Origin of the sequence: Saccharothrix sp. NPDC042600 (genome assembly GCF_040647305.1) — a bacterium.
Taxonomy (GTDB): domain Bacteria; phylum Actinomycetota; class Actinomycetes; order Mycobacteriales; family Pseudonocardiaceae; genus Actinosynnema; species Actinosynnema mutabilis.
On record NZ_JBEZBW010000047.1, the window covers coordinates 1 to 56,918 of the forward strand.

The 56,918-nt window shown below is 73.7% G+C and carries 52 protein-coding genes (1 of these 52 running past the window's edge); 30 read left to right on the plus strand and 22 right to left on the minus strand.

Annotation, left to right across the window (positions count from 1 at the left end; genetic code table 11):
- Window positions 1–290: 290 nt before the first annotated feature.
- From AB0A74_RS25260 to AB0A74_RS25310, 11 genes are all read left to right on the plus strand, one after another.
- On the plus strand, window positions 291–1,397 hold the full coding sequence (locus AB0A74_RS25260; protein ID WP_358253089.1) for a class II histone deacetylase: 1,107 nt from the start codon (window positions 291–293) through the stop codon (window positions 1,395–1,397).
- Window positions 1,398–1,415: 18 nt separating this feature from the next.
- Complete coding sequence (locus AB0A74_RS25265) at window positions 1,416–1,847, plus strand: hypothetical protein (RefSeq protein WP_358253091.1); 432 nt, start codon at window positions 1,416–1,418, stop codon at window positions 1,845–1,847.
- 126 nt (window positions 1,848–1,973) lie between these two features.
- Window positions 1,974–2,654, plus strand: coding sequence for an ABC transporter ATP-binding protein (locus AB0A74_RS25270; RefSeq protein ID WP_358253093.1), 681 nt, complete (start codon window positions 1,974–1,976; stop codon window positions 2,652–2,654).
- Window position 2,655: 1 nt separating this feature from the next.
- Entirely contained in the window at window positions 2,656–4,377 is a 1,722-nt protein-coding gene (locus AB0A74_RS25275) for an ATP-binding cassette domain-containing protein (protein ID WP_358253095.1), read from the plus strand.
- Between the two features lie 17 nt (window positions 4,378–4,394).
- Window positions 4,395–5,549 (plus strand): ABC transporter substrate-binding protein, encoded by a 1,155-nt coding sequence (locus AB0A74_RS25280; RefSeq protein ID WP_358253097.1) that lies wholly within the window; start codon window positions 4,395–4,397, stop codon window positions 5,547–5,549.
- Window positions 5,550–5,551: 2 nt separating this feature from the next.
- The gene (locus AB0A74_RS25285; protein ID WP_358253099.1) at window positions 5,552–6,418 is read left to right on the plus strand and encodes a branched-chain amino acid ABC transporter permease; all 867 of its coding nucleotides are present in this window, start codon (window positions 5,552–5,554) and stop codon (window positions 6,416–6,418) included.
- Between the two features lie 17 nt (window positions 6,419–6,435).
- Window positions 6,436–7,182, plus strand: coding sequence for a dienelactone hydrolase family protein (locus AB0A74_RS25290; protein WP_358253101.1), 747 nt, complete (start codon window positions 6,436–6,438; stop codon window positions 7,180–7,182).
- 1 nt (window position 7,183) lies between these two features.
- Window positions 7,184–8,296: a zinc-binding dehydrogenase gene (locus AB0A74_RS25295; RefSeq protein WP_358253102.1), complete on the plus strand. Its 1,113-nt coding sequence runs from the start codon at window positions 7,184–7,186 to the stop codon at window positions 8,294–8,296.
- A 19-nt stretch (window positions 8,297–8,315) separates the two neighbouring features.
- Window positions 8,316–9,047: an SDR family oxidoreductase gene (locus tag AB0A74_RS25300; protein ID WP_358253104.1), complete on the plus strand. Its 732-nt coding sequence runs from the start codon at window positions 8,316–8,318 to the stop codon at window positions 9,045–9,047.
- Window positions 9,047–10,003: an alpha/beta hydrolase gene (locus AB0A74_RS25305; protein ID WP_358253106.1), complete on the plus strand. Its 957-nt coding sequence runs from the start codon at window positions 9,047–9,049 to the stop codon at window positions 10,001–10,003. Before AB0A74_RS25300 ends, AB0A74_RS25305 begins: the two co-directional genes overlap by 1 nt.
- 81 nt (window positions 10,004–10,084) lie before the next feature.
- A complete protein-coding gene (locus tag AB0A74_RS25310; protein ID WP_358253107.1) occupies window positions 10,085–11,113 on the plus strand; it encodes a helix-turn-helix transcriptional regulator in 1,029 nt (342 codons plus the stop codon).
- A 2-nt stretch (window positions 11,114–11,115) separates the two neighbouring features.
- On the opposite strand, the gene AB0A74_RS25315 is transcribed toward AB0A74_RS25310, so the two are convergent.
- Both AB0A74_RS25315 and AB0A74_RS25320 read right to left on the minus strand, forming a co-directional pair.
- On the minus strand, window positions 11,116–12,540 hold the full coding sequence (locus AB0A74_RS25315; protein WP_358253109.1) for an aldehyde dehydrogenase family protein: 1,425 nt from the start codon (window positions 12,538–12,540) through the stop codon (window positions 11,116–11,118).
- A 95-nt stretch (window positions 12,541–12,635) separates the two neighbouring features.
- Window positions 12,636–13,601 (minus strand): helix-turn-helix domain-containing protein, encoded by a 966-nt coding sequence (locus tag AB0A74_RS25320; protein ID WP_343931937.1) that lies wholly within the window; start codon window positions 13,599–13,601, stop codon window positions 12,636–12,638.
- Between the two features lie 254 nt (window positions 13,602–13,855).
- Here AB0A74_RS25320 and hpaD point away from each other — a divergent pair, with 254 nt between their 5' ends.
- The 8 genes from hpaD to AB0A74_RS25360 are packed head-to-tail and all read left to right on the plus strand — an operon-like array spanning window position 13,856 to window position 21,124.
- On the plus strand, window positions 13,856–14,719 hold the full coding sequence (gene hpaD / locus AB0A74_RS25325) for a 3,4-dihydroxyphenylacetate 2,3-dioxygenase (RefSeq protein WP_358253110.1): 864 nt from the start codon (window positions 13,856–13,858) through the stop codon (window positions 14,717–14,719).
- Window positions 14,716–16,113 (plus strand): fumarylacetoacetate hydrolase family protein, encoded by a 1,398-nt coding sequence (locus tag AB0A74_RS25330; protein WP_358253112.1) that lies wholly within the window; start codon window positions 14,716–14,718, stop codon window positions 16,111–16,113. Before hpaD ends, AB0A74_RS25330 begins: the two co-directional genes overlap by 4 nt.
- The gene (locus AB0A74_RS25335; protein WP_358253114.1) at window positions 16,110–16,775 is read left to right on the plus strand and encodes a GntR family transcriptional regulator; all 666 of its coding nucleotides are present in this window, start codon (window positions 16,110–16,112) and stop codon (window positions 16,773–16,775) included. Before AB0A74_RS25330 ends, AB0A74_RS25335 begins: the two co-directional genes overlap by 4 nt.
- Window positions 16,772–17,704, plus strand: a complete 933-nt coding sequence (gene dapA, locus AB0A74_RS25340; RefSeq protein ID WP_358253116.1) for a 4-hydroxy-tetrahydrodipicolinate synthase — start codon at window positions 16,772–16,774, stop codon at window positions 17,702–17,704. Before AB0A74_RS25335 ends, dapA begins: the two co-directional genes overlap by 4 nt.
- Complete coding sequence (gene hpaE / locus AB0A74_RS25345; protein ID WP_358253118.1) at window positions 17,701–19,179, plus strand: 5-carboxymethyl-2-hydroxymuconate semialdehyde dehydrogenase; 1,479 nt, start codon at window positions 17,701–17,703, stop codon at window positions 19,177–19,179. The genes dapA and hpaE overlap by 4 nt, the downstream gene beginning before the upstream one ends.
- On the plus strand, window positions 19,176–19,970 hold the full coding sequence (locus AB0A74_RS25350; protein ID WP_358253120.1) for an SDR family oxidoreductase: 795 nt from the start codon (window positions 19,176–19,178) through the stop codon (window positions 19,968–19,970). The genes hpaE and AB0A74_RS25350 overlap by 4 nt, the downstream gene beginning before the upstream one ends.
- 9 nt (window positions 19,971–19,979) lie before the next feature.
- Window positions 19,980–20,729, plus strand: a complete 750-nt coding sequence (locus AB0A74_RS25355) for a MoaF C-terminal domain-containing protein (protein ID WP_358253122.1) — start codon at window positions 19,980–19,982, stop codon at window positions 20,727–20,729.
- Between the two features lie 8 nt (window positions 20,730–20,737).
- On the plus strand, window positions 20,738–21,124 hold the full coding sequence (locus tag AB0A74_RS25360) for a nuclear transport factor 2 family protein (protein ID WP_358253124.1): 387 nt from the start codon (window positions 20,738–20,740) through the stop codon (window positions 21,122–21,124).
- Window positions 21,125–21,777: 653 nt separating this feature from the next.
- Here the strand turns inward: AB0A74_RS25360 and AB0A74_RS25365 are convergent.
- The 4 genes from AB0A74_RS25365 to AB0A74_RS25380 all read right to left on the minus strand — a co-directional run bounded on the left by AB0A74_RS25365 (window position 21,778) and on the right by AB0A74_RS25380 (window position 26,428).
- Complete coding sequence (locus AB0A74_RS25365; protein ID WP_358253126.1) at window positions 21,778–23,037, minus strand: SGNH/GDSL hydrolase family protein; 1,260 nt, start codon at window positions 23,035–23,037, stop codon at window positions 21,778–21,780.
- Window positions 23,034–23,939 carry a bifunctional DNA primase/polymerase gene (locus AB0A74_RS25370; protein WP_358253128.1) on the minus strand — a complete coding sequence of 302 codons (906 nt, stop codon included), beginning with the start codon at window positions 23,937–23,939 and terminating at the stop codon, window positions 23,034–23,036. The genes AB0A74_RS25365 and AB0A74_RS25370 overlap by 4 nt, the downstream gene beginning before the upstream one ends.
- A 150-nt stretch (window positions 23,940–24,089) precedes the next feature.
- Window positions 24,090–25,088, minus strand: coding sequence for an alpha/beta hydrolase (locus tag AB0A74_RS25375; RefSeq protein ID WP_358253130.1), 999 nt, complete (start codon window positions 25,086–25,088; stop codon window positions 24,090–24,092).
- A gap of 14 nt (window positions 25,089–25,102) precedes the next feature.
- Complete coding sequence (locus AB0A74_RS25380; RefSeq protein ID WP_358253132.1) at window positions 25,103–26,428, minus strand: cytochrome P450; 1,326 nt, start codon at window positions 26,426–26,428, stop codon at window positions 25,103–25,105.
- A gap of 155 nt (window positions 26,429–26,583) precedes the next feature.
- Here AB0A74_RS25380 and AB0A74_RS25385 point away from each other — a divergent pair, with 155 nt between their 5' ends.
- Complete coding sequence (locus AB0A74_RS25385) at window positions 26,584–27,402, plus strand: SAM-dependent methyltransferase (RefSeq protein ID WP_358253134.1); 819 nt, start codon at window positions 26,584–26,586, stop codon at window positions 27,400–27,402.
- Window position 27,403: 1 nt separating this feature from the next.
- Window positions 27,404–29,485 (plus strand): EAL domain-containing protein, encoded by a 2,082-nt coding sequence (locus tag AB0A74_RS25390; protein WP_358253135.1) that lies wholly within the window; start codon window positions 27,404–27,406, stop codon window positions 29,483–29,485.
- Between the two features lie 330 nt (window positions 29,486–29,815).
- On the opposite strand, the gene AB0A74_RS25395 is transcribed toward AB0A74_RS25390, so the two are convergent.
- On the minus strand, window positions 29,816–30,454 hold the full coding sequence (locus tag AB0A74_RS25395; RefSeq protein ID WP_358253137.1) for a class I SAM-dependent methyltransferase: 639 nt from the start codon (window positions 30,452–30,454) through the stop codon (window positions 29,816–29,818).
- Window positions 30,447–31,328 (minus strand): SDR family NAD(P)-dependent oxidoreductase, encoded by an 882-nt coding sequence (locus tag AB0A74_RS25400; RefSeq protein ID WP_358253138.1) that lies wholly within the window; start codon window positions 31,326–31,328, stop codon window positions 30,447–30,449. Before AB0A74_RS25400 ends, AB0A74_RS25395 begins: the two co-directional genes overlap by 8 nt.
- Before the next feature lie 79 nt (window positions 31,329–31,407).
- On the opposite strand from AB0A74_RS25400, the gene AB0A74_RS25405 reads away from it, so the two are divergent.
- The 3 genes from AB0A74_RS25405 (at window position 31,408) to AB0A74_RS25415 (ending at window position 35,998) form a co-directional block, all read left to right on the plus strand.
- Window positions 31,408–31,995 (plus strand): TetR family transcriptional regulator, encoded by a 588-nt coding sequence (locus AB0A74_RS25405; RefSeq protein WP_358253139.1) that lies wholly within the window; start codon window positions 31,408–31,410, stop codon window positions 31,993–31,995.
- Between the two features lie 41 nt (window positions 31,996–32,036).
- Window positions 32,037–34,955, plus strand: coding sequence for an AAA family ATPase (locus AB0A74_RS25410; RefSeq protein WP_358253140.1), 2,919 nt, complete (start codon window positions 32,037–32,039; stop codon window positions 34,953–34,955).
- A 68-nt stretch (window positions 34,956–35,023) separates the two neighbouring features.
- Window positions 35,024–35,998, plus strand: a complete 975-nt coding sequence (locus AB0A74_RS25415) for a 2OG-Fe(II) oxygenase family protein (protein ID WP_358253141.1) — start codon at window positions 35,024–35,026, stop codon at window positions 35,996–35,998.
- A 114-nt stretch (window positions 35,999–36,112) separates the two neighbouring features.
- Here AB0A74_RS25415 and AB0A74_RS25420 read toward each other — a convergent pair whose 3' ends face one another.
- The 6 genes from AB0A74_RS25420 to AB0A74_RS25445 all read right to left on the minus strand — a co-directional run bounded on the left by AB0A74_RS25420 (window position 36,113) and on the right by AB0A74_RS25445 (window position 41,501).
- Window positions 36,113–36,904 carry an ABC transporter permease gene (locus tag AB0A74_RS25420; RefSeq protein WP_358253179.1) on the minus strand — a complete coding sequence of 264 codons (792 nt, stop codon included), beginning with the start codon at window positions 36,902–36,904 and terminating at the stop codon, window positions 36,113–36,115.
- A gap of 50 nt (window positions 36,905–36,954) precedes the next feature.
- The gene (locus AB0A74_RS25425) at window positions 36,955–37,905 is read right to left on the minus strand and encodes an ATP-binding cassette domain-containing protein (protein WP_358253142.1); all 951 of its coding nucleotides are present in this window, start codon (window positions 37,903–37,905) and stop codon (window positions 36,955–36,957) included.
- Window positions 37,906–37,918: 13 nt separating this feature from the next.
- Window positions 37,919–38,467 (minus strand): NAD(P)H-dependent oxidoreductase, encoded by a 549-nt coding sequence (locus AB0A74_RS25430; RefSeq protein WP_358253144.1) that lies wholly within the window; start codon window positions 38,465–38,467, stop codon window positions 37,919–37,921.
- 127 nt (window positions 38,468–38,594) lie between these two features.
- Window positions 38,595–39,458: an ATP phosphoribosyltransferase gene (gene hisG, locus AB0A74_RS25435; RefSeq protein WP_358253146.1), complete on the minus strand. Its 864-nt coding sequence runs from the start codon at window positions 39,456–39,458 to the stop codon at window positions 38,595–38,597.
- 107 nt (window positions 39,459–39,565) lie between these two features.
- Window positions 39,566–40,693, minus strand: coding sequence for an acyltransferase (locus tag AB0A74_RS25440; RefSeq protein WP_358253148.1), 1,128 nt, complete (start codon window positions 40,691–40,693; stop codon window positions 39,566–39,568).
- Window positions 40,694–40,721: 28 nt separating this feature from the next.
- On the minus strand, window positions 40,722–41,501 hold the full coding sequence (locus AB0A74_RS25445) for an alpha/beta fold hydrolase (protein ID WP_358253149.1): 780 nt from the start codon (window positions 41,499–41,501) through the stop codon (window positions 40,722–40,724).
- A gap of 177 nt (window positions 41,502–41,678) precedes the next feature.
- Between AB0A74_RS25445 and AB0A74_RS25450 the strand changes: the two genes are divergently transcribed.
- The gene (locus AB0A74_RS25450) at window positions 41,679–42,926 is read left to right on the plus strand and encodes a hypothetical protein (RefSeq protein ID WP_358253151.1); all 1,248 of its coding nucleotides are present in this window, start codon (window positions 41,679–41,681) and stop codon (window positions 42,924–42,926) included.
- An 18-nt stretch (window positions 42,927–42,944) separates the two neighbouring features.
- On the opposite strand, the gene AB0A74_RS25455 is transcribed toward AB0A74_RS25450, so the two are convergent.
- The gene (locus AB0A74_RS25455; RefSeq protein WP_358253153.1) at window positions 42,945–43,607 is read right to left on the minus strand and encodes a response regulator transcription factor; all 663 of its coding nucleotides are present in this window, start codon (window positions 43,605–43,607) and stop codon (window positions 42,945–42,947) included.
- Window positions 43,604–44,881: a histidine kinase gene (locus AB0A74_RS25460; protein WP_358253155.1), complete on the minus strand. Its 1,278-nt coding sequence runs from the start codon at window positions 44,879–44,881 to the stop codon at window positions 43,604–43,606. The genes AB0A74_RS25455 and AB0A74_RS25460 overlap by 4 nt, the downstream gene beginning before the upstream one ends.
- 200 nt (window positions 44,882–45,081) lie before the next feature.
- On the opposite strand from AB0A74_RS25460, the gene AB0A74_RS25465 reads away from it, so the two are divergent.
- Window positions 45,082–45,768: an ABC transporter ATP-binding protein gene (locus tag AB0A74_RS25465; RefSeq protein ID WP_358253157.1), complete on the plus strand. Its 687-nt coding sequence runs from the start codon at window positions 45,082–45,084 to the stop codon at window positions 45,766–45,768.
- Entirely contained in the window at window positions 45,765–48,023 is a 2,259-nt protein-coding gene (locus tag AB0A74_RS25470) for an ABC transporter permease (protein WP_358253159.1), read from the plus strand. The genes AB0A74_RS25465 and AB0A74_RS25470 overlap by 4 nt, the downstream gene beginning before the upstream one ends.
- A 79-nt stretch (window positions 48,024–48,102) precedes the next feature.
- On the opposite strand, the gene AB0A74_RS25475 is transcribed toward AB0A74_RS25470, so the two are convergent.
- Window positions 48,103–49,077, minus strand: coding sequence for a LysR family transcriptional regulator (locus AB0A74_RS25475; protein ID WP_358253160.1), 975 nt, complete (start codon window positions 49,075–49,077; stop codon window positions 48,103–48,105).
- Window positions 49,078–49,156: 79 nt separating this feature from the next.
- Entirely contained in the window at window positions 49,157–50,578 is a 1,422-nt protein-coding gene (locus AB0A74_RS25480; protein ID WP_358253162.1) for a S1 family peptidase, read from the minus strand.
- A gap of 167 nt (window positions 50,579–50,745) precedes the next feature.
- Here AB0A74_RS25480 and AB0A74_RS25485 point away from each other — a divergent pair, with 167 nt between their 5' ends.
- The gene (locus tag AB0A74_RS25485; RefSeq protein WP_358253163.1) at window positions 50,746–51,021 is read left to right on the plus strand and encodes a hypothetical protein; all 276 of its coding nucleotides are present in this window, start codon (window positions 50,746–50,748) and stop codon (window positions 51,019–51,021) included.
- Here the strand turns inward: AB0A74_RS25485 and AB0A74_RS25490 are convergent.
- A complete protein-coding gene (locus AB0A74_RS25490; RefSeq protein WP_358253165.1) occupies window positions 50,994–52,532 on the minus strand; it encodes a PH domain-containing protein in 1,539 nt (512 codons plus the stop codon). The two genes, AB0A74_RS25485 and AB0A74_RS25490, sit on opposite strands and share 28 nt — an antisense overlap.
- Window positions 52,529–53,026: a PH domain-containing protein gene (locus tag AB0A74_RS25495; protein ID WP_358253167.1), complete on the minus strand. Its 498-nt coding sequence runs from the start codon at window positions 53,024–53,026 to the stop codon at window positions 52,529–52,531. The genes AB0A74_RS25490 and AB0A74_RS25495 overlap by 4 nt, the downstream gene beginning before the upstream one ends.
- Window positions 53,027–53,167: 141 nt before the next feature.
- On the opposite strand from AB0A74_RS25495, the gene AB0A74_RS25500 reads away from it, so the two are divergent.
- On the plus strand, window positions 53,168–54,298 hold the full coding sequence (locus AB0A74_RS25500) for a sensor histidine kinase (RefSeq protein ID WP_358253169.1): 1,131 nt from the start codon (window positions 53,168–53,170) through the stop codon (window positions 54,296–54,298).
- On the plus strand, window positions 54,295–54,912 hold the full coding sequence (locus AB0A74_RS25505) for a response regulator transcription factor (protein WP_358253170.1): 618 nt from the start codon (window positions 54,295–54,297) through the stop codon (window positions 54,910–54,912). Before AB0A74_RS25500 ends, AB0A74_RS25505 begins: the two co-directional genes overlap by 4 nt.
- A 3-nt stretch (window positions 54,913–54,915) precedes the next feature.
- On the opposite strand, the gene AB0A74_RS25510 is transcribed toward AB0A74_RS25505, so the two are convergent.
- Both AB0A74_RS25510 and AB0A74_RS25515 read right to left on the minus strand, forming a co-directional pair.
- Window positions 54,916–55,833: a hypothetical protein gene (locus AB0A74_RS25510; RefSeq protein ID WP_358253171.1), complete on the minus strand. Its 918-nt coding sequence runs from the start codon at window positions 55,831–55,833 to the stop codon at window positions 54,916–54,918.
- 54 nt (window positions 55,834–55,887) lie between these two features.
- Window positions 55,888–56,918, minus strand: partial view of a LuxR C-terminal-related transcriptional regulator gene (locus AB0A74_RS25515; protein ID WP_358253173.1) — the 3' end only. 1,117 nt of this gene lie beyond the right edge of the window; 1,031 of the gene's 2,148 nt are visible here — the last part of the coding sequence; the start codon falls outside the window, past its right edge; its stop codon occupies window positions 55,888–55,890.

The following is a 56,918-nucleotide window of genomic DNA, read 5'->3' on the forward strand; positions in this document are numbered from 1 at the left end:
CGGAGGCAACCACCCTTTGGTCTTCACCGCAACCGGAAAAGCTGGTTGCGGAGAAGACCAAAGCGCGGTTGGGCTGCGCCCAGGCCGTACGGAGGAAGACCGAGGCCCTTCCCGTGGGCTTGCAGCTCGGCGTAGCGCCTTCGGCGCAAAAGCGACGCGCCTGCGGCGCGGGAGAAGCGTGCCGGCGGCGTCACGGTGAGCTGCCGGGGCGGGGGAGCCGATCGCCGACGGTCAACCGCCGGGCGCTGGTGGACAAGCGCGGCCGGGCGGGCGCGACCAGGATTCGGCGCATGTCGACGGGTTACGTGTACCACGAGGTCTACGGCTGGCACGACACCGGAACGCATGCCGGACTGCTGCCCGCCGACCCCCGGCGGGGGCTGCAGCCGCACCGCCACTTCGAGAACGCCGAGGCCAAGCGGCGCGTGCACGAGTTGGTCGTGGTCAGCGGGCTGGTCGAGCGGCTCACCCGGCTGGCCCCGCGCCCGGTCACCGACGAGGAGGTGCTGCTGGTGCACACGCCCGGCCACCTCGCCCGGCTGGTCGCGGCCAACGACACCGGTGGCGACGCCGGGGACGGTGGCAGCCCGTTCGGGCCCGGCGGGCTGGACGTCGCGCGGCTCGCGGCGGGGGGCGTGGTGCGTGCCGTGGAGGCCGTGGTGGACGGCGAGGTGGACAACGCCTACGCCCTGGTCCGCCCGCCCGGTCACCACGCGCTGGCCGACGTCGGGATGGGGTTCTGCCTGTTGGGCAACCTCGCCATCGCGGCGGCCTCGGTGCGGCGGTCGCGGGGTGTGGGGCGGATCGCGGTGGTGGACATCGACGTGCACCACGGCAACGGCACGCAGGCCGCGTTCGAGGACGACCCGGACGTGCTGACCGTCTCGGTGCACCAGGACCGCGTGTTCCCGCCCGACTCGGGGCACGTGACCGAGCGCGGTTCGGGCGCCGGGTTCGGGTACGCGCTGAACCTCCCGCTGCCGCCGGGGACGGGCAACGGCGGCTACCTGGAGGCGGTGCGGCGGGTCGTGCTGCCCGCGCTGCGCCGGTTCCGGCCCGACCTGGTCCTGGTGGCGGCCGGGTTCGACGCGAACGCCGTGGACCCGTTGGCGCGGATGATGGTGACCGCGTCCGGGTACCGGGAGATCGGGCGGATGCTGGTGGACGAGGCGGCGGCGCTGTGCGGTGGGCGGATCGCGTTCGCGCACGAGGGCGGGTACGACCCGGTGTACGTGCCGTTCTGCGCGCACGCGGTGATCGAGGTGCTGGCCGGGGTCGAAGAGCCGCTGGAGGACCCGTTCGCGGTGAACTTCGACAACCAGGGCCAGCAGGAGCTGCAACCGCACCAGGACGCCGCCATCGCGGCGGCGGAGAAACTGGTCGCCGACATCGGGTGAGCCGGGGATGATCGGGGCGTGTCTCGCGCTGAGGGCGACTGCCGACGCTGCTCCCGGCCGGTGTGGGTGGACTACGAGCTGTTCGAGGGGATGCACTACGTGTGCTTCCACTACGAGTTCGAGCACCTCGACGCCGACCCGGACGACGACTGCGGCGTGGCGGGCTGTCCCTCGGCGCCCGCCGCGCGCCACAACGACCGCCTGACCGCGCTGGTCGAGGCCCTGCGCGACGACTGGTCGCACGGGCCGCCCGCGAACTGGGACCACCACACCCTGCCCGACTTCCTGGGAGCGCTCGCGGACCGCTTGCGCGGGGCGGAGGCGCACTACGCCGCGCGCGGGCGGTCCCTGCCGTGGAACTCGTGGGAGGTCGTCGGCCACGCCCTGCGCGCGGCGACCGTCCACGAGTGGCGCGACGAGGACGAACAGCGGCGCGACCCGTCCGCCTGAGGCATGCTTACGAGCGGCCCTCACCTGCGTTGACAGCGGACTTCGGTATTTTTACGGACCGCTGAACACCTCTCGCCGGACCACTCTGTGCCCACCACCCCCGAAGTGCTGGCGCAGGAGTGAGTTGTGCTGTCCATTGAGGACGTCTCGGTCGACCGGGCCGGGTTGGCGATCGTGCGCGGCGTGTCGTTGCGGGTCGGCGCGGGTGAGGTCGTGGCGTTGCTCGGGGCCAACGGCGCGGGCAAGACGACGTTGCTGGAAGGGGTCGCCGGGGTCGTGCCGGTGACCGGGCGGATCGTGCTGGCCGGCGAGCGGGTCGAGGGGTGGCCGGCCTGGAAGCGGGTTCGGCACGGGCTGGCGCACGTCGAGCAGGACCGGGCGGTGTTCCGGGAGATGTCGGCGCTGGACAACCTGCGGACCGCCGGTCGCGACGCGGAGCGGGTGTTCGGGCTGTTCCCCGAGCTGCGCAAGCAGGCGCACGTGCCGGCCGGGCTGCTCTCGGGCGGCGAGCAGCAGATGCTGGTGGTCGGCCGAGCCCTGCTCACCCGGCCCAAGGTGCTGGTGATCGACGAGATGTCGCTGGGGCTGGCCCCGATCGTGGTGCGGCGGTTGGCGCGGGCGGTGCGGGAGTTGGCCGACGGCGGGATCGGGGTGCTGGTGGTCGAGCAGTTCGCCTCGCTCGCCCTGGAGATCGCCGACCGCGCGTACGTGCTGGCGCGCGGCGAGGTCGTGTTCCACGGCCGCGGCGCCGACCTGCGCGCCGACAGGGACCTGTTGCGGGCGCTGTACCTGGGAAGCGGAGTCTGAAGTGGACATCGTCGCGAAGCGCCCGGTGGTGGCCGGCGTCCTCGGCGCGGCCCTGGTCGCGGCGCTGGTGGTCGGGTTCGCGTCCAGCTACCTGACGTTCCTGCTCACCGGCGCGGCCGTCACCACCGTCTTCATGCAGAGCTACGGCCTGATCACCGGCCGCGCGGGCGTGATCTCGCTGTGCCAGCTCGGCTTCGCCGCGATCGGCGCGTGGGTGGTGGGCTGGGCGAACGTCGCCGACGTGCCGGGCGGCTTCTACGCGTGGCTGCCGCTGGGCGGGCTGGCGGCGACCGTCGCGGGCGTGCTCATCGGGTTGCCCGCGCTGCGGCTGCGCGGGGTCAACCTCGCCGTGGCCACGTTCACCTTCGCCACCGCGCTGGACGTGGTCTTCGGCGGTTTGGCCTTCCCCGGTCAGGACGACTTCACCTTCGTCCGCCGCCCCGACGGGTTCACCGACGACAGCGGCTACTTCGTGTTCACGCTCGCCGTCGTCACCGCGATCTTCCTCGGCCTGCGCGCCCTGGACCGCAGCCGGGTCGGCGGCGCGCTGCTGGAGATCCGCCACTCCGAACGGGCCGCCGCCGCGCACGGCACCAGCGTCGCCCGCGGCAAGCTCGCCGCGTTCGCGCTCAGCGCGTTCGTGGCCGGAGTCGGCGGCGGGCTGATGGCCGGGCAGCTCGGCGTGGTCGCGGCGGGCAACTTCACGACGTTCGCGTCCGTGTCGCTGTTCGCGATCGCCCTGTTCGTCGGCACCCACAACATCGAGGGCGCCATCGCCGGCGGCGTGATGGGCGCGTTCTTCCCGCTGCTGCTCGACGCGGTCGGCATCCCGCAGGACCTCGCCGCCCTGTTCTTCGGCGTCGGCGCGGTGCAGGTGCTGCGGCTGGGCGGCAGCCAGACCGACCTGCTGCGCGCCGCGCGCCGCCGCCGGCGGACCGGGGACCTGCCCATCCCGGCCGCCAACCCCAAGCCGCTGGTGCCGCTGCGCCTGCGCGCGCCCCTCGAATGCGCCGACGCCACGCCCGCGCTGGAGGTGCGCGGCCTGCGGGTGCGGTTCGGCGCGTTGACCGCCCTGGACGGCGTGGACCTGGTCGTCCCCAAGGGGCACGTCGTCGGCCTGGTCGGCCCGAACGGCGCGGGCAAGTCCACCCTGATCAACGCGGTCACCGGGTTCACCGACCACTACGACGGCGCGGTCCTGCTGAACGGGCGGCCCGTGGACGCCCTGCCCGCCCACCGCCGCGCCCGCGCCGGTCTGCGCCGTTCCTTCCAACAGCTCCGCGTCCCCGAGGCGCTCACCGTCGGCAGGTACCTCCAGGTCGCCGCCGGCCGGACCCTCGACGCCACCGAGGTGGACGAGCAGCTCGCGCTGTTCGAACTGCCCGCCGCCGACGTCCCGATCGCGTGCGTGGACGTCGCCACCCGCCGGCTGCTGGAGGTCGCGGGCCTGACCGCGGGCCGCCCGGCGGTGCTGCTGCTGGACGAGCCCGCCGCGGGCCACTCCGGCGCGGAGACCGAACTGGTGCAGCGCCGCATCGCCGAGGTGCCCGAGCGCTTCGACACCGCCGTGCTGCTGGTGGAGCACGACATCGAACTCGTCCGGGCCACGTGTGACTCCGTGGTGGTCCTGGACTTCGGCCGCGTCATCGCCGTCGGCCCGCCCGACGACGTCCTCGCCGACCCCGCGGTCGTCGCGGCCTACCTGGGTTCCGCAACCCCCTGAGAGGAAACGACCTGACGATGAGAAGGCACCAAGCGGTCCTCGCCGCCGCCGCGTTGGCGGCGTCCGCGCTGGCGGGCTGCGGCAGCGGCGGCGACGACACCATCAAGATCGGCGCCATCGCGGGGCTGACCGGCCAGTTCATCACCGCCGAGGTGGTCAAGACCGCGCAACAGGTCTTCGACGACGCCAACGAGAAGGGCGGCGTGAACGGCAAGAAGATCGAGTACGTCGTCAAGGACGACGCGGGCAACCCGCAGCGCGCCGCCCAGGTGGCGCGTGAACTGGCCGACGCGGGCGTGGTCGCGATGGCCGGGTCGGCCAGTTTCACCGACTGCGACGTCAACGACGCCTTCTACCGGCAGGCCCGGATCAGCTCGGTCATGGCGGTCGCCGCGACCCCGAAGTGCTTCCAGAGCCCCAACATCGCCCCGGTCAACGTCGGCCCGTTCACCCTGATGACCGCGGTGCTGCTGCACGCCTCGCAGAAGCTCAACGACAAGCGGGTCTGCAACTTCACCGTCGTGCTGCCCGGCAGCGAGGAGGCGGTGAAGGTCGCGCTGGAGCGCTGGGAGCAGCTCAGCGGGCAGAAGCTCGTCGTCAACGACATGACCGTGCCGCAGAGCGGCGACCTGACCCCCTACCTGCTCAAGGCCAAGCAGGCGCGCTGCGACGCGGTCCTGTTCAACCCGGCGGAGTCGCTGGTCGTGCCGTGGTTGCAGGCCGCCAAGACCCAGGGCATGGACGACGTGGACTTCCTGCTGCTGGCCCCCGCCTACACCGACAGCGTCGCCAAGGCCGTCGGCGGGCTGGGCCTGAACGTCTACGCGGGCAGCGAGTTCGAGCCGTTCACCTCCGACAGCCTGGCCAACAAGGGCTGGCGGGCCACCGTCACCCGGGCCGACGCGCAGGCCACCGCGTTCTCCCAGGGCGGGTACCTGGCGGCGAAGTTCACCGTCGAGGTGCTCAAGACCATCAAGGGCGAGGTCACCCGCGACTCGGTGAACGCCGCGCTGCGGGACATGACGCCCATCGAGGACCCGATGCTGGGCACGCCGTGGGAGTTCGGACCCGGCGAGAGCCACGCGCCCAACCAGGGCTCCAAGATCGTCCGCCTCACCGGGCTGCGCTGGGTGGTCGTGGACGACACGTTCATCACCGTCCCCGGCGCCTGACCGTGCTGCTGCTGTCCGCCGCCGTCGCGGGACTGGCCACCGGCGGGGCCTACGCCCTGCTGGGGCTGTCCACGCTGCTCACCCACCGGCTCGTCGCGGTGGTCAACTTCGCCCAGGCCGCCGTGGGCGCGTTCGGCGCGTTCACGATGGTCGTGCTGTTCGACGCGGGCGTGCCGCTCGCGGTGGCGGCGCCCTGCGGCCTGGTCGTGGCCGCGGCGCTGCACGCGGGGCTGGGCGCGGTGGTGGTGCGGTGGTTCGCCGAGGCCGGCGTCGGGGTCAAGGCCGCGGTGACCATCGCCGCCTACACCGGGCTGGTCGCGCTGGGGCTGCGGCTGTTCGGCGCGCAGCACCCGCGGCGGTTCCCCAACCCGTTGGGCGGGCCGGCGCTGACCCTGGGCGGCGTGGTGGTGACGTGGGCGGCGGTGGTCACCATGCTGCTGGCCGCGCTGTTCGCCGTGCTGCCGGCGGTCGTGCTGCGCCGGACCCGGGTCGGGTTGCTGCTGCGGGCGGCGGCCGAGCGGCCCACCACGGCGCAGCTGGTCGGCATCCGGGTCCCCCGGCTGTCGCTGGCGGTGTGGGCGGTGGCCGGCGCGGCGGGCGCGCTGGCCGTCATGGTCGTCGCGCCGCAACTGGCCGGCGACTTCGGCGCGCAGGCCCTGCTCGTCACGCCCGCGCTCGCGGCGGCCCTGGTCGGCGGCTTCCGCAGTTTCACCTGGACGTTCGTCGGCGGCGTCGCCCTGGGAGTGCTCCAGGGCCTGGCGAGCACCGTCGTCGCGCTCCAGCACTACCGCGGCGTCCTGCCGTTCCTGGTGGTCCTCGTCGTCCTGCTCTGGACGCGCCGCCGGGACCGGTGGGACTCCGCCGCATAACACCGAAAGGGAATCTCATGTGTCACGCTGACGAGTCGCGTCCCCCGGCGCCGCCCGAGGCCACCAGTGCCGTCGCCGAAGCCGGTGAACTGCGGCTCACCTCGGCCGACGGGGCCGGGTTCCTGGCCTACCGGGCCGTCCCGGAGACCCCGACCGGGGCCGGCGTCGTGCTGCTGCCCGACGTGCGGGGCGCGCACGAGTTCTACCGGGACCTGGCGCGGCGGTTCGCCTCGACGGGCGTCGCCGCGCTGGTCCTGGACTACTACGGCCGGGTCGCGGACGACGACGTCCGCGACGCCGACTTCGACGGGTTCTCGCTGGTCGCGAAGCTGGACCGGGAGCGGACGCAGGACGACATCGTCGCCGCGGTGGACCACCTGGTCTCCGGCGAGATGGGTCCGGTGACCGCGCCGTTCACCGTCGGGTTCTGCCTGGGCGGGGCGATGTCGTGGGCGCAGTCGGCGTTGCAGCCCCGGCTGGCCGGGGTCGTCGGGTTCTACGGGCGGCCGGCGGAGTGCCGGGAGCTGATCGGGCGGATGACCCGGCCGCTGCTCGTGCTCGCCGCCGGCGCGGACGTGCTCACCACGGTCGAGGACAACCGGGCGTTCGACCTGGAGCTGTCCGAGGCCGGCGTGCCGCACGAGTTCCGGCTCTACCCGGACGCGCCGCACTCGTTCTTCGACGGCGCGCTGCCCGAGCAGGCCGACAACGCCGCCGACGCGTGGGCCCGGGTGCTGGCGTTCCTGCGGGCGACGGCGGGCTGACGTGCGGCCGACGTCGACGCGCGCGGCGGTCCTGCGCGAGTTCCGCGCCCCGCTGGAGGTGACCGAACTGCCGTTGCCGCAGGAGTTGCCCGCCGGGTCGGCGTTGGTGCGGATCTCGTGCACCACCTTGTGCGGGACGGACGCGGGCCTGTGGCGGGGCGCGCTGCCGTTCGTGCGGCTGCCGATCGTGCTGGGGCACGAGATGGTCGGCACGGTCGTGGCGCTGGGCGCCGGGGCGGGCTCGGACGCCGTCGGCCGGCCGGTGGCGGTCGGCAGCCGCGTGGTGTGGTCGGAGTCGGTGTGCGGGCGGTGCCGGGCGTGCACGGTGCTGCGCGAACCGGTGCTGTGCGAGCACCGCGGGTACGGGTTCGGGCAGCGCGCCGACCGGTGGCCCTACGCGGTCGGCGGGCTGGCCGAGTACGCCTACCTGCCGCCGGGCGCGCACCGGCTGGTGGTGGCCCCGGAGGTGCCCGACACGTGGGCGGCGTCCGCGGGGTGCGCCGTCAAGACGGTCGTGCGGGCGTTCGCCAACGCGGGCGGGGTGCGGCCGGGCGCGGCGGTGGTGGTGCAGGGCGCGGGCCCGCTCGGGCTGGTCGCCACCGCCTACGCGCGGGTGGCCGGCGCCGGGCGGGTGATCACGCTGGGCGGGCCGGCCCACCGGCTGGCGGTGGCCTCCGCGTTCGGCGCGGACCACGTCATCGACGTGACGGCGGTGACCGACCCCGACGAGCGGGTCGCGCAGGTGGAGGAGCTGACCGAGGCGCGCGGCGCGGACCTGGTGCTGGACTTCGCGGGCGGGCCCACCGCGAACCGCGAGGGCGTGCTGATGTGCGCGCCGCGCGGCACCCACGTCGTGGTGGGGCTGGCCGGCGCGCAGGCCGCGGCGCTGCCGCTGGACGTGGTGCTGATGCGGGAGATCCGGGTCGTCGGGTCGCTCAACGGCGACGTGTCGGACCTGTTCCTGGGCCTGCGCTTCCTGTCGGCCTGCGCGGGCCGGTTCGAGTGGGACGCCCTGTTCTCGCCCCCGGTCGGGCTGTCGGGGGCGGGGCGGGCGATCAGCGAGACGGCGTCGATGGCGGCGGTGCAGGCCGTCGTGGACCCGGGACTGGACTAGAGATGCTGGGGGTTGCGTGATGGTGGCTTTGGTGACGGGTGGGGCGGGCGGCATCGGCGGGGCGATCGCGACCGCCCTGGCCGGTCGCGGGCACCGGGTGGCGGTCGCGGACGTCGACCCGGCGGGCCTGGCCCGCAAGGCCGACGAGTTCGGCGCGCTGCCCGTGGAGATGGACGTGCGCGACGAGGCGGCCGTGCGCGAAGGGGTGGCGAAGACCGTGGCCGAGCTGGGCCCGATCGACGTGCTCGTGCACGCGGCGGGCGTGGTCGGCGGGGTGGGGCCGCTGCTGGCCTTACCCGTGGCGGCGCTGGACGCCGCCTACGCGGTGAACGTGCGCGGCACGTTCCTGCTGACCCGGGTGGTCGGGGAGGCGATGACCACCGCCCGGCGGGGCGGGGCGATGGTGCACATCAGCTCGGCCGGGTCGTTCCAGCCCACGGTCGGGCTCGGCCACTACGAAGCCACCAAGGCGGCGATGAACGCCCTGGTCCGCTCGGCCGCGCTGGAACTGGCGCCGCACGGCATCCGGGTCAACGCCGTCGCGCCCGGCCCGGTCGAGACGCCGCTGACCGCCGCCGCCCTGGCCGACCCGGCGGCGCGCGCGCCGTGGGTCGAGCGGATCCCGCTGGGCCGGCTCGCGACCACCGACGACCTGGTGCCCGCCGTGCTGCTGCTGACCTCCCTGGAGGCGCGGCACGTCACCGGGACGGTCCTGCCGATCGACGGCGGACAGCTGCTGAGGAGCGTGTGATGGCCCTGCACCCCGAGGCGCGGGCGGTGCTGGAGGACAGCGCCGCCGCGCTGATGCGGTTCGACGCGCCGGCGGCGGAGGTGCGGGCGCGGTTCGCCGAGGTGTGGCGGTCGTCGGGGCGGGGCGAGGTCGTGGACTCGGTCGAGGACCGGACCATCCCCGGCCCGGCGGGCGCGATCCCGGTGCGGGTCTACCGGCCGCACGGGGACGGGCCGTTCCCGGCGATGGTGTGGTTCCACGGCGGCGGGTGGGTGGTCGGGTCGGTGGACGAGAACGACGCCACCTGCCGGGCGCTGTGCAACGCGGTCGGCATGGTCGTGGTGTCGGTGGCCTACCGCCTCGCGCCCGAGCACCGCTACCCCGCCGCCGTCGAGGACGCCTACGCGGCGCTGACCTGGGTGGCCGGGCACGCCGGCGAGATCGGCGTGGACGGGCGGCTCGCGGTCGGCGGCGAGAGCGCGGGCGGCAACCTGGCCGCCGTGGTCAGCCTGATGTCGCGCGACCACGACGGGCCGCGGATCTCGCTGCAACTGCTGGCCGCGCCGGTGATGGCACCGCCCAGCGACCGCAAGTCCTATGTGGACTACGGCGAGGGGCACCTGCTCAGCCGCGAGGGCATGGAGTGGTTCTTCCGGCAGTACCCGCGCGACGCGGGCGACCTGGACGACCCCTACCTGGCCCCGCTGGCCGCCGGCCACCTGCGCGGCCTGCCGCCGGCCCTGGTCATGACCGCCGAGTGCGACCCGCTGCGCGACGAGGGCGAGGAGTACGCGCACCGGCTGCTGGACGCGGGCGTGCCGGTGACGCTGCTGCGCTACGAGGGCCAGATCCACGGGTTCTTCGCGCTGCTGGTCGACCGGCTGTCGGTGTCGGCCCAGGCGCACGCCCGCGCGGCGGCGGCGTTGCGGGCGGCGTTCGCGCAGGAGGTGCCTTGGCCTCACGGGACCGGTGGTTGACCGGCAGCGCACCCGACGGTTCCTCGGTGTTGCCCGCCTCCCGTCACGCACCGTAGGTTGTCCGCCTACCGAGGAGGCGTGATGGACACCACGATGCTCGCCTCGGCGGTCCGCATCGGCTCCGCCCTGGGCAGCGGCGCGGCCGTGGAGTGGGGCGAGGTGTTCGCCGCCCTCCGCGCGGCGCTGCCGGACCTGTGCGCCGTGCAGATCACCGGCTGGGACCCGGTCGCCCGCGGTTTCGTGGTGCTCGCCGAGGAGGGCTACAACCACAGCATAAGCCAGGAGCTGGCCCACGAGCTGCCGCGGACGCGGTGGGGCGGCCAGCTGTTCGACTCCGCCGTGCCGCTGCTGATGGACGACATGCCGCACAACTTCCGCGATTCTCCGCACTACCAGGAACGCCTGCGGCCGGCCGGGTTCGACGACGGCTTGTCCGCGGTCCTGCGGGTGGGCGGCTCGCCGCGGGTGATGGGGGTGCTGCACGCCAACGCCCCCGTGCGGGGCGCGTTCGACGAGGCCGCGCGCGCGTTCACCGCGGCGGTGGGCACGGCGCTGGCCCGGCGCGTGGACCCGTTGTACTGCCCCAACCTGGACGCCTGGTTCGGTCCGGAGTGGACGGCCAGCTGGGTCGTGCCGGCGGGTGGCGCGGTGGCGGGCCGGGCGCCGGCCCCGGTCGCGGACGACCCCGGGGTGCGGGAGCTGGCGGAGACGTTCGCCGCGCTGGGCGTGCGGACCGTGCCGTTCCTGTGGCCGTCGCGGGACGGGTGGTGGCGGGTGCGGCTGCTGCGCGTGGTGAACGGGGCACGGGTCGGGGTCGTGGTGGCCTGCACGCCCTTCGAGAACCCGTCCGGCCTGACCGCGCGCGAGCTGGACATCGCGACCGGGCTGGTGGCCGGGCTGTCGAACCAGGCGATCGCCGAGGCGCTGGTGGTCAGCCGGCGCACGGTGGAGACGTACGTCGAGCGGCTGCTGACCAAGCTCGACTGCCAGTCCCGCGGCGAGGCGGCGGGGGTGGCGGCCCGGGCGGGGTTCGTGCGGCCGTCGTCGGACGACGACGGGGTCGGCCCGCTCGCCCGGTTGACGCGCGGAGCCGACCCCTACTGGATCTGACGTCAGCCGTGGTGCATCCAGATGCCCTTGATCTCGGTGTAGGCGTCGATCGCGTACGGGCCCATCTCGCGGCCCCAGCCGCTGGTGCGGAAGCCGCCCCACGGGGCCGCCGCGTCCGGGATGCAGGCCATGTTCACGAACACCGCGCCCGCGCGGATGCCGTCGGCCAGCCGGTGCGCGGTGCGGAGGTCGTTGCTCCACACCGACGCCGCCAGGCCGTACGGCGAGTCGTTCACGCGGTGCAGGAGTTCGTCCTCGTCGTCGTAGGACAGGACCGCCAGGACCGGCCCGAAGACCTCCTCGCGGGCGATGGTCATGGTGTCGGCCACCGAACCGAACACCGTCGGCCGGTAGAAGTGGCCCGGGCCGTCGCCGAAGGAGCCGCCGGTGAGCAGGTCCGCGCCCTCGGCGACCGCGCCCCGGACGTAGCCGTCCACCCGGGAGCGGTGCTCCGAGCTGACCAGCGGGCCGAGGTCGGTGTCCGGGTGCAGACCCGCGCCCAGGCGCAGCTTCGACGCGGCGTCGGCCAGCTTGGTGGTGAACTCGTCCTGGCGCTTGTGGTCCACGTAGAGGCGGGCGTAGGCGGCGCACACCTGGCCGGTGTTGAGGAAGCCGCCGGCGATGGTGCCGGACACGGCCGCGTCGATGTCGGCGTCCCGGGCCACCACGGTCGGCGTCTTGCCGCCCAGTTCCAGGGTCACGCGCTTGAGGTCGTGCGCCGACGCGGCGACGATCTCCCGGCCCACGGCGGTGGAACCGGTGAAGGAGACCTTGTCCACGCCGGGGTGGCGCACCAGCGCCTGACCGGTGGCGGGACCACCGGTGACCAGGTTGACCACGCCGGGCGGGAAGCCCGCCTCCACGCACAGCTCGACCAGGCGGATGGTGGTCAGCGGGGTCTGCTCGGCGGGCTTGATCACCGTGGTGTTGCCGCACGCCAGGGCGGGGGCCAGTTTCCACGCCATGATCATGAGCGGGAAGTTCCACGGGGCGATCAGCGCGCACACGCCCACCGGGACGCGCTTGTCGTACTGGAGGGTGTTGGGGAACGACACCTGCCGCACCGCGCCGTCGATCTTGGTCGCCCAGCCCGCGTAGTAGCGGAAGTGCTCGACCGCGCCGGTCACGCTGACGTTGCGGGCCACCGGCAGCGGCTGGCCCTGGTCGCGGGTCTCCAGCTCGGCGAGCTTCTCCGCGTCGGCCTCGACGAGGTCGGCCAGGCGCCAGAGGAGGGCCGCCCGCTCGGTCGCGGGCAGCGCCTGCCACGCGGGCAGGGCGTCCCGGGCCGCCGCCACGGCCGCGTCCACGTCGGCGTCGGTCGCGTCGGCCACCTCGGCCAGCGGCTCGTCGGTGGCCGGGTCGGTGGTGGTGAAGGTGTCCGTCGCCGCCACCCACCGGCCGCCGATGAAAAGACCTGTCGCGCGCATGTCGACTCCCCTCTGACTGGCTGAACGCGGCCAGTGTGGGGGCCGTCCGGGGCGCTCGGCTTGGCTGCGGGTGCACTGCGGTTGTCGGTCGGTGCCTAGGCGGTGCGGTGTTCCACGCTGCGGCGGCGGTATTCCGACGGGGACAGGCCGTATTCGGTTTTGAACGCCCGGCTCAGGTAGGAGGCGTCCACCAGGCCCCACCGCGCGCCGATCACGCCGATGGCGAGTTGGTGCTTGCCGGGATCGGCGAGGTCCTGCCCGCAACGCTCCAGGCGGCGGTGGCGGATCCACGCCGAAACCGTCGTGCCCGCTTCGCTGAACAGCTTGTGCAGGTACCGCGTGGAGATGTGGTGGGCCGCCGCGATGTCGCCCGGGGAAAGGTCCGGGTCCTCCAGGTGCGATTCCACGTAGGACTTGATTTTCACCAGCATCGCGGCCCGCGACGTTTCCGCCGGCACGTCCGGGAAATCGACCTGGTCGGCCAACGCCGTGCCCAACAGGTCCACGACGTTGCGCGCCAGGCGGACACTTCCGTGCACCAGCGGGTCGTCCAGGTTGCGCGCCAACTGCACCAGCGTCGTACTCACGATGCCGCTCACGCCCTGGCCGCCGGCGAACCGGATCGCGGTCAACTGCTCGACCTGACCGGTCGGCAGGCACAGCATGGAGCGGGGGAACATGAGCACGAGCGTGGACGACACGTCGTCGAACGCCAGCGAGTACGGCCGGGTCGTGTCGTAGATGGCGAAGTCGCCGGGCCGCAGTGCCGCCTGACGGCCGTCCTGGCTGAGTTTCGCCGTGCCGTGCAACTGCAGGCTCAGCTTGTAGTACTCCGGGGCCGCACGCGAGATCGTGCGGCTGGTCCGGCGGACGGTGTGCGCGTCGGCGGAGGCCTCGTAGACGGCCACGCTGCCCAGGTTCCGGCCGCGCAGGCGGCCCCGGAACGCCGAGTGCTCGCCGGTGGTGGCCTCCAGGGGAACGAAAGTCTGCGAGACCGCCGACTGCCAGAGGTCGAACTGCTGGGTCGCGGGGACCCCCGCGGTGGTCAGCACGTAGGACATCGTCGCCCTCCAGGGCTCGTGACGCTGCGTGAGATCGGTGATGGGCACGGTCGTCCGCGTTCCGCTGTTCGTCAAGGGGTTGTTGCCGAGTCGTAAAAAGTTCAACCAGCGGTGCGCGGTGGGTCAAACAGCGTGCGCCGGCGGTCAACCGCAGGTCAGGACCGTCCTGTTAGACCTGGATGGCCGGCGCGTGGACACGTGCCGAGCGCGGATCGTATTCGATCCGCTACACGATCCCCGATGCGGAGGTGACCATGGGTGAGGTCGTGTTGGCCGCCAAGATCACGCATGTTCCGTCGATCTGGCTGTCCATCCACCCGGGCAAGCACCACGGCATCCGCAGGCCCGCCGAGCTGGGCCTGGCGGAGGTGGGGCGGCGCGCGAAGGAGCGCGGCGCGGACACCTTCGTCGTGGCCGACTCGCACTGGATGAACAGCATGAGCTTCCACGTCAACGGAAAAGCCCGGCACCAGGGCAGTTACGCCTCGCACGAGCTGCCGCACTTCATCCGGGACCTGGAGTACGACTACCCCGGCTGCCCGGAGCTGGCCGCGCTGATCGGCGAGGAGATCACCGCGGGCGGCCAGAAGGCGATGGTCCACGACGTCAAGGACCTGGGCCTGGAGTACGCGACGCTGGTCCCGATGCACTTCATGAACCGCGACGGCGACCCGATCGCCGTGGTCCCGGTGGGGTGCAACATCTACTCGTCCATCGACGAGAACCGGCGGGTGGGCGAGGCCATCGCGCGGGCGGTGCTGCGCAGCGACCGCAAGGTGGCGTTCCTGGCCAGCGGGTCGCTGTCGCACCAGTTCCCGCCCAACGAGGTGTCCTCGCAGTACCTGGACCGGATCAGCAACCCCATCAACGAGCAGGCCGACCGGCTCGTGCTGGAGCAGTGGGGCTCCGGGCGGATCACGGAGTTCCTGGCCGCGCTGCCCGCCTACAACGAGCGGTTCACCGGCGAGGCGGCCATGGCCGACACCGCGATGCTGTTCGGCATCCTGGGCTGGGACGCCTACACCGGTCACGGCGAGCAGCTGTGCGACTACTTCCCCAGCAGCGGCACGGGCCAGGTCATCGTGGACTTCCCCATCCCGGACGGGCTCAAGGCATGACACACCCTTTGGGTCTACAACCGTCGAAAATCATCGCGGTGCACCTGAACTTCCGCAGCCGCGCGGCCGAACGGGGCCGGTTCCCGGAGGAACCGTCCTATTTCCTCAAACCGCCGTCGTCGTTGTCGTGGACCGGGCGCGACCTGGTCCGGCCGGCGGGCACGGAGTTGGCGGCATTCGAGGGTGAAATAGCGCTCGTCATCGGCAAGCGCGCGGCTGGCGTGTCACGTGAGGACGCCGTCGAGCACATCGGCGGTATCGCCGCGGCGAACGACTTCGGTGTGCACGATCTGCGTTACGCGGATCGCGGGTCGAACCTGCGGTCGAAGGGCGCGGACGGGTTCACGCCGATCGGTCCGGTGTTGTTGGACCCGCGCGGGGTGGACCTGTCCAACATTCGTCTACGAACGTGGATTAATGGCGAGTTGGCGCAGGACGACAACTCCGGCGAGTTGTTGTTCGACTTCGCTTATCTGATCGCGGACTTGAGCCGGAACGTGACGCTGGAGGCCGGGGACGTCATCCTCACCGGCACACCCACCGGGGCGACCGTGGTCTCCCCCGGCGACGTCGTCGAGGTGGCGTTGAACGACACCGCGCGGCTGCGGAACGTGGTCCGCGAGGGCGCCAAGCTCGACGGGCCCGGCGCACGGCCCCGCGTGACGGTCGCGGACCGGGCGGCGGCGGTCGGCGGCGAGGTGCCCGCCATCAAGCCCGAGACCGAGGCCGCGTTGCGGCAGGTTTCCACGGCGACGCTGTCCAGCCAGCTTCGCAAGCGCGGGCTCAACCACACGTTCCTGACCGGGCTGGCCCCGGCGCGGCCGGACCTGCGCATGGTCGGCGTCGCGCACACCCTGCGGTTCCTGCCGCTGCGCGAGGACCAGTTCGCCGAGCGCGGCGGCGGTATGAACGCGCAGAAGCGGGCCGTCGAGGCGATCGGGCCGGGGCAGGTGCTGGTCATCGACGCCCGCGAGGACCACGGCGCGGGCACCCTCGGCGACATCCTGGCCATGCGGGCGTTGCGGCGCGGCGCGGCCGGGGTCGTGACCGACGGGTGCCTGCGGGACAGCCCGGCCTTCGCCGAGCTGGACCTGCCCGCCTACAGCGCCGGGGCGCACGCGGCGGTGCTGGGGCGGCGGCACGTGCCGTGGGAGGTCGGCGTGGACGTGGCGTGCGCCGGGGTGCTGGTGCGGCCCGGTGACGTGCTGGTCGGGGACGCCGAAGGGGTCATCCTCATCCCGCCCGCGCTGGTGGACGAGGTGGCCGCCGACGCGCTGGCGATGGAGCGCGAGGAGCGGTTCATCCTCGAACGGGTCTCCGCCGGGGCGTCCGTGGACGGGCTCTACCCGCTGGGGAAGGCCGCGCGGGCCGAGTACGAGCGGTGGGACGGATGACCGTCCCCGCCACGAAGTCCAAGACCCAGTACGCGTACGAGACGCTGCGCGACCGGATCGTGCGGGGTCGGTACGGGCCCGGCGCGCGGCTGGTGTTCGACCGGATCGCCCGCGAGCTGGGTGTCAGCCCCGTGCCGGTGCGCGAGGCCGTGCGGCGGTTGCAGGCCGAGGGCTGGGTGGTGTTCGAGCCCAACGTCGGCGCGCAGGTGGCCGAGTTCGACCCGGACGGCTACCGGCACACGATGGAGACCCTGGCCCTGCTGGAAGGCCACGCCGTCGCGGGCGCGGTGCTGACCCGCGCCCTGCTGGACCGGGCCGCGCACCTCAACGACCTGATGGCCGCGTCGCTGGTGGAGTTCGACCCGCTGGGCTTCACCCGGCTCAACCGCGAGTTCCACCTGCTGCTGTGCGGCGCGTCGCCCAACCCGCGGCTGCGCGAGCTGATCACCACCGAGTGGTCGCGGCTGGACCTGAGCCGGCGCACCACGTTCACCCTCGTGCCCGGCCGGGCGCACGAGTCCGTCGCCGAACACGCCGAGCTGCTGCGGCTGCTGCGCGCCGGCGCTCCCGCCGACCAGGTGGAGCGCTACGCCCGCGACCACAAGCTCAACACCCTCCGGGCCGTGACCGCGGCCCCGTTCCCAGGGGAGTTCCACACATGAGGTTCCGTTCCGACCCGGCGGCCATCCGCGGCTCGATCGCGCCGGTCGTCACCCCGTTCACCGCCGAGGGCGAGCTGGACACCGACAGCCTGCGCGCGCTGGTGCGCTGGCAGAAGGAAGCCGGTTCGCACGGCGTGTCCATCGGCGGCTCGACCGGCGAGCCCAGCGCGCAGTCGCTGGAGGAGCGCGTCACGGCGATGCGCGTGGTGGCCGAGGAGACCGGCGACGCCATCCCGTTCCTGCCCGGGACCGGCGCGGCGACGCTCAAGCAGACGCTGGAGCTGACCGACCAGGCCCGCCGGCTCGGCGCGGACCTGGCGCTGGTGATCACGCCGTACTACAGCCGCCCCACCCAGGAAGGGCTGTTCGCCTGGTACGACGCGGTGGCGCGGGAGTTCCCCGACCTGCCGATCGTGATCTACAACGTGCCGTCGCGCACGGCCGTGGACATCGCGCCCGACACCGTGGCCAAGCTGCGCCACGCCCACTCCAACATCGTGGGCATCAAGGAGACCACCAAGGACTTCGAGCACTTCTCGCACGTGCTGCACAAGTGCGGGCGGGACTTCCTGATGTGGTCGGGCATCGAGCTGCTGTGCCTGCCGCTGCTCGCGATCGGCGGCGCCGGGTTCGTCAGCGCCCTGGCCAACCTCGCCCCGGCCGCCGTGGCGCGGATGTACGAGCTGTACGCGGCGGGCGACCACGACGCCGCGATCGACCTGCACTACCGCCTGCACCCGCTGGTGGAGCTGCTGTTCGTGGAGACGAACCCGGCGCCCGCCAAGCACGTGCTCGCCGACCTGGGCCGCATCGCCAGCGGCCACGTCCGCCCGCCCCTGGTCTCCCCCACGCCCGCCGGCCTCGCCCGCATCGACGCGCTGCGCGCCCAGGCCGCCGACCTCCTCGAACCCGCCGGAGCCACCGCATGAACATCCCCAACGAACTGCTGCACCACATCGACGGCAAGGACGTGCCCAGCGTCGACGGCGCCACCTTCGGCGTCGCCGACCCGGTGACCAACACCGAGTACGGCCGCGTGGCCGCCGGCGGGCCGGCCGACATCGACCTGGCCGTGGCCGCCGCCCGCCGGGCGTTCACCGACGGGCCGTGGCCCCGGCTGTCCCTGCGGGAACGCGCGAAGGTGCTGGTCCGGATCGCCGACGCCATCGAGGCGCGCGCCGAGCGGCTGGCCGAGCTGGAGACCTTCGACACCGGCCTCCCGGTCACCCAGGCGCGCGGCCAGGCGCACCGGGCGGCGGAGAACTTCCGGTACTTCGCCGACGTCATCGTGGCCCAGCACGAAGAGGCCTACCTGGTCGGCGACAAGCAGGTCAACTACGCGATCCGGCAGCCGGCCGGCGTCGCCGGGCTGATCACGCCGTGGAACACGCCGTTCATGCTGGAGACCTGGAAGCTCGCGCCGTCGCTGGCGGCCGGGTGCACGGTGGTGCTCAAGCCCGCCGAGTGGTCGCCGCTGTCGGCGAGCCTGCTGCCGGGGATCATGGCCGAGGCCGGCGTGCCGGACGGCGTGTTCAACCTGGTGCACGGCATCGGCGAGTCGGCCGGCGCGGCGCTGGTGGCGCACCCGGACGTGCCGCGCCTGTCGTTCACCGGCGAGAGCGGCACCGGGCAGATCATCATGCGCACGGCCGCCGAGCACCTCAAGGAGGTGTCGATGGAGCTGGGCGGCAAGTCGCCGTGCGTGGTCTTCGCCGACGCCGACTTCGACCGGGCGGTGGACGCCGCCGTGTTCGGCGTGTTCTCCCTCAACGGCGAGCGCTGCACGGCGTCGTCGCGGGTGCTGGTGCAGCGGGAGATCTACGACTCGTTCGTCGAGGCCCTCGCGGCGCGGGCGGCGGCGGTGCGGGTCGGGCTGCCGTCGGACCCGGCGACCGAGGTGGGCGCGCTGATCCACCCCGCGCACTACGCGCGGGTCATGGAGTACGTGGAGACCGGCAAGCGCGAGGCGCGGCTGGTCGCGGGCGGCGGGCGGCCCGCCGGGCTGGACGAGGGGAACTTCCTGTCCCCCACCGTGTTCGCCGACGTTCCGGCGGACGCGCGGGTCTTCCAGGAGGAGATCTTCGGGCCGGTGGTGTGCGTGACGCCGTTCGACACCGAGGAGGAGGCGGTGGCCCTGGCCAACGCCACCAAGTACGGGCTCGCCGGGTACGTGTGGACCTCCGACCTCCAGCGCGGGCACCGGGTCGCGCGGGCGGTGCAGTCGGGCATGGTGTGGGTGAACTCCCACAACGTCCGGGACCTGCGCACGCCGTTCGGCGGCATCAAGGCCAGCGGTGTCGGCCGGGAGGGCGGTGCGCACAGCATCGACTTCTACAGCGACCTGCGGGCCGTGCACGTGGCGGTCGGCGACCTGACGCCGCCGCGGTTCGGGGCGGCGCGATGAGCGACCGCTTCGCGGGCCGGGTGGCCCTGATCACCGGCGCGGGCACGGGCATCGGCGCGGCCACCGCGCGCCGGATCGTCGCCGAGGGCGGCCGGGTCGTGCTGACCGGGCGCCGGCCCGGACCGCTGGAGGAGGTCGCCGGGCCGTTGGGCGACTCGGCGCTGGCGCTGCCCGCCGACGCCGCCGACGGGCGCGCGATGGCGGACGTGGTGGCGCGGGCGGCCGACCGGTTCGGGCGCGTGGACGTCGTCGTGGCCAACGCCGGCGGGCACGGCGTCGGGGCCGCGGGCGACACCACCGACGAGGCGTGGCGGTTGTCCTTGGACGCCAACCTGACCAGCGCCTTCGTCACCATCCGGGAGGCGCTGCCCCAGTTGACCGACGGCGGCGGGTCGGTGGTGCTGGTGTCGTCGCTGGCCGGGTTGTTCGCCGGGCCGGGCGTCGCCGGGTACACCTCGACCAAGCACGCCCTGGTCGGGCTGAGCCGGTCCATCGCGCGCGACTACGGGCGCTTCGGCGTGCGGGCGAACGTGGTGTGCCCCGGCTGGGTCCGCACCACGATGGCCGACGAGCAGATGGACCGCTTCGCCGCCGCCAAGGGCCTGGACCGGGCCGGCGCGTACGCCCTGGTCACGTCCAACACCCCGCTGGGCCGGCCCGCCGAGGCCGACGAGGTGGCCGCGCTCATCGCGTTCCTGGCCTCGCCGGACGCCTCGATCGTCACCGGCGCCGTGGTCACCGCGGACGCGGGCGCGAGCGCGGTAGACCTGCCCACCATCGCACTGGCCTAGGGAGGACCCATGTCGGAGTGGAAGACCGTCGACGACTTCGCGGCGGGCATCGACGGCAACCGGTTGCCGCGCAGCAACGCGTTGGCGGGCTTGAAGTGGACCGTGCGGCACGACGACGGCGGCACCACGACGCTGACCTTCACCGACGAGTCCACCCTGGACACCGGTGACCCGTACGACGCGGTCGAGGGCGCGCCGGGGACGTTCTTCGTCTCACGGACGTTCGGCGACGCGCCGCGGCGGGCGGAGGTCGTGATCGCGGACGTCAACACGCTGCGCACGCTCACCGTCACCTCCACCATCGCGGAGGAGGCGACACCGGGAGTCCCGCAGGTGTCGCAGGAGTTCCGGCCCGGCGTCCTGGACACCGGCGAGGAGCCGTCGGGGGAGGCGCCCGAGGAGACCCGCGACCTGATCGGGTGGCGGGCGCTCTACCGGTACAGCCCCAACCACCTTTACGAGCACGTGTACCTCAGCTCGGAGCGCTACGCCTGGCAGTGCCTGGTGGGTGAGCAGCGGGGACATGGTGACGTCGACCTGGCGACGGCGTGGAAGATCGGCGACAACCGGTACGTGTTCACCTTCCGCGAGTTCCGCATCCCGGTCGCCACGACGTGGCTGTACGACCTGGACGCGATGCGCACCACCGGCGTGTTCTTCGGCCTGAACGGCTCGGGCGAGGTCCGCCACGCCCCCGGCGGCGCGCACGTCATCCCACTCGGCCGGGTCACCTACCCCGGCGACGACCAGCCCGTGTGAGGGGACCGATGTCTGCACTGGAAGTCGTCCAGGCCCACTACGCCGCCTCGGAACGGGGCGACCTGGACGGGATGCTCGCCCCACTGGCCCCGGACGCCCGGTGGACCGAGGCGGCGGGCTCCACGTACGCGGGCACCTACTTCGGCGTGGACGCGATCCGGGAGAACGTGTTCCACCGGATCGGAGCCGAGTGGGTGTCGTTCAGCGCCAACGTGTCGGAGGTGCTCGACGCCGGCGACACGGTGGTGGCACTGGGCGACTACGTCGGGGTCCACCGAACGACGGGCAAGGCGATGACGGCCCGGTTCACCCACGTGTGGCGAGTGGCGGACGGCCGCGTGACGTCGTTCGAACAGGTAGCCGACACGGCACTGATCAGGGCAGCGGAGAGCTGAAACGCGCGAAGCGCGTGCCCTGTCTTGAGGGGCGCGCGCCAGCGCGCCTGCTTTTGGGCTTTTCCGTCCTCCCCGTATGGCCTGCCCGAAGGGCTACCACAGATTTCCCCGGGTGCAGCCGAAATTTTTGTGAGGAAAGAGCAAAAATTTTAGCGGCACCCGGGGAAATCTGTGGTTGGCTCCGCCAGGCCATACGGGGAGGACGGAAAAGCCCCCGCTTTTAGCTTTTCCTCCCCGGAGGCCTGCCCGCCGGCGAGGCGCTTTTGTCTTGAGAGCGCGTCAGCGCGTTCGCTTGAGAGCGCTACGCGCGTCGCTCAAAGAGCTTCAAGCGCTTGAACAGCCGAAACGCGCTGCGCGCTCAAAAGAAAAAGAGCCTCGCCGGCAGGCAGGCCCCCGGAGGGGAAGAGCGTCGGTCTCCCTCCGCACGGCCTGCCGGAGGCAACCACAGATCGCCGGGGTTGTCCAAAAAACTTTTGCTCGTTCCTCGCAAAACTTTTTCAGGCCAACCCCGGCGATCTGTGGTTGGGCTGCGCCCAGGCCGTACGGAGGGAGACCGAGGCCCTTCCCGTGGCTAAATAGCCCATAGGAAAAGCATTGCGCCTGCGGCGCTGGGGCGGTGTGGGCCGCTCTTGCGTGGAGCGGCCCACACCTCTTCACAGCAGGGACAGGTCCACGGCCTCGGCCATTGCCCGGTAACCCGCGTCGCCGGGGTGCAGGGCGTCGCCGCTGTCGTAGGCCGGCAGCATGCGGTCCGGGTCGGTCGGGTCCGCCAGGGCACGGTCCAGGTCGATCACGGCGTCGTACTCGCCCGACGTGCGGATCCACTCGTTCAGCGCGTCCCGGGTGGTTTCGCCCTCTTCGGTGAAGTACGCCGCGCCCTTGTACGGCAGCAGGGTCGCGCCGAGGATGCGCACGCCCTTCGCGTGGGCCTGGCGGATCAGTTCGCGGTGGCCCTCGATGAGCTGGGCCGCCGTCACCTTCGGGGCCGGGAGTGCGCAGGCGTGGCCCAGTTGCGGGAAGCCGATGTCGTTGATGCCCTCCAGCACGATCACCGTGCGGACGTCGGGCTGGGCCAGCGCCGCCTGTGCGAAGCGGGTCGTGGCCTTCTCGCCGAAGCACGTCGAGTCGTTGAGCACCCGGTTGCCGCCGATGCCCGCGTTCACCACGTTTTTGCGGCCCCGCAGGCGTTCCGCCAGCTCGTCGGGGTAGCGGTTGTCGGCGTCGACCGTGGACAGCGCGCCGTCGGTGATCGAGTCGCCGAAGGCCACCACGGTGTCGCGGCGCGGCGAGGTGTCCACCGCCTCCACCCCGCTGAGGTAGAACCACGACTGCGAGGTCTCGGTGAACGCCTCCCCGCCCGCGGCGGAACGGTGGTCGCCGACCGCGCGGTACGACGTGGCGCCGGCGAAGAAGTGACCGGTGGCGGGGCCGGTCGGCGACGCCAGGTACAGCGTGACGGTCACCTTCGACAGCGGCGCGACGGGGAACACCGCCACATCGCTGACGGTCTGCGCCCCGGCCGGCACCACGACCGAACGGTCACCGCGGAACCGCAGGTGCCGCACCGATCCCGGCTGCACGGCCGCGCCGGAGCCGGTGCGGGCGATCGTCGCACCGGTCACCTCCAGCGGGCGCGTGCCGTAGGTGTTGGACAGGCGGATCCGCAGCGCGGGACCGCCGCCGTTGAGCCGCACCACCTGGCGCAGCGTGTGGTTGTCGAACCCGGTCACTCCCCAGGTCGGGCCGAACCCGTCGCTGGGCGCGTGCTGCGCGGCGCCCCAGATCGCGGTGAACCCGCGTCCGGGGTCGGCCGCCGCGGCGGGTGCCAGTGCCACCGCCACCACCGCGGTGAGCAGGACTGCGGCGAGCTTCTTCATCGCTGGTGCCCCCAGTAGGCGTTGATCGATGATCACCAATCTACTCGTCCGGCCTCGGGCGCGCGCGGCTCGGGAACCGCGCGGTCGGGGATGACCCGGGGGTTGCGCCGACCGGTGGCCAGGCCGTTGGCGACGTGGTGGCGCGCCTCCCGCTCGGTCCAGCCCTCGACGCCGTTGTGGCGGGCGGCGGCGTCGAGCAGGGTGGCGGCGGCGTCCTGCTCGTCCAGCCAGCCCGCGCCGACCAGTTCGCCCAACCGGCACGCGGCGGTGAACAGCGCGTTGGCCCGCGTCCCGGGCAGGGCGGTGCGCACCCGGTGCGCCTCGCCGTCCAGCGCGGCGGCCCGGTACGCGCGCACCCGGCGCGGCGCGGGCACCGCGGACGCCGTCGGGGGCGGTGGCGGCGGTGGCGGTGGGTTGAGCAGGCGGACCAGCCAGTCGGGCGCGGGAGCCGGTTCGACGTCCCGCACCGCCTTGTAGAGCCGCAACCCGCTGGTCATGTGCCGGATCGACCCGGCCGCCGCCACGTACCCGCCGGCCGACCGCGTGTCCACGTGCCGGCCGAGCTTGCCGACGGTGTTGCGCAACGGGATCTCGGGCGCTCTGAAGTACCGGTGCTCGCCCCCGCTGGGTGTGAACACGGTGTAGGTGTCGACGGGGTCCTCGGCGCCGTGCCGCCGCGCCAGCTCCGCCAGCACGTCCCGGCCGTGCGGAACACCCTGGTCCAGGTCCACCACCAGCAGCCCGGCCGCCCGGCAGGAGATCCCGATGTTGTAGGGCCGGTGCCGCCACCAGGCCTCGACCCGGTCCCGGTCCAGCGTCGCCCGCCGGTCCCAGTCCCTGAGCGCCGGCACCTTGCCCAACGGCCGCAGCGGGAAGACCGGCCACCCCCGCTCGACCGCGGCCATCGCCGCCGCCAACCTCGCCTCGAACGCGCCCATGCCGAAACCCCCTCGCCTCGCCGGCTCGGCGTGGGGGAAGCGCGCCGCACCTTCATCCTCCCTGGTGGGAGGCCGTGCGTACAGGCGTCCGTTCGGGGGTGGGCCACCCGTCGCGCGGGGTCCGCGGCGCGTGCGGACCCCGCGCGCCGGTCACCGGCCGACTTCCTGGGCGGCCCAGGCGGCGGCGGCCGAGTAGTACTCGCCCGCGTTGGGGGCGAGGTTGATCGAGTGGCCGTGGTCGGGGAGGCTGAACGCCCGCACCGGGCCGCCGTAGTACGGGGCCTCGGCGTCCAGCAGGGTTTGGGACGTCGAGCAGTCCGTGGCCAGCGGGCCGCACACGGCCGCGTCCCGGCTGCCCACGGCCACCATCACCGGCACGTCGATGAGCAGGCTGTAGGGCAGCAGCACCGACACGCCCAGGCCGTCCGCGGCCTCGGTCGCGGAGAAGACGTCCTTTGTGGACTCTTCCTCCTCCTCCAGCGGCGGGGCGAGGAAACCGGGGGCGTGGAAGCTCTCGTACCGCGTGCCGGGCGCGGTGGTGAGGTAGCCGACCGGGTAGAACAGGCCGAACTTCGGGTCCAGGTTCGCGGGCACGAAGTTGGCGAACGCCGCCGCCACCCCGGCCGGGTTGACGCGGTGCGTCATGCCGGTCACCAGGACGCCGTCCACGTCGCCGTAAGTGCCCGCCTCCAGCACGGCGATCGCCGCGCCCAGCGAGTGGCCGCCGGTGATCACCTTGTCGAACGACCGGCCGTACGCGCCCGACCGCAGGCCCTGCACCACCTGGTGGAGGGCGTCGGCCTGCACGAACCCGGTGAGCGCCACGGCCAGGGGCCGGGAACTCGCGCCGGTGCCCAGCCGGTCCACGGTCAACGTGGCGAAGCCGGCGGCGTTCTGGGCGGCGCGGAAGGAGTGCGTGCCGTCGGAGTAGTTCCAGTACGCGCTGTTGTAGGTGGCGCCGGGGACCAGGACCTGCACGGTCGACGCGCCGCCGGGGGGCGTGCACAGCTCGCCGTGCATCGTGTGCTGCTGCCCGAGGACCCGCACCGGGGCGTAGACGTCCCGGCAGGTCGCGCCGGCGGCGGACGCGGTGGTCAGGGACGACGCCACGAGCAGCGCGACGGCGCCGGCGGCCAGTGAGTACCGCAAGGAAGAACGACCTCCTAGTGAGAACGGGGAACGGCGGTCATCGGCAGTCGGTCGGGGTACATCAGGCCGACGACCTTGGGGCGCACGGGTGTGCCGGGCACCGGGACCAGCCGCCACCGGGCCGCGATGGTCGCGGTGGCGATGGCCAGTTCGTACTGCGCGAACTGGTGGCCCGGGCAGTGGTGCAGGCCGCCCGCGAACGGCACGTACGCGCCGCGCGGCACCAGGGCGGCGCGGTCGGGCAGCCAGCGGTCGGGGTCGAAGCGCTCGGGCGCGGGGTGCGAGAGCGGGTCGTGGTGCAGGGCGTGCGGGCTGAACGCGACGTCCGCGCCGGCCGGGAGGTCCACGCCGCCCAGCGTCACGTCGGCGCCGGTGCGGCGCGTCATGATCCACAGCGTGTACTTGCGCAGCACCTCGGCGATCACCCGCCGCGTGTAGCGCAGCTCCGGCACGTCGGCCAGGGTCGCGGGCCGCCGCCCCACCACCTCGTCCACCTCGGCGTGCACGCGGTCGGCCACGTCGGGGTTCGCGGCCAGCTCGTGGAACAGCCAGGACAGCGCCACGCCGGTGGTCTCGCTGCCCGCGACCAGCAGGGTCACCACCTCGTCGCGCACCTGGCGGGCGTTCATCGGCAGGCCGTGCTCGTCGCGCGCCTCGACCAGGGTGGACAGCAGGTCGGCGCGGTCGGTGCGGCGGTGGGCGACGATGTCGTCCACGACCCGGTGGACGTGCGCGACGGCGTCGTCGAACCGGCGGTTGACCGGGAGGGCCAGCCAGGCCGGCGCGAGCGCGCGGACCACGCCCAGCCGGATCATGGTCGCCGTGTGCCGGCGGATCTCGGCGCTGACGCGCGGGTCGAAATCGGTGGAGAACAGCGTCCGGCCGACGACGCCGATGGTGAAGTCCTGCATGACCCGGTCGAACCGGAGCAGTTGTCCAGGTCGCCAGGAATCGACCAGAACGGCGGCGGATTCGGTCATCACCGCCGCGTGGCGTTCCAGCGCGGGTTGGCGCAACGCGGGTTGGATCATCCGACGTTGTCGGCGGTGGAATTCGCCGTCGGTGCTGACCAGGCCGTTCCCGAACGCGCGGCGCAGTTTGTCGACCAGCAGGCCCTTGCCGAACTTCTCGCCGGGGCCGGAAAGCACCTGATGGACCAATTCCGGGGTGGTCGCGAAGTGGACCGGCAGCGGTCCGAGCCACACCCGCACGAGATCGCCGTGGGACCGCAATCTCGCGGTGAACGCGAGCCGTTGTCGCAGCATGGCGGGGGTGTGACCGATCAGGGGTAATCGTCCGGGAACTGTGGGTGCCTCACGTTTTCGGGTTCCGGTGGTCATCGCATGGCCTCCAGCCGGTGATTGACCGCGAGCACTCTATGCGCCGTTCGGAGGCCCTGGGGATCGCGCATTCGAGTTAAGTTGTTGGATCGGCTGGCTTCTGTGTTGCGCAGACGGTTGGATGTTGTGGTCACGCAACCGAACGGGAGTGCGCCATGACCGATCTCGACTGGGTGCCCGACGGCATCGACATCAACGTCCCGAGCGTGGCGCGCACGTACGACTACCTGCTCGGCGGCGCGCACAACCTCGCGGTGGACCGCCGAATGGGTGACGAAATGCTGAAAGTCCTCCCCGGCGCGCGAAGACTGGTGCGGATCAACCGCGCGTTCCTCCGCCGGGCGGTCACCCATCTGGTGGCCGAAGGCGTCGACCAGTTCCTCGACATCGGCTCCGGCATCCCGACCGTCGGCAACGTCCACGAGATCGCGCCCGCCGCGAAGGTCGTCTACGTCGACAAGGACCCGGTCGCGGTCGCGCACAGCCGGCTCCTCCTCGCCGGCACCGACCGCGCCACCGTCGTGCAGGCCGACATGCGCGAGCCGGAGGACGTCCTGTCCCGCCCGGAGGTGGTGGGGCTGCTGGACTTCGACCGCCCGATCGCCGTGCTCATGCTGCTGGTGCTGCACTTCTCGCCGCACTCGGAGGACCCGGTCGGCTACCTGGGCCGCTACCGCGACCGGCTCGCGCCCGGCAGCGCCCTGGTGATCTCGCACGCCACCGCGGACCGCCGCGTGGACACCATGCGGGAGGCCGCGGCCACCGTGCGGCGCAACAACTCCCAGGACAACCTCGTCTACCGCACGCACGCCGAGGTCACCGAGCTGTTCACCGGCTTCGACCTGGTGGAGCCGGGCGTGGTCGGCGTCGCCCTGTGGCGGCCCGACGGCATGGGCGACATCTCCGACGACCCCGACGACAACACCCAGGTCTACGTCGGCGTCGGCCGCAAACCCCGGGCGGGAGCCGCCTGACATGACCGCTGCGCTCCCCCAGGACGCGGCCGGACCGCGGGCCCGGGCGAAGCTCGCGAGGAAGTGGGCCTACCTGCTCAGCGCGCGGACGTTCATCCCGCTGAGCACCCCCGAGCTGGAACGGCACCTGCTCGGCCTGGTCGAACGGCTGTGGGTGGCGGCGGGCAACGACGCCCTGGCGCAGAAGGTCGGGCACGAGGTCGGCGCGGCGCTGGTGGACCTCAACTGCACCGGCCCCGAGGGCCTCCAGTGCACCGTCGAGGTCGTCGCCAAGGGCCTGCTGGCGATGCCGCCCAGCGCCGACGGGGACAAGGCCCGCGACCGGGTCGTGGACGTGATCGCCGCGCTGGCGGCCGGGTTCGCGCAGCGGGTGAAGACCTCCACGCTGGAGCAGCAGGAGCAGCTGGGCCGCTCGCTGTACCGGGCGATGCGGCAGGCGCAGGTGGACCTGCAGCTCAGCCAGTCCCGCTGCGACCTGCTGGAGAACGGCACGTCCACCGGGGTCGCGACCGCCGACCTGTCCGGCGAGCTGGTCAAGGTCAACGGGGCGCTGGGCCGCATCGTCGACCGGCCGGTGGCGGAGCTGACCGGCGCGCCCCTGTTCGACCTGGTGCACGAGGACGAGCGGGAGGCGCTGCGGGCGGACTTCACGCGCCTGGCGGCGGGCGGCACGACCTCGGTCACCCAGCCGCACCGCCTGCTGCGCGCCGACGGCGAGTTGGCGTGGGTGGCGCTCACGCTGTCCCCGCTGCGCCGCCAGGAGGGCGGCAACCAGGTCGTGGTGCTGGCCGAGGACGCCACCGACGTCAACCTGCTGCAGGGCCAGCTCAACCACCAGTCGCTGCACGACGTGCTGACCAGGCTGCCCAACCGCCAGTACTTCACCAGCCGGCTGGAGCAGGCGCTGCGCGACGCCGACCCGGCGCACGGCGTCACCGTCTACCACCTGGACCTGGACGGCTTCTCGCTGGTGACCGGCGGCTTGGGGCGGCCGGTGGGCGACCACCTGCTCAAGGTCGTGGGCGAACGGCTGGAGCAGGTCGTGGCCGACGAGGACGCGATGGTGGCGCGGTTCGGGTTCGACGAGTTCGCGGTGCTGGTGCGCAACTCGGCCACGACCCCGGACGTGGTGACGATGGTGCGGCGGATCAACGACCGGCTGTCCGAACCGTTCGCGGTGCGCGGCGAGCTGGTCGCGTGCTCGGCGACGATCGGCGTGGTCCACCGCCCACCCCGCGACGCGTCACCGCACGACCTGCTCGACTCGGCGGACCTGACCCTGCGCCGGGCCAAGGGCAACGGCCGCCGGCAGTGGGAACTGGCCGACCCGGCCCAGGACACCCGCGACCGCCGGGTGTTCAGCCTGGCGGCGACCCTGGCGGGCGCGTGGGAGATGGGCGAGCTGGCGGTGCGCTACCAGCCGTTGGTGCGCCTGGCCGACGAGCGCGTGGTGGCCGGCGAGGCGCTGCTGCGCTGGGACCACCCGCGCCTGGGCGTCGTGCCGCACGGGCAGTGCTTGGCGCTGGCCGAGGACACGGGCCTGGTGGTGCCGCTGGGGACGTGGCTGCTGCGGGCGGCGTGCGCGCAGGCGGCGGAGTGGTCCGCACCGGCGCGGGTGTCGTTGACCGCGCGGCAGGCGGCCGACCCGGAGCTGGTGGGGTCGGTGCGGGAAGCGTTGCGGGACACGGGTTTGGCGGCCGGGTCGCTGTGGTTGGGCGCGCCGGCGGAGGTGGTGCTGGCCGACGGGGAGGCGGCGGACAACCTGCGCATCCTGGCGGACATGGGCGTGGCGGTGGAGGTGGACGGCTTCACGGCCGCGCCGGCGGACCTGGTGGCGGTGGCGGGTTTCCCGGCCCGCGCGGTGCGGGTGTGCCGCCCGTTGACCGACCAGCCGGCGCCGTTGGTGGCGCGGGCGTTGGCGCAGCTGCTGGAGGTCGTGCGGTCGGCGGGGATCGCGGTGTCGGTGGCCGACGTGACGACGCCGGTGCAGGCACGGTGGTGGCGGGAGGCCGGCGCGGAAACAGCCTCGGGCCCGCTGTTCGCCCCGGCCGGCCCACCAGAAGCCATCACCGACCGGTTGTGAGCGCCGACCGGCCGCCGGAGGCCGTCGCCGAGCCGCGGTGAATGCCGGTCGGTCGCGTGCTCGGCTCGGGGCGGCTGACCCGGATTCGGCATCTCGCGTTGGGCATCCACCCGCCCACCCCTTCCAGGCCACCTCGCACAAGCCACGCGCGGGGCGCGCGAAGGGCGCTTCGCGCCCCGCGGCACCGGCGAAGGCGGGCCACCGAAGGCGCGGCACCGGCGAAGCCGGGCCACCGAAGGCGGGGCGGTTGGGGCTTCGCGGGGCGGCCTGGGAGGGGGTGGGGGGTGGAGACCAAGCGCGAGACAAGCTCACCCCTCAACGCGGGACAAGTCAGGCTTCCCGACGGGCGAAGAGGATCGCCTGTGGCACTTCCGCGTCCGGTTGCATCAGCCACTGCGCGTCCAGCGTGAAGCCGGCCTCCCGCAGCCACCCGGCCACCTTCTCCGGCTGCCGCCGGTGGACGTGCACCTTCATCGGGTGCCCGCCGTACCCCTCGGTCTTCAGCCGCGACACGTCCCCCACGTGGAACCCCAGCTGCACCACCCCGCCCGGCCGCACCACCCGCCGGAACTCACCCAACGCCACCGGCACCTCCTCGTCCGGCACATGGATCAACGACCACCACGCCAGCACCCCGACCACCGACTCCGCCGGCAGCTCCAGCGCCGTCATCGACCCGACCTCGAACCGCACCCCGGGATGCTCCCGCCGGGCCAGCTCGACCATCCCCGGCGACAGGTCGATGCCGAACGCGTCCACCCCCAACCCCCTCAGGCGAGCCGTGACCTGACCGGGCCCGCACCCCACGTCCGCCACCGGCCCGCCGCCCGCACCCCGCACCGCGTCGGCGAACACCGTCAACGCCGCACGCAGGTACTGCTCCCGCTCAAGCGCATCCCGCACGAATTCCGCATAACTGCCCGCGACCGTGTCGTACGAAGCCGCCGTGTCGGCCAACCACTCACCCATGATCGGCACGGTAGCCCGCCACCCCGCACAGCTCGTCCGCCACCCGCCACAACTCCTCCTCCCGCTCCACGTCGTACGACTCCGCCGACGACGGCACCACCCGCCCCCGGTCGATGTACGCCCCGCCCTCCCCCGGCCGCGCCCCCGCCATCGTCTCGGCCAGGATCCGTCCCGCCCGCTGCTGCCCCATCGCCTTGGGCGTCAGCCGCAGCACCTGCCCGATCGACGCCACCACCGCCCGGCCCACGGGGTGGGCGTCGCGGATCAACCCCGTCCCCGGCACGAATCCCGGGTTGTACGTGTACGCGTCCACCCCCTCGGGCAGGCGGCGCTGCAAGGCGTGCACCAGGTAGATCACCCCCAACTTGCTTGTCGCGTAAGCACGCCGCCCCTCCCGTGCCCCGCCGGGACGCGGAGCCGCCAGCTCGCGCACGTCGTCCCACCGCGGCGGCGGGATCGCCCCGAACCCGTGCCGCCACGTGCCGAAGTGGACGTCACTGCCGACCACCAGGACCCGCGACCCCGCGCCGAACCGGTCCATCAACAGCCGCAACATCAGGTGGTGGGCCAGCACGTTCACCCCGAAGGTCCGCTCGAACCCGTCGACCGTCCGGTCCGAAGTGGACGTGTGCTGCACGCCCGCGTTGCCCACGAACCCGGTCAACGGCGGCAGGTCCAGGCGCGCGAACTCCTCGCACGCCCGCCGGATGTCGGCGAACGACGTCAAGTCGCACGGGATCACCGTCAGGTTCGGCCCCGCCAACGGCACCTCGCCCCGCGCGAACACCACCAAGTGCTCCGAAGACCGCAACAGGTGGGCAGCGGCGTAACGGCCCAGGCCCCTGGTCGCGCCGGTCATCAACGTCGTGCCCATCGGGCACCTCCCGGTACGTAGTCCTAACTGATACTCAGTACCATAACGGACGAAGTCCCAGGACCGCTATGCTCACCCCATGTCGATCCGACCCCCGTTGCGCCAGCGCAAGCGGCAGCGCGCCCGCGACCAGATCGTCGCCGCCGCCTTCGAGCTGTTCGCCGAACGCGGGTTCGCCGACGTGACGGTGGCCGACATCGCCGAACGCGCCGAGGTTGGGCGCACGACGTTCTTCCGCTACTTCGGCGACAAGCAGGAGGTCGTCTTCTCCGAGGAGCAGGCGCTCATGGACGACTGGGTCGCCCGGCACCGCGCGCTCCCGCCCGCCCACGACCTGCCGACCGCGCTCGACCAGACCCGCGCGTTCACCGTCGCCCTGGTCCGCGAGATGACCGCCGACGCCGACCACTTCCTCCAGCACGAACGCCTGCTGGCGGCCAACCCCGAGCTCGCCGACCGCGCCACGCGCAAGTACCAGCGCCTGGTCGAGGCGATGAGCGAGAACCTGCGCGCCAAGGGCACCCCCGAACCGGCCGCCACCCTCGCGCCCCAGCTCGCCCTCGCCTGCTACCGCACCGCCCGGCACGTCGCCGGCGCCGACCCGGCCGCCCTGCCCGCCGCGCTGGAGGACGCGTTCGAACAGCTGATCGGCTTGTCGCGCCGATAACGGCGTGCGCGACCACCCGGGTGGACTAGGTTCGTGCTGTCATGCGACTCATCGGACGGGACCACCCCAGTGGCGTGCTGCGCGCGGAGGTCGAACGCGCCGCGCACAGCCACGGCGGGCTGGTCCTGGTCGCCGGCGAGGCGGGCATCGGCAAGACCACCCTGGTGACCGGCGCCGCCGACCAGGCCCGCCGGCAAGGCGCGCTGGTGCTCGCGGGATCGTGCTGGGACTCCGACACCGCGCCCGGCTACTGGCCGTGGGTGCAGGTGGTCCGGGCACTGCGCCGGGTCGCGACCGGCGACGAGTGGCACCCCCGGTTGTCGGCGCTGCTGGGCGAGGGGTCGGCCGAGCACACCCCGGAGAGCTTCCCGCTCTACGACGCGGTGGCCTCGGCACTGGTCGCGGTGTCGCAGCGGCGGCCGGTGGTGGTCGTGCTGGAGGACCTGCACTGGGCCGACCCGGCGTCGCTGAAGCTGCTGGAGTTCGCCGCGCAGCACACCTGGTTCGAACGGGTCCTGCTGGTCGGCACCTACCGCGACGTCGAGGTGGAGGCCGACGGGCACCCGTTGCGCCCGCTGGTGACCCCGCTGATCAGCCGCGCCACCGCGGTCACCCTCACCGGGCTGACGGAGGCCGAGGTGGGCGAGCTGATGGCCGCCACCGCGGGCCGCGCGCCCGACGCCGACCTGGTCGCCGCCGTGCACCAGCGCACCGGCGGGAACCCGTTCTACGTCGAGCAGACCGCGCGGCTGTGGCAGGGCGGCAACCCGGTCACCGCGATCGCGCCGGGTGTGCGGGACGCGTTGGAGCGCAGGCTCTCGCTGCTGCCGCCACAGGTCGGCGAGCTGCTCACCGCCGCCGCCGTGCTGGGCCGCGAGTTCCACCGGCGGGTGCTGGCCGCGACCGCCGGGCTGCCCGTGCCGCACGCGGACCGCCTGCTCGACCAGGCCGCGCAGGCCCGGCTGGTGCGGGCGCTGGGCGGCGGGCGGTTCGCCTTCGCGCACGACCTGGTCCGCGAGACCCTCTACGACTCGGTGGCGGACAAGGACGTCCGGCACGCCGCCGTGCTCGACGCGGTCACCGGCGACCTGGCGGACCACGTCCTGCCCACCGACCTGGCCCGGCACGCCCACCTCGCGGGCGACCGGCTGCCCGCCGAGCGCGCCGTGGACGTGATGGTGGCCGCCGCGCGGGACGCGAGCGGCCGGCTCGCCGTGGAGGAGGCCATCGGGCACTACCGGCGCGCCCTGGACCGGGCCGCCGACCCCCGGCTGCGGATGAAGCTGGAACTGGACCTGGGCCACGAGCTGTTCCACTGCGGCGCGCCCGAGGAGTCCGCGAAGGCGTTCGCCGCCGCCGTGGACCTGGCCCGCACGCTGGACGACCCGGTCGCGCTGGCCCGGGTGGCGTTGACCCGCATCCGGTTCGCCGCGCACGACGACGAGACCCGCGAGCTGCTGCGCGACGCCTACGCCGGCCTGATCGGCCCGCCGCCGGACGAGCCCGAGGACGTGCTGGCCCGGGTGTTGAGCGTGAAGGTCGCCGACCTCGCCCGGTCCGGCCGGGACGACGACGCCCTGGCCGACGGGCTGTGGGCCGCGCACGACATCGCGTGGGGCCTGGGCACCGCGCACAAGCGGCTGGCGCTGACCGCGGAGCTGGCCGACGTCGCCCGCCGCACCGCCGACCACAGCGCCGAGAGCTACGCGGCGTCCCTGCGCTGGGTGGCGCTGCTGGAACTGGGCGACCCGCGCTACCGCGAGCAGTTGCAGACCTTCGTCGCGCAGTCCGACCGGTGGGCGCTGCCGCGCTTCACGTTCGCCTCGGCGGTGGACCAGAGCATCATCGCCACCTTCCAGGGCCGCTTCACCGAGGCCGAGGCGCTGATGGCCCAAGCGGAGACGCTGGGCGTGGCCCACGAGCACAGCGGCTACTCGATGATGCACGCCCACCTGCGCTGGGCGTTGCTGCTGGCCCAGGGCCGGTTCGCCGAGCTGGACGAGCTGGACCTGGGCGGGCACCCCTACCCCGGGCTGCTGCGCGGGATCGCCGCCGTGCAGCGCGGCGACCTGGCCACCGCGCGCGTCCTGCTGGCCGGCTACGACCCCGACGACCTGCGGTTCCACTGGCTGTTCGAGCCGCTGTGGCAACGCTTCCGCGCGCACTTCGCCTACGCCGCGGGCGACCGGGCGCTGGCGGCGGAGATCCGCGACCAGCTCGCCCCGCACCGCGGCCAGTGGCTGGTGGGCCTGTACGGCTGCGACCTCAGCGGCCCGGTGGACCTCTGGCTGGGCCTGGTCGACCTCGCCCTGGGCCGCTGCGCCGAGGCCGTGGCGGAGTTGACCGCCGCGCTGCGCTCGGCGGAGGCCATGCACGCCCGGCCGTGGGCGGAGGAGGTGCGCCGCCACCTGGAGGCCGCCACCGGCGAGCACGCCGCGCCCGCCAACGAGTTCCGCCGCGACGGTGACGTGTGGTCGTTGTCCTACAACGGTTCCACCGTTCGCATGCCGGACTCCAAGGGCCTGCGCGACCTGCACGTGCTGCTCGGCAACGCCGGGTCTCCCGTCCCGGCGGTGAGCCTGCTGGACCCGGAGGCGGCGCCGTCCGCGCGCCTGGGCGGCGACCCGGTCCTGGACGAGGAGGCCAAGGCCGCCTACCGCCGCCGCCTGGCCCGGTTGGACGACGAGATCGACAACGCCCCCACCGACGCCCGCGCGGCCGAGTTGGACCGCGAGCGCGCCGCCCTCCTGGACGAACTCCGCGCCGCCGCGGGCCTGGCGGGCCGCACCCGCCGCCTGGGCGACGAGGCGGAACGAGCCCGCAAAACGGTCACCGCGCGCATCCGCGACACCCTGCGCAAATTGGCCGAACGCCACCCGGAATTGGCGGCGCACCTGCGTGAACACGTTTCCACCGGCAGCACGTGCACGTACTCCGGGCCAGCGCGGTTCCGCCTCTAGCCGCACGCCGGCGAAACGCGACCGACCGATGACCGAGCGCTCCTAACATTCCTCGCAGGGAGGAATAAATGAGCGAAAAATCAGCGGTCGACGATTTTGTACCGGTCATCGACCTGTCGACCCGCACCACCCCCGGGGGCCGCCGGCGGATCGCCGAGGCCATCGGGAAGTCCTGCCGGCGCTCGGGCTTCTTCACGATCGTGGGCCACGGCGTCCCCCAAGACCTGGTGGACCGCATGCACCACGTCACCAACACCTACTTCACCCTGCCGGAAACGGAGAAGGACAAGTCCGCGAGCGTGGCGGGCGTCTCGGGCCTGCGCCGCTTCCTCGGCACGGCGGACACGCCACCGGGCCTCTACGAAGCCTTCGCGGCCCACGTCACCGGCGACCTGCCCGAAGACGAGCGAGCCGCGCTGGGCACCTACCCGGCGACGTGGAAAGTCGCCAACATCTGGCCCGACACCCCCGCGGCGTTCAAGGAGACCTGGCACGAGTACATGGCCGCCATGACCTCCCTGTCCGAGGACGTCATGCGCCTGTTCGCACTGGCCCTGGACCTGCCGGAGACGTTCTTCGACGAGAAGTTCGACCGGCACGTGTCCCTGCTGCTGGCCAACTTCTACTACCCGCAACCGGCCGTGCCGCCGTCGGGCCGGATCCGCCGCGAGTCGCACACCGACTGGGGCACCCTGACGATCCTCTACCAGGAGGACGGCCTGGGCGGCCTCCAGGTGCTCACCGACACCGGCGAATGGCGCGACCTGCCGGCGGTCCCCGGCAGCTTCGTGGTCAACATCGGCGACCTGATGGCCTTCTGGACCGGCGGCCGTTGGGCCTCCACCGTGCACCGGGTCGTCAACCCGGAACGGGGCGGCATCAGGTCCCGGATCTCGATCCCGTTCTTCCACCTGCCCAACCACGACACGTCGATCGAGCCGATCCACCCAACCACCGAGGACGCGGAATTCGACCGCGTCACCGTCGGCGAGTGGTTCTCCCACAAGATGCGCCAGACCTTCGCCCCCGAACTGCCGGCCTGACCACACGCGCCGCAGACGCTTTTGATCGGGCTATCAGCACGGGGAAGGGCGTCGGTTCGCCCGACTTGCGGGAACGAACCGACGCCCTTCCACCCCCAGGGCCTGCGCCCGTTTTTACTTGCGGTTGTAGAGCCGCATGGTCCAGGCGCCGAACACAATGGTGAACAAGGCGGCATACCCGCCGGTCCACATCATCGCGTCCCCGTCGAACTGCCCCGCCATCAACGCCCGCACCGCCTCGACCAACTTCGTGATCGGGTTGACGTTGACGAACGCCTGCAACCACCCGGGCATCGTCGTCGGACTGACATAAACGTTGGACAGGAACGTGAGCGGGAACAGGAACAGCATGCTCACGCCCATCACGGACTTCTCGCTGCGCATCATCAGCCCGAACATCGTCCACACCCACGAGAACGCGAACGAGAACCCGATCAGCACCGCGATCCCCAGCACCACGCCCACGAACCCGCCGTCCGGCCGGAACCCGATCACCAACCCGACGACCAGGATCACCAACGACGCCAGCGCGTAGCGCAGCAGGTCACCCAGGATGTAGCCCACCATCGGGGCGGGCCGCCAGATCGGCAGCGTGCGGAACCGGTCGAACACGCCCTTGCCGATGTCCGTGTTCACCGCGACACCGGTGTACATCGTGATCATCACGACGCTCGTGACCGTGATGCCCGGCAGCAGGTACTGGATGTACTCCCCCGGCGACCCGGCCAGCGCGCCGCCGAACAGGTAGGTGAACATCAGGATCATCATCACCGGGAACGCGGTGACGTCGAACAGCTGCTCCGGCACGTGCTTGATCTTCAGCACCGCCCGCCACCCGAAGGTCAGCGACGCGGACAACGCGCTGGGCCGGCGCGGCGTGGAGGACTCCAGCAGCAGCTCGGCCAAGTCCTGCGGCCGGGGCGCGGACAGGGCGGCCTCGGGCTCCTTGGTGACGGTCACGCCGCAACCTCCTTCTTCTTGTCGGTCAGGGCCAGGAACACCTCGTCGAGGCTGGGCTGACCCAGGGAGAAGTCGTCCACCGTGATGCCCTCACGGGCGAGCTGGGCCAAGGCCTCGGCGGCCTGCTCGGTGGCCCGACCGGACAGCCGCGCGGTCAGGGCGACCGGGTCGGCGTCCAGCAGCACGTCGGCGTCCAGCACGCGGGCCAGCAGGGCCCGCGCGGTGGGCCGCTGGTCGGCGTCGCGCAGCCGCAGGTGCACCGCGCCCACGCCGACGGACGCCTTCAGCTCGCCCTTGGTGCCCTCGGCGATGACCTTGCCGTGGTCGATCACCGCGATGCGGGAGGCGAGCTGGTCGGCCTCGTCCAGGTACTGCGTGGTCAGCAGCACGGTGGTGCCGTGCGCGACGACCGCGCGGACGATGTCCCACACCTGGTTGCGGCTGCGCGGGTCCAGGCCCGTGGTGGGCTCGTCCAGGAACAGCAGCTTCGGGGTGTTGAGGATGCTGGCGGCGATGTCCAGGCGCCGCCGCATGCCGCCGGAGTAGTGCTTGACCTGCTTGGCGGCGGCGTCGGTGAGGCCGAACGCGGCCAGCAGTTGGGCGGCGCGGTCCTTGGCGTGCCGGCGGGAGTGGCCCAGCAGGCGGCTGAGCAGGACCAGGTTCTCCGTGCCGGTCAGGTCCTCGTCCACCGACGCGTACTGGCCGGTCAGGCTGACCAGCGAGCGCACCTCGTCCGGATCGGCCCGGACGTCGTGCCCGAAGATCCTCGCCTCGCCGTCGTCGGGCCGCAGCAGGGTGGCGAGCATCCGGACGGTGGTGGTCTTGCCCGCGCCGTTGGGGCCGAGCAGGCCGTACACGGTCCCGGCGGGCACGGTGAGGTCGACGCCGTCCACCGCGCGGGTGTCGCCGAAGACCTTCACCAGTCCCGCTGTCTCGATCGCGTTCACGTGGTGTCCCCTCTCATGTGACGTAAGGCCGCAGGCCACGGGCCTCCCGCAGGGCGCACGCCCACCAGACGAGCTGGTCGAGCATGGCCGCCGCGGCGAGCCTGCGGGCCTCCGTGTCCATCGGGTCGGCGTCGCCCAGGTCGATGCCGACGGTGTTGCGCACTGTCATGACGTGCAATTCGGTGAAAACCGAGCGCAGTTGCTCGACGGCGTGCAGCCCGGCCGACCGGTAGCCGTAGGAGACGAACCCGGCGGGCTTGGCGTGCCACTCGTCGTAGGCGAAGTCGATCGCCTGCTTGAGGGAGGCGGGGAAGCTGCGGTTGTACTCGGGCGTGACGACGACGAACCCGTCGGCCCGCCCGATCCGCTCGGCGAAGCGCCGCACCTCGGCGGTCGGCTGCCGCGGGTAGTGCGCCGGGAAGTCGAACTCCGCGAGGTCGAGCACGTCGACCGCGCAGTCGCCCCGTCCCCCGGCCACCTCGGCGACCCACCGCGCGAAGGCGTCCCCGACCCGCCCTTCCCGCGTGCTGCCGACGACCACGGCGATCCGCACCGGCTGCATCCGCCACCTCCTCTCACCCAGGAGGCGCTAGACGGGGTGCCAGACGCCATCTAGCGGACCGCGAGACCACGCGAGAACGCAAAAGGGCCCCGCGCCGACCGGCGCGGGGCCCGAAGACCGAAAGGGGTCAGATCCGGCAGGTGTCCAACGAGCTGACCAGGATCGCCCGCGCCCCGACCTGCCACAGCTGGTCCATGATGAACGGCGCGTCGTCCCGCGGCACGAGCGAGCGCACGGCCACCCAGCCCTCCCGCGCCAACGGCGACACGGTCGGCGACTCGATGCCCGGCACCAGCTTGAACGCCTCCTCCTGCGCCGACACCGGGCAGTCGAAGTCCAGGATCACGTACCGCCGCGCGATCAGCACGCCCTGCAGCCGCCGGTGCAGGATCTCCACCGAGCGCACGGCGCCCGGCGTCTCCGCCACGGTGTCGCCCTGGATCAGCACGGCCTCGGACTTCAGGATCGGCTTGCCGAACGTCTCCAGGCCGGAGGTCTTCAGCGTGATGCCGGTCTCCACCACGTCCGCGATGGCGTCGGCCACGCCCAGCTCGACCGCCGTCTCCACGGCCCCGTCCAAGCGCACCAGCTTGGCCTTGATGCCCTGCTCGGACAGGTACTCCTCGACCAGGTTCGGGTAGCTGGTGGCGATCCGCTTGCCCTCCAGGCCCGCCTGGTCGCTGATCCCGCCGGGCTTGGACGCGAAGTAGAACGACGCCTTGCCGAACCCGAGCGGCAGGATCTCCTTGGCCGACACGCTGGAGTCCAGCAACAGGTCCCGGCCGGTGATGCCGACGTCGAGCGACCCCTCGCCGACGTAGACCGCGATGTCGCGCGGGCGCAGGAAAAAGAACTGCACATCATTCGCCGGGTCGGCCACGATCAGCTCGCGCCCCGACCGATGGACCCGGTACCCCGCCTCGGCCAGCATTTGCGCCGCGGGAGCACTCAGGGAGCCCTTGTTGGGCAGGGCGAAGCGAAGAGGAGCCATGGCCCGCAGTCTCCCACACCGCCGTGCACCGCCCTGACCTGGGGCCGGGGTTCCACGCAATGAGAAATGAATGGAAATCACACCATTCGCGACACGCCGGCAAAGCGTCAGAAAAGACGCCCCAAACGGGTGTGCGCGGTGAGCAGCCGGCCCAGTGCGAACGATGCCGCGATCGCCGCCGCCGCGACCGCGAACGCCTTGCCCTCCGCCGGCAGCGGAACCGGTCGGGCAGCCACGGCCAGCAGCACCAGCACCGGCCCCTGCACGACGAACGCCGCGAACGCCGACCGCGCCAACGCGCCCGCGAGCGCGCCGCCGCCGGTGAGCCGCCGCTGCGCCAGCCCGAGCAGCCACACCGAGCCGCCGACCACCAGCACCGACTCCACGACCGCGAGCACCAGCGCCTCCCACCGCCACCCGCCCAGGAACGGCCCGGACTGCCCGGACAGGTCCGACACCCCGGCCGCGACCGCCACCACCGGCACGGACGCGATCGCCGCGAACGCCACCACCCGGCAGGTCCGCCACATCCGCTCCGGCACGTGCGCCGCCAACCCGGCCCGCGCGCCGGCGATGCCCAGCCCGAACAGGGCGACCAGTTGCGGCCACCACCACACGTGCAGGTCCCCGACCTGGCCGCTGCGCGCCGGCACCCACAGCCGCACGGCGAATGTGGACACCGCCACCCCCGCCGTCACCGCGACCAGGTGCCCGGTGGTCAGCGTCGAGGGCGTGTCCGAGGGCCGCCCGACCGCCGCGTAGACCAGGGAGAACAGCAGGAGGATCGCCACGAACCACAGCGAGCCGGAGTCCAGCAGCGGGTCGCGGTGGGTGAAGACCCACCACGGCGACACGTCGTGCCCGGCCGCCCGGTAGGCCACCCACAGCGACAGCGGCCACACCAGCAGCGCCGACGCCACCCACGGGATCCCCAGGCGCACCAAGCGTTCCCGCGCGAACCGGGCCCGGCCCTTGCGGGCCAGCGAGCCGGGCGTGAACAGCCCGGACAGCAGGTAGAAGGTGCCCATCAGGAACAGTCCCGACGGTCCGAGGACCGCCGCCAGCACGGCTTCCACGCGGGGCGCGAAGGTGACCTCGTTGACCTCGTCGTAGGGCCACCCGCCCACGGCGGAGTACCCGAGCAGCGCGTGCCCGCCGATCACCCAGGCGACGAGCAGCACCTTCAGGTTGTCCACCGCGGCCAGTCGCGACCGCTGTCCCACCTGCGCGGTCATCGGTCAAAGGTAACGCCGGAGCGCCCACTCAGGCGATGGCCGTGAGGGCTTCGACCAGTTCCGGCCCGTCCAGCAGGACGCGGTCGTTGTGGTCGGCTCCGGGCACCTCGACGGTCCGCGCGCGGGCGGCCTCGGCGACGGCCCGGCTCTGCTCCGGCGGCACGACCGTGTCGGCGCCGCCGTAGACGACGGTCACCGGCGCGGTGGTCGCGGAGACGTGCTCGCGGGTCGGGAACCGGTCCAGCAGCAGCCACCGCACCGGCAGGAACGGGTAGTGCACGCGGCCCACGTCGGCCAGCGCGGTGAACGGCGAGCGCAGCACCAGGCCGGCGGGCGGGTGCTCGGTCGCCAACTCCGCCACCACCGCCGACCCGAGGCTCTCGCCGAAGTACACGACCCGGCCGGTCAGGAACGCGCGGGCGGCGCGGATGTCGCGCGCCAGGCCCTCCTCGGTCGGCGAGCCGGGGTTGCCGCCGTAACCCCGGTAGTCCACCAGCAGCACGGACAGCCCGCGCGCGGTCAGGGCGCGGGCCAGCGGGACGCGCAGGGACCGGTTGCCCGCGTTGCCCGGGGCGACCAGCACGGTGGCCCGCGCGCCGGCGACCGGGAAGTGCCAGGCGGTCAGGTCCAGGCCGTCGGAGGTGGTGAGGGTGACGTCCCGGCCGCCGGGCAGGACGTCGCCCGCGGCCGGCAGCGGCCCGCCGGTCGGCAGGTAGACGAGCTTGCGCTGGAACGCGAACAGACCGCCGAGCACCACGGCCACGATGGTGACGGCCACCGCGAACCGGATCAACACCCGCCTGCGCACCGCTCCATGATGAACCGGCTCCGGCGGACCGGCCGCGATGCGCCGGATTCGGTGAGCCGGCTCCGGCGGGCCGGCCCCGATGTGCCGGCTTTGGTGAGCCGGCTTCGGGTTGCGGCCTCGACCGGGACCGCCCGCGCGCCGCCCACTACCCTGTTTCGCCGATTGGCGGTGAGTGCCGTGAACACTGGCTTCCTGGACCGGATCGCCCGCGCGATCGAGGCGGACGAGCGCGCCGCCGTGGCCGCCGCCCGTGTCGAGCCGCGGTACCCGTACCGGCTGGCCGACGACCGGTTCGTGGTGACCGGCACCGCGTTGCCCGAGGTCGGCACGGCGGTGCGGCTGGGCGGTGTGCGCGGGCTGGTCACGCGGGTGGACGCGCGGACGGTGGTGGTCCGGTTCGAGGAGCCCGTGCGGCCGCCGCGGACCGGGGTGCTGGAGCCCGCCGTCGCGTCGTTCGCGGCGCAGCGCGCGGCGTTGGCCGCCCTGCGCGGGCACCGGCTCCTGGCGCCGCTGTCCGAAGGCCGGGTCGCGTCGTTCACGCCGGCCCCGGACGCTCCCGCCGGACTCGACGCGGACCAGCGGGAAGCGTTCCGCCGCGGGGTGGCCGTCCCCGACCTGCTGGTGGTGCTCGGCGAGCCGGGCAGCGGGAAGACCCGGCTGGCGCGCGCCTTGACCGGCCACGGTGTGTCCACTGTGGACGACGCTCACCGCCTCGGCCTGCCGGACCTGGTGGCCCGGCTGGTCAACGTCGATCGGGCGGTGCTGCTGGGCGACGGCGGAGTGCCCGCCGAGCTGGCCGCGCGGCTGCCGGACCGCAACGTCGTGCGGTTGGGCCGCCGGCGGACGGCCCCGCCCGAGATCGCCGAGTTCTGCGCCCGCCTGCTCGGCGGGGACCCGGCGGCGGTGGCCCGGCCCGCGCGCCGCGACGACGTGTTCGCCGGTCCGCTCGCGTTCGTCGACACCTCCGGCCTGCCGGAACGGCGGCGGCGGGAACGTCCCGCGCGGCGGCGCGACCGCGGCCGGCCCGGCTTCTACAACCCGGTCGAGGCGAACCTGCTCGCCCGGCTCGCCGCGCACTACGAGGCGACCGGGCGCGACTGGGCGGTGGTCGTCCCGTACGCCGCGCAGGCGGAGGAGGTGACCGCGCGGATCGTGGCGATCGTCGGGCCGCACGCGCGGGTCGGGCGCAACGTCGGCGCGGAGGACTTCCGCGGCGGCGACCGGCAGGTGGTCCTCTACGGCTTCACCCGCGACCGGGCGGACCTCCGCCGCACCGGCGCGGCGCTGGCGGCCACGCGGGCGGCCGAGCAGCTGGTGCTGGTCGGCGACCTGCCGGCGCTGTCCCGCGAGTCCCCGGTCCTGGCGCTGCCCGAAACCCGCGCCCACGACGAAGTCCTCGCCGCCCTCACGACCCGCCGGGCATGACCGCCCCGGGACGCCCCCTCACGACCCGCCCGGGGTGACCAGGCCCGTCTCGTAGGCCGCGATCACCGCCTGCACCCGGTCGCGCAGCCCCAGCTTGGCCAGGATGCGCGCGATGTGGGTCTTCACCGTCGCCTCCGACAGGTGCAGCCGGCCCGCCAGCTCCGCGTTGCTCAACCCGCGCGCCAACATCCCCAGCACCTCCAGCTCGCGCGGCGTCAGCGCGGCCAGGTCGCGGTGGACCGCCGGGGTCCCCGCGTCGTCCCGGTGCGCGAACCGCTCCACCAGCCGGCGGGTGATGGTCGGCGCGAGCAGCGCGTCCCCGGTGCGGACCAGGCGCACCGCCGACACCAGGTGCTCGGGCGTCACGTCCTTGAGCAGGAACCCGCTCGCCCCGGCCGCCAGCGCCGCGTACACGTAGTGGTCCAGGTCGAACGTCGTCAGCATGATCACGCGCGGCTCGTCGGGCCGGCCGGCGAGGATGCGGCGGGTGGCCTCCAGGCCGTCCAGCTCGGGCATGCGGATGTCCATCAGCACCACGTCGGGCCGGGTGCGCCGGACCGCCGCCACGGCCTGCTCCCCGTCCGCCGCCTCGGCCACCACGTCGATGCCGTCGGCGGACAGGATCATCCGGAAACCGGTGCGCACCAGGACCTGGTCGTCGGCGACCACGACCCGCGTCACGTCCCCTCCAGCGGGATCAGGGCCCGCACCCGGTAGCCGCCGGTCGGGCGCGGACCGGTGTGCAGGGTGCCGCCGTAGACCGACAGCCGTTCGCGCAGCCCGATCAGGCCGCGCCCGCTGCCGGCCGCGCCGGTGGGCTTGCCGCCGGTGTCGGCGACCTCCACGGACAGGTGCTCGGGCGTGTACTCGACGGTGACCGTCGCCGACGCGCCCGACGCGTGCTTCACGGTGTTGGTCAACGCCTCCTGCACCACCCGGTACGCGGCCAGCCCCACCCCGCTGGGCACCGGGCGCGGGTCGCCGGCCACCGTCAGGCCCACCGGCATGCCCGCGCCGCGCATCCGGCCGACCAGGTCGTCCAGGCGGTCGATGCCGGGCTGCGGCGCGAGGTCGTCGGCGGCCGGGCCGTCCGGGGTGAGCAGGCCCATCACGTGCCGCAGCTCGGCCATCGCCGAGCGGCCCGCCGCCTCGACCGCCAGCAGCGCGTCGCGGGCCTGGTCGGGCGCGGAGCCCATGACCTTGCGGGCCGCGCCGGTCTGGATGACCATCACGCTCACGTTGTGCGTCACCACGTCGTGCAGCTCACGGGCGATGCGGGCGCGTTCCTGCTCGACGGCCCGGCGCAACGCGTCGCGCTGTTCGCGCTCCATGACCGACAGGCGGGTGCGGCGCTCGTCGGCGCGCAGCTTCCACGTGCGCAGCCCGTTGGCGGCCAGCACCAGCGGCACGACCACCAGCAGCGGCACGTACTCGTTGGGCACGGTCGGCAGGACCGGGTGCTCGGGCAGCCACACCGCGAGCACCGCCAGCGGCAGGGACGCCAGGGTCGCCACCCGGTACGGGCTGTACGCGGCGGCGGTGTAGGCGGCGATGACGCACGCGTAGAACGTCAGCCGCGGCGCGTCCGGCACCAGCAGGCCGACGGCGACGACCACCCACAGCACGGCCAGCGGGTACCGGCGGCGCAGCACCAGCGCCAGCGACGCGACCAGCGCCACGAGCACCGCGCTGACCTCCGAGCCCGCGTACGCCGACGGCGGCTCGCCGACGCGCACCACCACGTCCGGCGGCGGCGCCGGGGGCGCCATCGGACCGGGTGGGAACAGCCCGACCGGCGCGTCGAAGTCGGTGATGTTCAGCGCGAAGTCCAGCGAGGCCGCGCACAGCACCAGCGCCACCGCGACGTCGAAGACCAGGCTGCGGCGACCGGGCCGCGGCAGCGGTCCGGTGGGGCGCGCCACCAGGGCCGCCCACGCGCGCAGTCGGTCGATCACCGGCCCATTCTGTCCGACGCGCCCCGCCACGACACCCCTCCGGAGGTCTCCCCGCCGTACGACCCTCGACTACATCGCGCGGAGGACACGGTGTCGAGTACTCCCGACGCGGTACCGGAAATGCCCCCGGCGACCGACGTGCCCGCCCCCGCCCGGCTCCTAGCGTCCCCGGCACCGAAATCTCCGGGGTAAGGGGAGCGATGTCCACACCGCTGATCGAACTGCGCGACGTCACCCGCGGGTACGAGAACGGCCCACCCGCGCTGCGGGACGTGTCGCTGACCGTGCGGGAGGGCGAGGCGGTGGCCGTGCTCGGGCCGTCGGGCAGCGGCAAGTCCACCCTGCTCAACCTGGTCGCGGGCCTGGACCGGCCGGACGAGGGCACGGTCACCGTGGCCGGTACGCGCGTGGACGGGCTGGGCGAGGCGGGCGCGGCCCGGTACCGGCGGACCGGCGTCGGCATGGTGTTCCAGTTCTTCAACCTGCTCGACGACCTGACCGTGCTGGAGAACGTGGTCCTGCCCGCGCGGCTGGCCGGGACCGGCCGGGCCGACGCCCGGCGGCGCGCCACCGGGCTGCTGGAGCGGCTGGGCATCGCGCGGCACGCCGCCGCCCACCCGGGCCGGCTCTCCGGCGGTGAGCGGCAGCGGGTGGCGGTGGCGCGGGCGCTGGTGAACCGGCCGCCGCTGCTGCTGGCCGACGAGCCGACCGGGGCCCTGGACAGCGCGGCCGGCGCGGACGTCGCGGACCTGCTGGTCGAGCTGAACGCGGACGGGCAGACCGTGGTGCTGGTGACGCACGACCTGGAGCTGGCGCGGCGCTGCACCGCCCGGACCGTGCGGCTGGTCGACGGCCGGGTGGCGCTGGACGAGGTGACGGCCCGGTGAGCGCCCTGCTGAGCCTGATGCGCTCCGGGGTCACCCGGCGGCGCGTGCAGTCGGCGGTCATCGGGCTGGCGGCGATGATGTCGGTGACCGCGGCGCTGCTGGGCGGGTCGCTGCTGGTGGTGTCGTCCGCGCCGTTCGAGGACGCGTTCGCCGCCCACCGGGGCGCGCACCTGTCCGTCGAGTTCACCGCGACGGCGGCGGAGGCGGCGGCCACCGCGGGCACGGCGTCGGCGTCCGCCGGTCCGTTCCCGACCGCGTCGTCGGCCGTGCGCGCCGACGGGATCGACCTGCCGCCGGTGACCGTCGTGGGCCGCGCCGACCCCGGCGGGCCGGTCGACCGGCTGACCCTGGTGGACGGCGAGTGGGCGGACGGCCCGGACGAGATCGTCGTGGCGACCTCGTTCCCGATGACGGGGTTCGTCGGCAGGCGGGTGACGCTCACCGACCTGCCCGGCTCTCCGTCGCTGGAGGTCGTCGGCGTGGCCCGGTCGGTCACGCGCACCGCCGAGGCGTGGGTGGCGCCGGCCGTGCTCACCGCGCCGCAGGGCCACCAGGTGCTGTACCGGCTGGCCGCGCCGCTGGAGGTGGACAGCGCTCTCTCGGCGATCACGGCGGCGGTGCCGCCGGACGCGGTCGCGGGCTCGCGGTCGTGGTTGACCGCGAAGCGGGAGGCCGTGCGGGAAAGCGCTCTGTTCGTGCCGTTCCTGGTGGCGTTCGGCGTGCTCGGGCTGGTGATGTCGGTGCTGGTGGTGGGCAACGTCGTCGCGGGCGCGGTCGGGTCCGGGGTGCGGCGGATCGGGGTGCTCAAGGCGTTGGGGTGCACGCCCGGCCAGGTGGTGTGGGCGTACGTCGGGCAGGCGCTCGTGCCGGCGGTCGTCGGTGTCGCGCTGGGTGTGGTCGCGGGCAACCTGCTGGCGATCCCCGTGCTGGGGCAGACCGAGGAGGTCTACGACGCGGACCTGTCCGTGCCGCTGTGGATCGACGTCGTGGTGGTCGTCGGCGCGCTGGGCGTGGTGACCGCGACGGCGTGGGTGAGCGCGCTGCGGGCCGGGCGGCTGCGGACCGTGGACGCGCTGGCCGTGGGGCGCACGGGCGCCACGCGGGGCCGTTCGGCGCTGCGGTGGTTCGGCGGGCTGCCGTTGCCGCTGGCGCTGGGCCTGGCCCGGCCGTTCGCGCGGCCGGCGCGGGCGTTCGGGATGGTGGCGGCGGTCGTGTTCGGCACCGCCGCCGTCACGTTCGCCCTGGGGTTGGGGATGTCGCTGGGCGTGATCCAGGGGGCGCGGGACTACGACACGTCCGACGTCACCGTGGGGCGGGAGGGTCCGCCGCGGCCCGGCGCGGTCGATCCCGACCCGGCGGTGGTCGGCGCGGCCATCGCGGCGCAGGCGGGCACGGACCGGTACTTCGGCTTGGCGCGGACGGAGGTCACCGTGCCGGGCATGGCCGGGTTCTCGCAGGTGTTCGCCTACGACGGGGACGCGAGCTGGGGCGGTCACCCGATGATCGCCGGGACTTGGTACTCGCGGCCCGGCGAGGCCGTCGTGCCGACCGCGTTCCTGACCGCGACCGGGAGCCGGATCGGGGACACGGTCACCTTGCAGCACAAGGGGGAAGCGGTCCCCGTGCGGATCGTGGGCGAGCTGTTCGACACCCGGCACGACGGTCTGGCGGTGTACGCGGACGCGGCGACGTTCCCGGGGCTGAAGGCGGGGACGTTCTTCGTGGCGGTGAAGGCGGGTGTGGCTGTTCAGTCCTATGTGGACGGCTTGAACGCGGCGCTCGGGTCGGCTTCGCGGGCGCGGCCCAGTGACGCGGGGCAGATGAGCGACACGATCGTGGTGATCGGCGCCCTGACCGCGCTGCTGACGTTGATGCTGGTGGCGGTGTCGGCGATGGGCGTGCTGAACACGGTGCTGCTCGACACGCGGGACCGGGTGCGGGACCTGGGCATCCACAAGTCGTTGGGCATGACGCCGCGGCAGACCATGGCGCTGGTGGTGTCGTCGGTGGGCGTGGTCGGTGTGGTGGGCGGCGGGCTGGGAGCGCCGTTGGGGGTGGCCCTGCACGACCGGATCGTGCCCGCGATGGGCCGGGGGGCGGGGACCAACCTGCCGGCGGCGGCGTTCACCGTGTACTCGCCGTGGGTGCTGGCGGGGTTGGTGGCCGGCGGGGTGGTGATCGCCGTGCTGGGCGCGCTGCCACCCGCCGGGTGGGCCGCGCGGACCCGGACGGCCACGGCACTGCGCACGGAGTAGGCGGACGGGAAGCCGGCCGGCCCGCTCGGAGTGCCCGGCCCGCGGGCCGGCGCGCAGAAGCCCGACAGCGAGCCGGGAGTCAGCCGGTGGGCAGCAGTTCCCGGCCCCGGTCGTGCCACCACGCGTCGAAGGCCGGGCTGCACCCCTCGCGGGCGGCGTACGCGGCCAGGACCCGGGCGTGGATCTCCTCCACGTGCGCCGCCACCACCGTGTCCGGCCGGTAGTACAGCCGCAGCTCCTGCCACAGCGGCTGGTCCTCCAGTGCCCGCACGGCGATGCTGCCCGGCCGGTCGCGGCTGGTGGCCAGGGCCGGGGCGACGGCGAGCTTGGCGTGCACCAGTTCCAGCATCGTGGCCAGGCAGTGGGTGCTGTGCGGTTGGCGCAGCACCAGGCCGTGCTCCCGGCAGGTCCGGCTCAGGTACGCCGACCACCGCGTCGTGCCGGGCGGTTCGTCCACCCACGGGTGGTCCAGGACGTCGGCCAGCGCCACCGGTCCCGGCCGCACCGCCGGGTGGTCGTGGGCCATCGCCACGAACACCGGCTCGGCCGGGTGCACCAGGACGCTGGCCACGCCGGGCGGGGTGGTCGTGCCGGGCAGCGGCGGCCGGTAGACCAGCGCGAGGTCCAGCTCGCCGATCGCGACCTTCTCCACGCTGATCCGGTCGTCGGTGTCCTCCACCAGGTGCACGTCCGCGCACCACGGCTGCTCCCGCAACCACCGGCTGACCACGACGTGCAGGAACCCGCAGTACCCGCCCACCCGCAGCGGGTCCGACGGGTTCCCGCGCCGCGACCACTCGGCGACCCGGTCGGCGATCGCGCCCATCCCGCCCAGCACGACGCGGGCCTGCGCCAGGACGTCGGTGCCCAGCGGGGTGGGCAGGCAGCCGTACTCGGTGCGGAAGAACAACGCGCCGCCCAGGCTGTGCTCGATCCGCTTGAGCAGCCCGGACAACGCCGGCTGGGACATCCCCAGCAGGCGGGCGCCCCGGGTGAGGCTGCCGGTGTCGTCGATCGCGATCAGCGCGCGCAGGTGCCGCACTTCCAGCTCCACGGGCCACTCCCCTGCTCCACGTAGGCGCGGCGGCTGGCGCGACCGTACCGCCGCCGCGCGCACGTGAGGAAGGGGTCGGCTACGGCTTGGCCGATTCCAGCGTGTACTGGCCGGACCCGCTGTAGGAGCGCAACTGCCAGCGGTAGCGGCCGGCCGTGCCCGTGTAGGTGACCTTCTCGGTGGACGTCGGGCCGGTGCCGGACGCGACCGTGCGCCAGGCCGTGCCGTTCCACTTCTGGAGGTAGAGGTCGAAGTCGGTGTTCGCCGGGCCGGTGAGGCACGCCTTGTGCGCGCCGGCCGCGGCTTCGTAGTAGCCGGACTTCGGTTCGACCGCGGTGCCCTGGGAGGTCAGGGTGCCGGTGCTCGCGGTGCCGCAGCCGCCGGGCGGCGGTCCGCCGTCGGAGGTCACCAGCGTGACGCCGTAGCGCTGCAGGATCTCCGGCACCGGCTGGAAGTAGGTCGTGGCCGCGCCGCCCTTGCAGTCGCCGGAACCGCCGGAGGTCACGCCCTGGGCCTGGTTGCCGGAGATGGCCGACCCGCCGGAGTCGCCGGGTTCGGCGCAGGCCGTGGTCTCGATCGCCTGGTAGACCTTGCCGATGGACGGCCCGTAGTCGACGGTCGCGTTGCGGGAGCGGATGGTGCCGCAGTGCCAGCCGGTCGTGCCGCCGGACCGGCAGATCGACGCCCCGACCGGCGCCTCCTCCGCGCCCGCGACGGCGACCCGGCCGCCGTTGTGGTCGTTGACCGCGCCGACCGGGGTGTTGCCCGCGTCGGTGCGCACGAACGCCATGTCGTCCACGGGGAAGCTGGACCCCTCGAACCGACCGCCGGGCTGGGTGGTCGTCTCGCCGACGTCGCCGCAGTGCCCGGCCGTGATGAACCCGCCGACCACGGAGAACCCGACCGAGCACCCGTACTGGCTGGTCCAGTACCGGTTCCCGCCCACCACGTCGATCAGCGGCCGGGCCCGCTCGGTGCTCTCGACCAGCCGCACCGCCCGCGCGTCCGCGCCGCTGCGCGCGACCCACGCGGCGACGGCGTCCCGCGTGCCGGGCCGGTGCTTGACCACCACGACGTTCGCGGCGGCGTCCACGTGCCAGCCGGGCACCCCGTCGGGCGCTTGGCCGGCGACCCCGTCGAGCTGCTCCTTGGCCCGGTCCAGCTCCGCCTCGGACCGTTCGACGACCCGGGCCACCCCACCGGCCGCCCGCACCTCGTCCGCGAGCCGCCCGTCGGTGACCCCGACGACGAGCACCCGCGCCCCGGCGTCGAACCAACTCCCGCCGAACCCGTCCCCCAACGCCCCACGCACACCCCGGTCCACCCCGGCCGCGACCCGTTCGGCGGCGAGCAGCGCGAGCGGGTCGGCGACCCCGAGATCCCGCTGGATGGCCGACAACATCCGCCCTTCCCCGGCCGCCGCGGGCACGCCACCCACCAACCCGGCCACCACGACCCCGACCACCGACACGACCACAGGCGACGACCGCAACCCGAACACGCGACTCTCCTCACGACGCAGGGAACCCCGGCACGGCGCAGGACCAGCCGGTTCCCCGGAACGTAAGCGCGCCCCCACCGCCCGGGTACCTCACAGCTGCCCATAGCACCGCCGGCGCCGGCCCGCCGCGGGTGTTTGTGCCGGTCACGGGCGGGTAGCCGGGGGTCATGGGTGATGAACGGATCCGGTCCGAGCAGCAGGAAGACGTCGAGCGCGCCGACGGTGGCCCGGAGGAGCACGCGCGCGACGCCATCCAGGTGACCACGCCCGGCGGCGGCGGCGAGCCGGTGGACGACGAGCCGGACGAGGTCGCCCTGGACGCGGGCACCGCCTACTCCGGCGGCCCCGAGGAGCAGGCGCTGCACATCGAGCAGCGCGAAGCGGGCGGCGGACGGGTCGACCGGCCCACCTCCGGCTACGTCGAGGACCGGACCGGCGAGTGAGGGCGCACGGCCGGTAGCGCGGGTGGCTGGAGGGACCACCGGGCCAAGGTGAGCGCGTCCGCGGGCGGGATGTCCCGGACGCGGTAGGCGTGCACGCCGGCGGCTGTGGCGAAGGTCAGGGTGGCCAGGTCGTTGCGGCGTTGGAAGGGTGACCGGGTCAGCTGCCACCCGACCACGCCCTCCCGCCGCAGCACCACCGTGCGCCGGGCGAACGTGCCGGACCGCATGACCACGACATCGCCGTCCACGCCGTGCCCCAACGCCCGATAAGCGTCGAAAGCCAGCCACACACCGGCCGCCGACGCCACCACCCCCAGCGCCACCGCCGCGTACGCGAACACCGGGGCCGGCACGCCGAGGGCCCCGACCGCGAGCACCGGCGGCACCACGACCAGCGGCACCCGCCCCAGCCGACGCCGCAAAGCCGCCACCGGGTGCCGCCGCAGGGCCACCGGGTGCCGCCGCGCGGTATCCACCGGGTACCGCCGCGCAGCATCCACCATATGCCGTCGCGGATCCGACACCGGCCGCCGCCGAAGGGCCACCGCGGGACCGCCCACCACCGTCAACGCCACCCGCCACGCCGACGCCACCGGCGCGGGCGGCAGCAGCGCCGACCCGGCGGCCGACGAACGGTCCTCGGCCGTGCCCACCCCCACCGCGATCACGTTCGTCCGCGCCGCGCCCACCAGCCGCAACAGCAGCGGCTCGGTCACCTGCACGCCCCGCACCCGCGCCCGGTCCACGGTCAGCGACCGCGTGGTCAGCAGCCCCCGCCGCACCCGGAACGCCTCCCCCACCCGGGACAGCCGGAAGTCCCACCACGTCTCCACGAACCACGCCGTCGAACCGCACGCCCCCAGCACGACCACCGAGGCCACCAACGCGAGCACCGCCACCCACCCGGGCAGACCGGCGAACCAGGCGTACACGCCCCGCACGAACCCCAGTTCGTACGGCTCGACCCCGAACGCGTCCACGACCCGGTACGCACCACCCAGGGCCACCCCGACCCCGCCGACCGACCAGAACGTCAACGGCCCGTACTTCAGCCACGCGCGGTCCACCACGGCCAGTGGCTCCTCACGCCCCGACGGCCACAGGCGGTCCCGCAACGCCGATGCCCGCGCCCGGGTCACGCCGTCCAGCCGCAGCCGGCCCTCCCCCGTCGACACCTCGACCGCGGCCAACCCCAACACCCGGTGCACGGGCCGCGCGACGACGTCCACGCCCCGGATCCGGTCCACCGCCGCCGTCCGCACCCGCCGGAACACCAGCCCCGACCGGACCTCCACCCCGGCCGCCGTGACGCGGTACCGCGTGGTCGCCCACCGCAGCACCACCACGCCCGCCACCACCAGCGAGGTCACCACCAGGCTCGCCAGCGTGATCACCGCCGCCGGCGTCACGCCGTCCAGCAGCACCACCCCGAGCGCCGCGACCAGCGGCCCGACCACCCACGACACCCCGACCAGCACCAACCTGGGGTGCAGCCGCTCCCACCCGGTCACGTCGCGTCACCCCCGTGCCGCCGCACGGCCTGCGCCAACTCGTCCACCAACCGCTCGGCCACCGCCCGGTCCAGCCCCTTGATGGTGACCGCGCCCGCCGTGGACGCGGTGGTGAGCGTGACCCCGGTCAACCCGAACGCCTGTTGCACCGGCCCGCGCAGCGTGTCCACGGTCTGCACCCGCGCCAACGGCGTGACCCTCCACTTCTGCCACAGCCACCCGCTGCGCGCGTAGACCACGTCCTCGGTGACCTCCCACCGGTGCACCCGGTACCGCCACCGCGGCATCACCACCACGTACACCAGACCGACCACACCGGACACCACCGCCAACGGTCCGAACAGGAACCGCGTCGGCGGGATCGTCAACGCGAGCACCCCGAACACCACCACCGGCGGCAACGCCCACAGCGACCCCACGGCCGTCCACCACCCGATCGCCCGGCGGTCCAGCCGGTGCCGCGGCGGCCGGAGCCCCGCTTCCCCAGTCCACAACGGACTCCTGCCTCCCCTGGTCGCCAACGCGTTCGACGCTAGGTCCGCGCGCGGTCGTCCCGGGACGACCGACCGGTGGACCCGGCCGTCCGTCGACCGGTGGACACCGGCGGGCGACCCGGCTCTGGTAGGACTGGGCGCGTGTCCGAACCGGGAACGGCCGTCGCGCCGCAGCGCCGACTGGTCCTGCGGGACCTGTACTTCGCGGTGTCCTACCTGGTCACGGCCGTGCTGGTGCTGGACACCGCGGCCGTCGTGCCGCTGACCGCGGGTGCGGTCTGGTACGTGGTCGCGGGCCGGCCGCCGATGGCGGTGGAGGACCGGCGCAACGGCGTGTTCGCCGGTGTCCTGTTCGGACTGTTCGCCGTGGCCGTGCTGCTCAAGCCGGTCAGCGGGTTCGCGCTGTTCGCGGTCGTGCCGATGCTGTTGATGACCCTGCCCACCGCACCCGCGCTGGTCCTGGCGACGGTCGGCAACCTGCTGCCGGCGCTCGTGGTGTGGTGGCGCTTCGGCGCGGGCCCCGAGCTGCGGGGGCTGCTGCCGATCACCGCGCTGGGCATCGCCGTCTCGACCCTGATGGGCCTGTGGATCACCAGGGTCGTCCGCCAGAACCGCGAACGCGCCGCGCTCATCGACGAGCTGCGCCGCAACCGCGCGGAGGCCGCCCGCCTGTCCCGCGCGGCGGGGGTGGCCGCCGAACGCGAGCGCCTGGCCCGCGAGATCCACGACACCCTGGCGCAGAGCCTGACCAGCGTCGTCGGCCTGATCGACGCGGCCGAGTCCGACCCGCGCGCCGACCGCGCCCGGCTGCTCGGGCTGGCCCGAGCAGCGGCGGAGGACGGCTTGGCGGAGGCGCGGCACTTCGTCGCCGCCCTCAGCCCGCCGGCCCTGCGCGGCGGGTCGCTGGCCGACGCCCTGCGCCGCCAGGCCGCCGGGCCGGGCGTCGAGTTCGAGGTGGAGGGCGCGGAGGTGCCGCTGCCGATGGCCACGCGGGTCGTGCTGCTGCGGGTGGCGCAGGAGGCGATGGCCAACGCCCGCAAGCACGCCGGCGCGACCCGCGTCGGGCTGACCCTGGTGTTCGGGGAGGGCGAGGTCGAGCTGGCGGTCGTGGACGACGGGCGCGGGTTCGACCCCGACGCCGCGACGGGCGGGTTCGGCCTGGCCGGGATGCGGTCCCGGGTCGAGGAGGTCGGCGGCGGCCTCACCGTCACCACGGCCCCGGGCGAGGGCACGATGATCACGGCCACCGTGCCGGCGGGGAGCGCGCGATGACCACCACGGTCCTGCTGGCCGACGACCACCCGGTGGTCCGCGAGGGCCTGTCGGCGATGCTGGAGGCGGCGGACGTCGAGGTCGTGGGCCGGGCCGCGTCCGGCGCGGAGGCCGTGGCGCTGGCCGTGCGGGCGAAGCCGGACGTGGTCCTGATGGACCTGCGCATGCCGGGCGTGGACGGCGTCGAGGCGACCGCGCGGATCGTGGCGGAGGTGCCGGGCACGCGGGTCGTGGTGCTGACGACGTACGAGAGCGACGCGGACATCCTGCGCGCGGTCGAGGCGGGGGCCGCCGGCTACCTGTTGAAGGGCGCTTCGCGGGTGGAGCTGGTGGCGGCGATCCAGGCGGCGGCGCGCGGCGAGACGGTCCTGTCGCCTTCGGTGGCGCAGGTGCTGTTCCGCGCGCGGACACCCCGGCCCCAGGCGTTGTCCGGCCGGGAGCGCGAGGTGTTGGCGCTGGTCGCGCGGGGGTTGAGCAACGCGGAGATCGGCCGCGAGCTGTTCATCGCGGAGGCCACGGTGAAGACGCACCTGCTGCGGTCGTTCAAGAAGCTCGACGTGTCCGACCGCACGGCCGCCGTCATGGCCGCCGTCGAGCGCGGGTTGCTGTCGTAGGGGTCAGCGGTCGAAGACCACCACCTCGTACCGGTCGGCGGCGGGCGGGAAGCCGGTGTCGAACTTGGCGTTGACGACGGCCAGGCGGTTGCCGTGCTTGGCGATGGTCGCGGGGACCCGGAAGTGGGGGCTGGTCGTCGTCTTGACGACCTCGCCGGTGCTCAGGTCGGGGCTCAGGTCGATCTCGACCACGGTGTTCAGGAAGTTCAGCACGGCCCACAGCCGGCCCGATCGCAGGAGGATGCCATCCGCGGAGGGCACGCTGACACCGGCGATCGTGGCGCTCGCGCCGGTCTTCGGGTCAACGGTGTTCAGGACGCCGTTGGTGGTGTGGGCCACGATCAGGGTGCGGCCGTCCGGGGTGGCGGCGATGCCGTTGTTGTTGAACTGGCCACCGGTGTCGGCGGCCGGGCCGGACAGCGCCAGGGTCTCGTGCGGACCCAGGCCGGTCGGGGTGAACGGCACGAAGTAGAGCCTGGGGTGGAAGGTGTCGGTGAACCACGCGCCCCGGTGGGTGACGGCCACGTCGTTGACCAGCGACGTGCCGGGGGCGGCGAACTGGTAGGTGGCGACCGTGTCGCCCGTGTCCAGGTCGTAGACGTGCGCGTTGCCCTGGAACCCGCCGGCGACGAACAGGAGGTGACGCGCCTCCTCCACCGTCATGCCCACGGCCATCCGGGAGCCGTTCGGCACGTCGATGAACAGCTCCGCGGTGCCGGCCCGCAGGTCGCCCCGGTAGATGTCGCCCGCGAACAGGTCGCCGGCGTAGAAGGTCGTGCCCCTGCCGGTGGCGATGCCCTCCGCCGAGGTGGCGCCGGGCAGCACGATGACCTCCTCCGCCTGCTCGGCGGTCGCGACCGCCGGGGAGAGGGCCACGAGCAGCGCGGCCACGACCAGGATGCGTCCGGGTGATGCGCTCATCCCGGCAGTGTGCGCCGCCGGACGGAGCAGGCGGATGGGCCGAAAGGCCCCCGGTCAGCACGCCTCCACCAGCAGGCCCATCGACTGGGCGCGCAGCACCGTGGAGAGCCGGTCGGTGGTGCCGAGCTTGCGGTAGACGTTCTGGAGGTGGCGGTGGACGGTCCGGGGTGAGATGTCCATGCGGCGGGCGATGGCCTCGGCGGTCAGGCCCTGCGCGAGGACGGTCAGGACCTTGTGCTCGCGCTCGGTGAGGCCGTGGTCGGGGACCGTGCCCGCCCAGGTCGTGCCGGCGCGGTCGAACAGGCCCGGTTCGCAGGCGTCCAGCAGGGCGCGGGCCTGGTCCCACTCGCGGCGCTCGCGCTCGGGCCGGTCGGCCTGGCGGAACAGCGCGGCGGCGATGACCCTCGCCCGGCCGGCCTGCACCGGGTGGTGCGCCTTCTCCAGCAGGTCGGCGGCCTGGGCGGCGGCGGTCGCGGCCTCGACGGGGTCGGTGTGGCGCAGGGCGGCGGCCTGGGCGAGCCGGGCGAAGCCGTGCCGCAGGCGGCCGGGGAACTCCGCGACCAGCGACCGGGCGTACTCCGCCCAGCGGACGGCGTCGGCGGTGCGGTTGCGGGCGCTGTCGGCCAGGGCCAGCAGGGCGCACCACTCGACCGTCGCGAGCGGGTCCACCAGCGGCAGGTCGAGGCTGCCGCCCGCGTCGAGGAGGTGCTCCACGCACCGGCCGGGGTCGTTGGAGTGCAGGGCGGCCAGGCCCAGCGCGTGGTGCGCCGGGAAGTCCGGGCTCGCCGCGACCGCCTGCTCGGCCAGCCGCAGCCCTTCGGCGACCTCGCCCCGCCACACGGCGATCCGCGCGAGGCCGGCCAGGGCGAGGGCGTCGGTCGCGCCGGTCGTCCGGTGGGTCTCGGCGGCGTCGCGGTAGCACTCGGCGGCGGCGGCGAGGCGACCCAGGCGCTCCAACGCCTCGCCGCGCGCTTGGGCGAGGTCGCCCAGGACGTCGCCGCGGTCCTCGTCGCGGGCCGCGCGGACGGCGCGGTCGAGGTGGCGCAGGGCGTCGGCGGGGCGTTCCAGCGCGGTGAGGGCGCGGC

Bases quoted from the DNA above. Each gene is read 5' to 3' on its own strand.
- AB0A74_RS25260 (WP_358253089.1), top strand. From the start codon at position 291: ATGTCGACGGGTTACGTGTACCACGAGGTCTACGGCTGGCACGACACC.
- AB0A74_RS25280 (WP_358253097.1), top strand. From the start codon at position 4,395: ATGAGAAGGCACCAAGCGGTCCTCGCCGCCGCCGCGTTGGCGGCGTCC.
- AB0A74_RS25290 (WP_358253101.1), top strand. From the start codon at position 6,436: ATGTGTCACGCTGACGAGTCGCGTCCCCCGGCGCCGCCCGAGGCCACC.
- AB0A74_RS25300 (WP_358253104.1), top strand. From the start codon at position 8,316: ATGGTGGCTTTGGTGACGGGTGGGGCGGGCGGCATCGGCGGGGCGATC.
- AB0A74_RS25305 (WP_358253106.1), top strand. From the start codon at position 9,047: ATGGCCCTGCACCCCGAGGCGCGGGCGGTGCTGGAGGACAGCGCCGCC.
- AB0A74_RS25310 (WP_358253107.1), top strand. From the start codon at position 10,085: ATGGACACCACGATGCTCGCCTCGGCGGTCCGCATCGGCTCCGCCCTG.
- AB0A74_RS25315 (WP_358253109.1), bottom strand. From the start codon at position 12,540: ATGCGCGCGACAGGTCTTTTCATCGGCGGCCGGTGGGTGGCGGCGACG.
- AB0A74_RS25320 (WP_343931937.1), bottom strand. From the start codon at position 13,601: ATGTCCTACGTGCTGACCACCGCGGGGGTCCCCGCGACCCAGCAGTTC.
- hpaD (WP_358253110.1), top strand. From the start codon at position 13,856: ATGGGTGAGGTCGTGTTGGCCGCCAAGATCACGCATGTTCCGTCGATC.
- AB0A74_RS25330 (WP_358253112.1), top strand. From the start codon at position 14,716: ATGACACACCCTTTGGGTCTACAACCGTCGAAAATCATCGCGGTGCAC.
- AB0A74_RS25335 (WP_358253114.1), top strand. From the start codon at position 16,110: ATGACCGTCCCCGCCACGAAGTCCAAGACCCAGTACGCGTACGAGACG.
- dapA (WP_358253116.1), top strand. From the start codon at position 16,772: ATGAGGTTCCGTTCCGACCCGGCGGCCATCCGCGGCTCGATCGCGCCG.
- hpaE (WP_358253118.1), top strand. From the start codon at position 17,701: ATGAACATCCCCAACGAACTGCTGCACCACATCGACGGCAAGGACGTG.
- AB0A74_RS25350 (WP_358253120.1), top strand. From the start codon at position 19,176: ATGAGCGACCGCTTCGCGGGCCGGGTGGCCCTGATCACCGGCGCGGGC.
- AB0A74_RS25355 (WP_358253122.1), top strand. From the start codon at position 19,980: ATGTCGGAGTGGAAGACCGTCGACGACTTCGCGGCGGGCATCGACGGC.
- AB0A74_RS25360 (WP_358253124.1), top strand. From the start codon at position 20,738: ATGTCTGCACTGGAAGTCGTCCAGGCCCACTACGCCGCCTCGGAACGG.
- AB0A74_RS25370 (WP_358253128.1), bottom strand. From the start codon at position 23,939: ATGGGCGCGTTCGAGGCGAGGTTGGCGGCGGCGATGGCCGCGGTCGAG.
- AB0A74_RS25380 (WP_358253132.1), bottom strand. From the start codon at position 26,428: ATGACCACCGGAACCCGAAAACGTGAGGCACCCACAGTTCCCGGACGA.
- AB0A74_RS25385 (WP_358253134.1), top strand. From the start codon at position 26,584: ATGACCGATCTCGACTGGGTGCCCGACGGCATCGACATCAACGTCCCG.
- AB0A74_RS25390 (WP_358253135.1), top strand. From the start codon at position 27,404: ATGACCGCTGCGCTCCCCCAGGACGCGGCCGGACCGCGGGCCCGGGCG.
- AB0A74_RS25395 (WP_358253137.1), bottom strand. From the start codon at position 30,454: ATGGGTGAGTGGTTGGCCGACACGGCGGCTTCGTACGACACGGTCGCG.
- AB0A74_RS25400 (WP_358253138.1), bottom strand. From the start codon at position 31,328: ATGGGCACGACGTTGATGACCGGCGCGACCAGGGGCCTGGGCCGTTAC.
- AB0A74_RS25405 (WP_358253139.1), top strand. From the start codon at position 31,408: ATGTCGATCCGACCCCCGTTGCGCCAGCGCAAGCGGCAGCGCGCCCGC.
- AB0A74_RS25410 (WP_358253140.1), top strand. From the start codon at position 32,037: ATGCGACTCATCGGACGGGACCACCCCAGTGGCGTGCTGCGCGCGGAG.
- AB0A74_RS25415 (WP_358253141.1), top strand. From the start codon at position 35,024: ATGAGCGAAAAATCAGCGGTCGACGATTTTGTACCGGTCATCGACCTG.
- AB0A74_RS25430 (WP_358253144.1), bottom strand. From the start codon at position 38,467: ATGCAGCCGGTGCGGATCGCCGTGGTCGTCGGCAGCACGCGGGAAGGG.
- hisG (WP_358253146.1), bottom strand. From the start codon at position 39,458: ATGGCTCCTCTTCGCTTCGCCCTGCCCAACAAGGGCTCCCTGAGTGCT.
- AB0A74_RS25440 (WP_358253148.1), bottom strand. From the start codon at position 40,693: ATGACCGCGCAGGTGGGACAGCGGTCGCGACTGGCCGCGGTGGACAAC.
- AB0A74_RS25465 (WP_358253157.1), top strand. From the start codon at position 45,082: ATGTCCACACCGCTGATCGAACTGCGCGACGTCACCCGCGGGTACGAG.
- AB0A74_RS25485 (WP_358253163.1), top strand. From the start codon at position 50,746: ATGGGTGATGAACGGATCCGGTCCGAGCAGCAGGAAGACGTCGAGCGC.
- AB0A74_RS25505 (WP_358253170.1), top strand. From the start codon at position 54,295: ATGACCACCACGGTCCTGCTGGCCGACGACCACCCGGTGGTCCGCGAG.
- AB0A74_RS25510 (WP_358253171.1), bottom strand. From the start codon at position 55,833: ATGAGCGCATCACCCGGACGCATCCTGGTCGTGGCCGCGCTGCTCGTG.